We start from the raw sequence: 57671 nt of genomic DNA on the forward strand, positions 1-57671 counted from the left end.
TACCTGCTCCGGCTTCGGCGTACGGCGGCGGCTCGTCGGCTTCGGCCTGGCGAGCGTGTACAGGTGAGACCGCTCGTCGTCGTCCAGCCGCAGTACCCGCGCGACAGCATCAAGTACGGCGTCCGACGCGTTGGGGCTGAGCCCTTGTTCGAGCCGCGTGTAGTAGCCGGCGCTGACCCCAGCGAGCTGCGCAAGCTCCTCCCGCCGCAGACCAGGCACCCGACGACGCCCGCCGTACGACGAAAGCCCGGCGTCCTCGGGCTGCAGCCGCGCCCGCCGGGAGCGCAGGAACTCGCCCAGGTCGGTGTACACGTCTCCAGTCTCACCTACTGCGGTCATCCGAGCCTGTACCTGTCAGGTGTGCCCCCAGCAGGGCTCTGGGACTGGTACGCCGCTGCACCGCAGGCTGACTGGCATGAGGATTCTGGTAATCGGGTCAAGCGGGACCATCGGGAGTGAGGTCGTCAAGGAGTTGGTCAAGCGCCATGAGGTCGTGCGGGCCGCGCGGCGTGGGGAGGTGCGGGTCGACTTGGCGGATGTCGCGTCGATCGATGCCATGTTCGCCGCGGTCGGTCAGGTGGACGCGGTGATCAGTTGTGCGGCCAGTGGTGCACTGGCGGCGCTCGCCAGCTCGTCTGATGTCGACTACTGGCGCGGTCTGGACGGGAAGCTGGTCGGACAGGTCAATCTGCTGCGTCGGGCGCTTCCGTACGTACGCGACGGCGGATCGGTGACGTTGACCAGTGGCAGGCTCAGTGAGCCCATTCCAGGTGGCTCGCTCACCTATCTGGTGAACAGCGGACTGGACGCGTTCGTCGGGGCGGCGTCGATCGAGATGCCGCGTGGGATCCGGCTCAACGTCATCAGTCCGGGCTGGGTGCGGGAGACGCTGATCGCCCTGGAGATGGACCCGTCGATCGGTACTCCGGTGGCCGAGGTGGCTCGTGGCTACGTCCGGACCGTGGAGGGCAGTAACCACGGTGAGGTGGTCCGCGTCTGAGCTGACGCGTCGACCTCTTCCGCTGCGGCGAACCGTTGGTTAGCGTCCCCGGCAGGTGGATCGGCGGGAGGGGACCGGGATGCGCGGGTTCAGGCGTTGGACGGCAGGTTTCACCGCGGCTGCGGTGGTGGTGCTGGGGCTGGGTACGGCGTCACCGGCGCCGGCGCAGGTGGCGGTCGATCGGGTCATCACGGTGACCGGGTCGTTGCAGAGTGAGCTCGGGTGTGCGGCCGACTGGGACCCGGGGTGTGATGCGAGCAGTCTCGGAGTGGGTGCGCCGTACACGAAGGTGTTCGACGTGCCGGCCGGCGCGTATGAGTACAAGATCACGGTCAACAAGAGCTGGGACGAGAACTACGGCGCCGGCGGAGTGCTGAACGGCGCGAACATCCCGTTGCAGATCCAGGGCCCGGCCAAGCTCCAGTTTAGTTACGACGACACTAGTCACGTTGTGACGGTGAAGCCGGTGAACCTGGCCGGCTCGACCGTGACGGCCGCGGACAAGACCCTCGCGACGCCGAGCCTGCGACCGAACCTCACCAAGGAACGGTTCTACTTCCTGATGGCGGACCGGTTCGCCAACGGCGACAAGTCCAACGACGCGGGCGGGCTCACCGGCGACCGGTTGCAAACCGGACTCGACCCGACCGACAAGGGCTTCTACCACGGCGGCGACCTGGCCGGCGTGATGCAGAAGCTCGACTACATCAAGTCCCTGGGTACGACGTCCATCTGGCTGACTCCGTCGTTCAAGAACCGTCCGGTGCAGGGCTCCGGCGCCGACGTGAGCGCCGGGTACCACGGCTACTGGATCACCGACTTCACTCAGGTCGACCCGCACGTGGGCACGAACGCGGACATGAAGGAACTGATCCAGCTCGCGCACAAGAAGGGGATGAAGGTCTTCTTCGACATCATCACCAACCACACCGCGGACGTGATCGACTTCCAGTCCCACAACTACGGGTACATCCCGAAGTCGACGACGCCGTACAAGGATGCCCAGGGCAACGTCTTCGACGACAAGACCTATGCGGGTGGTGACACGTTCCCGACGCTGGACAAGAACACGTCGTTCCCGAACGTCCCGGTGTTCCGGACGCCGGCCGACGAGACCGTCAAGGTGCCGGCCTGGCTGAACGACCCGACGCTGTACCACAACCGCGGCGACTCGACGTTCGCCGGTGAGAGCGCGGAGTACGGCGACTTCGTCGGGCTGGACGACCTGTTCACCGAGCAGCCGAAGGTCCGCGACGGGATGATCGACGTCTACAAGACCTGGGCCGAGTTCGGCATCGACGGTTTCCGGATCGACACCGTCAAGCATGTGAACATCGAGTTCTGGCAGAAGTTCTCCCCGCAGATCTTGGCCGCGGCCAAGAGCGCCGGGTCGAAGAACTTCTTCATGTTCGGTGAGGTGTTCGACGCGAACCCGCAGTTCATGTCGACGTACACCACCAAGGGCGACCTGCAGGCGACCCTCGACTTCGGGTTCCAGCAGAACGCGGTCGCCTACGCGAAGGGCGATCCGAGTACCAAGCTGCAGGACCTCTACGCCGACGACGACTACTACACCGACACGGACTCCAACGCGTACGAGTTACCCACGTTCCTGGGCAACCACGACATGGGCCGCGTCGGCATGTTCCTGAGTCAGAGTGGTGCGACCGGTCAGGACCTGCTCGCGCGGGACAAGCTCGCGCACTCACTGATGTACCTGACCCGCGGCCAGCCGGTCATCTACTACGGCGACGAGCAGGGCTTCACCGGTCCGGGCGGTGACAAGGACGCGCGGCAGGACATGTTCGCGACCAAGACCGCCGACTACGCGGACGACCAGGTCGTCGACGGCACTGGTACGACGACGATCGGCAGCAAGGACCGGTACGACGTCAACTCGCCGATGTACAAGCACATCGCGGAGCTGGCGAAGCTGCGGGCTAAGTACCCGGCGCTGTCCGACGGACGGCAGGTGGAGCGGTACTCGTCCAACAGCAACGGCCTGTACGCGTTCAGCCGACTGGGTAGCGACAACGTCGAGTACCTAGTAGTCGCCAACAACTCGAAGACCGCGGCCTCCGCGACCATTCCGACGTACGGGCCGAACACCTGGCTCAAGCCGGTCTACGGTGGCTCCAAGTCGGTCAAGACCGACCGTGAGGGCAGGGTGCTCCTCAGCCAGGCCCCGCTGTCCGTGACGGTCTACCAGGCCCAGTCCAAGGTTCCGTCCCGCGCTAAGGCGCCTGCTGTCTACATGAGCTCGCCGGAGCTCGGCGCCACGGTCGGTGGGCGTGCGGAGATCGCCGCTGCAGTACCGGAGAACACTCCGGCGACCGTGACCTTCGGCTACCGACCTGTGGGTACGACGGCGTGGCAGCGGCTCGGTTCCGACGACAACGCGCCGTACCGGGTGTTCCAGGACGTGTCCGGGCTGCCGAAGGGGACGCTGCTCGAGTACCGCGCTGTACTACGTGATGCCTCGGGCAACTACTCGGTGTCTGGGTCGTACGGCGTGGTCGGCGACGCTCCTGCAGCCGGTGGTGGTGGAGGCGGGACCGGTCCGGTCGTACAGCCGGCCAATGTGTCTGTGCCGGGCGATCACAACAGTGAGATGGGCTGTCTGGCGGACTGGTCGCCGGACTGCGACCAGGCGCAGCTGACGCTGGACCCGAAGGACAAGGTGTGGAAGGGCACGTACACGATCCCGGCTGGTGAGCACGCGTACAAGGCGGCGATCAACAAGACCTGGGACGAGAACTACGGTGCCGGCGGCGTGCTGAACGGCGCGAACATCTCCTACACCGCGCCCAGTACACCTGTGACCTTCTACTACGAGCACGGTCGGCACTACGTCACGTCCAGCGCACAGGGACCGATCATCACCGTGCCCGGGTCGTTCCAGTCCGAGCTGGGTTGTCCGGCCGACTGGGATCCGACCTGCATGCGGCCGTGGCTGACCGACGAGGATGGTGACGGGACGTACACCTGGTCGACCAGTGAGTTGGGAGCGGGCAACTATGAGGCGAAGGTCGCGCACAACCTGTCCTGGGACGAGAGCTACCCGGCCGACAACGTGCCGGTCACAGTGCCGAGTAACGGGCTGGTCGTCACGTTCTCGTACGTGCTCGCGACCCACCAGTTCACGGTGACCACGTCCAAGCCGGGTGCGCAGCCGGACCTGAGTCAGGCGAAGGCGTACTGGCTCAACCGCAACACTCTCGCCGTACCGGCGGTCGACCACCCGGAGCGGTATCGCTGGCGGCTGCACTGGTCGGACACCGGCTCGCTGAAGGTCGATGCGACCGACATCGGCGGATTGTCAACAAACCTGCGATACGACTCTCGCGAGGTGAAACCTGGCTACACGACGCTTCGGCTCGACAACGCGGACGTGCGCAAGATCCTGAAGGGTCAGCTCGGGCTGGCGCAGTACGACGATGACGGACGGTTGCTCGACGCAACAGGTGTGCAGATCCCGGGTGTGCTCGACGACGTCTATGCGAGCGCGACCAAACGGTCGTACGGCGTGACTTGGAACGGCGGCGCACCGACGTTCACCCTGTGGGCTCCGACCGCGCAGAACGTCTCGTTGCTGGTCGGATCGCAGCGGGTGCCAATGAAGCCCAACGACGACGGGTCCTGGTCCGTCAGCGGACCACGGTCGTGGAAGAACGCACCGTACCGCTATGAAGTGAAGGTGTACGCGCCGAGCACCAAGAAGGTGGAGACGAACGTCGTCACCGATCCGTACTCCGTTGCGTTGACCACGGATTCGACGTACTCCGTTGCCGCCGATCTGAACGATCCGGCCGGGAAGCCGGCGCTGTGGTCGAGCACGCCGTCGCCGAAGCTCGCGCGCGGTGTCGACTCGACCATCTATGAGCTGCACGTCCGGGACTTCTCGATCAACGACAGCACGGTTCCGGCCGCGCACCGCGGTACCTATCTGGCCTTTGCGGACAACGGTGACGGGACCAAGCATCTGCGTGCGCTCAAGGCTGCCGGGCTCAACACCGTGCACCTATTGCCGACATTCGACATTGCGTCGATCCCGGAGACCGGGCAGCAGACGCCGGCGTGCGACCTGAAGGCGTTGCCGCCGGACTCGGATCAGCAGCAGGCATGCGTGACGGCGGTGGCCGCGAAGGACGGGTTCAACTGGGGTTACGACCCTTATCACTGGCTCGCGCCGGAGGGGTCCTACGCAACTCAGAAGGACGGTCTGGCGCGCGTGGCGGAGTTCCGCACGATGGTCGGCGGAATACATCAGTCCGGGCTGCGCGTCGTACTCGATCAGGTCTACAACCACACACCGGCGGCCGGTCAGGCGCCGACGTCGGTGCTGGATCAGATCGTGCCCGGGTACTACCAGCGGCTCGACGCGACCGGGGTGGTCGAGAACTCGACCTGCTGCAGCAACATCGCCACCGAGCACGCGATGGCCGAGAAGATCATGGTCGACGGCACGGTCAGCTGGGCGAAGAACTACCACGTGGACGGCTTCCGCTACGACCTGATGGGCCACAGCAGCAAGGCGAACATGCTGAACATCCGGGCCGCGCTCAACAAGCTGACGCTGGCCAAGGACGGCGTGGACGGCAAGTCGATCTATCTGTACGGCGAGGGCTGGAACTTCGGCGAGGTCGCCAACGACGCGCTGTTCGTCCAAGCCCGCCAGGGGAATCTCGGCGGGACCGGGATCGGCACGTTCTCCGACCGGATGCGCGACGCGGTCCGCGGCGGCGGCCCGTTCGACGACGATCCGCGGATCCAGGGCTTCGGCTCCGGCGAGGCGAGCGACCCGAACGGCGACCCGATCAACGGTACGCCGGACGAGCGGGCGAAGCGGCTCGCGCACGACACCGACCTGGTGCAGCTCGGGCTGGCCGGCAACCTGCGGTCGTTCACGTTCAAGTCGGTGTCATCGGGTGCCGACGTACGTGGTGATCAGATCGACTACAACGGCTCACCGGCGGGGTACGCCGATCAGCCGGACGAGGTGATCAGCTACGTCGATGCCCATGACAACGAAACGTTGTGGGACACGTTGACGTACAAGCTGCCGACCGACCTGCCGATGCCGGACCGGATCCGGATGAACACGTTGTCACTGGCAACGACCGCACTGGCGCAGACGCCGTCGTTCTGGCACGCGGGTGCGGATCTGCTACGCAGCAAGTCGCTGGACCGCAACTCGTTCGACTCAGGCGACTGGTTCAACACCCTCGACTGGACCGGCGCCGACAACGGCTTCGGCCACGGCCTCCCACCGAAGGCCGACAACGAGGCCAAGTGGCCGTACATGAAGCCACTCCTCGCCAACCCGGCCCTCAAGCCGACGGCAGCCGACGTGGCGACCGCCTCCACCGCCGCAGCCGACCTACTCAAGCTGCGCTTCTCCACTCCGCTGTTCCGCCTGGGCACCGCCGACCTCATCAACCAGAAGCTCAGCTTCCCGGTCAGCGGCACCACTCCAGGCGTCATCACCATGCGCATCGACGACACCGTGGGATCGAACGTCGATCCGGCCTTGAAGGGCGCCCTGGTCGTCTTCAACTCGACAGGATCCCCTGTAACTCAACAGGTTCCGGCGCTAACCGGCGCCAACCTGTCCCTCTCCCCCGTCCAAGCGAACGGATCCGACGCCGTGGTTAAGCAGACCACCTGGACCGCCACCACCGGCACAGCCACAGTCCCCGGGCGCACTGTCGCCGTACTTCTCCAGCGGTAGTCAGGTCAGGAGACCGGCCAGCACCTGGCCGGTCTCCGGGACCGCCAGAGTGGTGCCGGTGTACGACAACGTCAGCTGCCGGGACAGATCGGCCGCGTGATAGCTGAGGGTCTGGAAGCCGAAGATCCCGCCGGTGTGCCCCCACACAACCTGGCCGTCCGGCAGGCGGCGGCGTTCGATTCCCAGCGCGTACCCGAACGAGTCGTCGACCGGCACCACGGTCAGCATCGCTTCCTGCTCGGGCTCCCCGAGTAGCTCTCCACCGAGCACCGCGGCGTAGAAGCGGTTGAGGTCGGCGGCCGTCGAGACGATCTCCCCCGCCGCCCACGCCTGCGACGCATTGAACCTCGCGAGGTCGACCCACTCGCCAGCGATCTCCAGATACCCACGCGCGTGCGGCTCAGGCAGGTCCACGTCATCGCCCGGCAAGAGTGTCCGCTCGAGCCCGAGTTGCTGCAGGACGCGCGTCCGTACCTCATCGCCGTACGCGTTTCCGGTCACCGCTTCGATCAGCAGGCCCAGCACGATGTAGTTGGTGTTCGAGTACGACCACGATGCGCCTGGGTCGAACAGCCTCGGCTTCGTCAGACCGGTGCGCAACGCCTCCGCTGGGTCTCGGTGCAGGTAGCGGTCAAGAAGATGCCGGTCGGCGGCCAGGTCGTCGGTGTAGTTGTACAGGCCGCTCGTGTGGTTCAGCAGCTGCCGCAGGCTGATCGCATCCGGTACGCCGGGCACCCACTCGCCGACCGGATCGTCCAGTCGTAGCTTGCCTTCAGCCACCAGTTGCAGCACGACGACGGCTGTGAATGTCTTCGTGACGCTGCCGACGCGGAACCATCCGTCCGGATCCACCGGACGGTCCGGGTCCAGCTGGGAGCGGCCGCTGGAGCCGATCCAGGTCTGGTCGCCGGAGCGGTAGTGCAGCAGCACTCCGGCCGCGCCGTCATCTACCAACGAGTCGAGGTATGCCTGCATAGGCCCACTGTCTCAGGTGAGGGAGGCGAATCGGGCTGCTGCTACGAAGGCGGCCAGCGCTAGGAAGATGGTGTTGGCGGCGGTGGAGCGGGGTTCTCGGAGGGAGGAGTGGGAGGTGGCGGCGCCGATCATGACGATGACCAGGCCGGTCGCTGCCAGTGGGGTGAGGACTCGGGCTGTGTCGGTGAGCCACGGAGCGAAGAGGCCTGCTACGGCGAGGAGTTCGCAGACAGCCACGAGGCGGACCAGCGGCATCGGGAACGGTGCGATGCCGGTCTGACCGGTGGCGATCAGGCGGGCGCGCGACATCGTGGACTTCAGGACGCCGGAGATCGTGAAGACGACGGCGAGTACGCCGGTGAAGATCCAGGTGATCGTGTTCATGTCGATTGCAGACGATCGACAATCAATTCCTGTGACAATCGACAACACTGTCACGGGGAAGACTGGTCGATCGTCTGTGAAGGTGTGATGGAGGAACTCAGACCGCTGCTGCTGTCGATCGCCTACCGGATGCTGGGCACGTTCGGTGACGCGGAGGACGTCGTACAGGAGGCGTACCTGCGCCTGCACCGCGAGCCTGAGGTCACGTCGGCCAAGGCGTTCCTGACCACCGTCACCACCCGACTCGCGATCGATCAGCTGCGGTCGGCGCGGCGGCAGCGGGAGGAGTACTTCGGGCCGTGGCTGCCGGAGCCGGCCGTCGACGAGTACGTCGATCTGGCCGACCGTGCCGCGCTCTCGGACTCGCTGTCCACCGCGTTCCTGGTCGTGCTCGAGCGCCTCTCCCCCGACCAGCGAGCGGTCTTCCTGCTCGGCGACGTCTTCGGTTACTCGTACGACGACCTCGCGGACATCCTCGGCAAGACGCCGGCCAACTGCCGCCAGCTCGCCGTCCGCGCCCGTCGTCGGATTGCCGACAATCGACCGCGTTTCGACGCCTCACCGCACGAACGCGACGAGCTGGTACGCCGCTTCACGGCTGCCGCCCAGGAAGGCGAGCTCGACGGCCTGGTCGAACTGCTCGCGCCCGACGTCACATTCACCGGGGACGGAGGCGGCAAGGCGATCGGACTCCCCCACCCACTCCACGGCGCGCTACCGGTCGGGCGGATGGTGGTCAGCGCCTTCGGCAACTTCCCCGAACTCAGCGCCGAACCGGTGCACGTCGGCAACCAGCCGGCGCTCCGCATCCACGACCCGTCGAACCGCACGGTCGCGATCTGGTCGTTCGTGGTCGTCGAGGGCCGGATCAGCGCGATCCACGGCGTCGTCAACCCCGACAAGCTGACGCACGTCCAGCCGTCAGGGCACCGCGCCCAGCCCTGAGCGCACCACGTCCAGCCGTCAGGGCACGCGGACGACGAGCGCTGACGCATCCACCTCCGCGACGAGCGACGTACCTTCGGCGATCCCGTCGCCGTCCAGCTGGCGGCGTACGACGCGGTCGGCGCGGACCTGGATGCGCGTGCCGATGAAGCGTTCGACATCGCGCTCGCGCCACGACTTGATCACCAGGCCGAGCGCGAGCCGGGGCCAGTGGCTGATCCGGCGCGGCGCGAGGACGACGAGGTCGATCCGGCCGTCGTCGGGTGTCGCGTCCGGGAACAGCGGGATGTTCGCCTGGAGCGTGCCGACGTTGCCGATCACCACGGTGCGCGCACGCCGGCGTACCGGCGGCTGGTCGTCGACGGTGATCTCGACGCGGACGAACGGGTGGTTCAGGTTCTTCAGCGTCGAGACGACGTACGCGGCCCAGCCGACCCGTTTCTTCAGGTCGTCGGGTGCGTCCTCGATGATCGCGGCGTCCAGACCGAAGCCGGCCATCACCACGAACCGGTCGTCGGGCAGGTTGTCACCCTTGATCCGCACGCTGTCGATCCGCTGCTCCGAGCCGTCGAGAAGCTCGTACAGCGCGTCGTCGAGCTCGAGGGAGATGCCCAGGTTGCGGGCCAGCAGGTTGCCGGTCCCGCCGGGCAGCACCGCCGCCGGGATCGCGGTCCCGGCCAGCTCGGCGCACACCACGCGGACCGTCCCGTCGCCACCCGCGACCAGCACCAGATCGACCTTCTCGTCGATCGCCTGCCGGGCCATCCCGGCCCCGGCGTCGTCCTCGGTCGTCTCCAGCCACAGCGGAGACTCGTACCCCCGCTCCGTCAGCGCGGTCTCGACGGTACGGCGGAACGGGTCGGCGTCGACCTTGACAGGATTCACGATCACGGCTGCCCGCCTGGCAGAACTCACCTGATTTTTGTCCGTTCGGAGAGATAGCGTGCTGAGAATGAGCAGACTTCCACGGAGTACGCCAGAAGCCCAGGGGCTGTCGACCGTAGCGCTCGACGCGTTCGTGAGCGCGTTGGACGCCGGGCAGCCGGAGATTCAGACCGTCATGCTGGTGCGGCACGGGCAGGTGGTGCTCGAGGAGGCCTGGGCGCCGTACCGGCTGGAGGATCGGCATCTGCTGTTCTCGGTGTCGAAGAGTTTCACCTCGACCGGCGTCGGGCTGGCGATCGACGCGGGGCTGCTCACGCTGGACGACCAGGTGATCAAGTTCTTCGACGCGGACGAGTTGCCTGAGACGATCAGCGACAACCTGGCCGCGATGAAGGTCCGGCACCTGCTGACGATGACGACCGGGCACTCGCAGGACACCGTGGAGGCGCTCAGCCGGGACCGCCGGATGGTGAAGATCTTCCTCGGTCTCGAGGTGGCGCACGAGCCGGGCACGCTGTTCGTCTACAACAGCGGCGCGACGTACATGCTGTCGGCGATCGTGCAGCGGCTCACCGGGGAGAACCTGCTCGACTACCTGCGGCCGCGGCTGTTCGAGCCGCTCGGTGCGACCGAGGCGACCTGGCAGGTGTCGAAGGAGGGCATCGTGACCGGTGGCTGGGGCCTGAGCATCAACACCGAGTCGCTGGCCTGCTTCGGGCAGCTCCTGCTCCAGCACGGTGAATGGCAGGGCAAGCAGCTCGTCCCGGCCGAGTGGTACGAGGCGGCCACCTCGAAGCAGGTTGCCAACGACAACCAGGAGAACCCGGACTGGAAGCAGGGGTACGGCTTCCAGTTCTGGCGCGGCAGGCACAACACCTACCGCGGCGACGGCGCGTTCGGGCAGTTCGTCATCGGATTCCCGGAGTACGACGCAACGCTGATCATCACCAGTTCGACCGGTGACATGCAGGCGATCCTGAACACGGTCTGGGATCACCTGCTGCCGGCCCTCGAGGGCAAGGAGGTCACGCCGACTGCTCGTCCCGAGAAGCTGGAGCTGGTCGCGCCGAGCGGTCCGGCGCCGACGGGTGGGGACGGGAAGAGCTACCAGTTCGACGCCGCCAACCCGGTTGGACTGGCTGCGGTGCGGCTGGATCCGGACGGCACTGGCACCTTCGGCTTCCGTGACTTCAGCGACGGGAGTCCGCATGACCTGGTCTGCGGGCCGGGCGAGTGGCGCGAGCAGACGGCTCAAGGCACGGTCGAAGATGCGAGCCCCGAGATCGGCGAGCGCGTCGTGACGAGTGCGTACGGCGACGGCGATGCGTTCGTCGCGACCTTCCGGTGGGTCGAGTCCCCGTTCGTGGCGACACTCACCTGCCGGGTCGACGGCGACACGATGACCGTCGACGGGAAGCTCAACGTCTCGTTCGGGCCGACCGAGTTCACGCTGACCTCGGAGGTGTGACCGGGGTCATGTCACAGAGCTGGGGGCGGCGCGTGTCCTCCGAGTCGTAATCATCGACGACGGAGGATGAGATGAAGGTCTTGGTGGCAGGCGCGACCGGCGGTTTGGGCCGGTCGCTGGTACCGCAGCTGATCGCGGCCGGGCACGAGGTGACCGGGATGACCCGGTCCGAGTCCGGCGCGGCCGGCGTACGGGCGTTCGGTGCGGACGCCGTACTCGCGGACGGCCTCGACGCGGCCGCCGTACGCGCCGCGGTGGAGTCGGTCCGGCCGGAGGTCGTCGTACATCAGATGACGGCGCTCAAGGGCGGGATCGACTTCAAGCACTTCGACGACAGCTTCGCGATGACGAACCGGCTGCGGATCGAAGGCACCGACAACCTGCTCGCCGCTTCCCAGGCTGCCGGCGTACGACGGCTCGTCGTCCAGTCGTACGCCGGCTGGAACTTGCAGCACGGCGGATCCGCGACCAAGACCGAGGCGGACCCGCTCGACCCGAACCCGGTGCCCGCGCAGCAGCAGACGATGGCCGGGATCAAGCACCTCGAGTCGGCGGTCCTGAACGCCGACGGGATCGAGGGCGTCGCGCTCCGGTACGGGAGCTTCTACGGGCCGACCGGTGACATCGGCAAGGGCGGCTCGATGGTGGAGCTGATCCAGAAGCGCCGGCTGCCGATCATCGGCGACGGCGCCGGGGTCTGGTCGTTCATCCACTACGACGACGCGGCTTCGGCGACGGTGAAGGCGGTCGAGAGTGAGGTGACCGGGGTGTTCCAGGTCGCGGACGACGACCCGGCGCAGGCGGCGGTCTGGCTGCCGGAGTTCGCTCGCATCCTTGGGGCGAAGGCGCCGCGGCACGTCCCCTCGTGGGTGGGCCGGCTCGCGGTCGGCGACGTCGGGGTCGCGGCGTTCACCGAGATCCGCGGTGCGGACAACACGTTGGCGAAGAAGACGTTCGGCTGGCAGCCCGGGTACGCGTCCTGGCGTGAAGGTTTCCGCGACGGGCTGTGAGCCGGAAACAGTGAGAGATTTTCTTTACTTCCGCGTTACAAGTGAGGACGACTGCTGAAACCGGCGGGCCCTGAACTGGTCAGGACCCGCCGGGACGGCGGGGCGCCCCTAGGGTTCCGCTGCTGGTCAAGCTGACAGTAGGACTGGTCCGAGAGGGGAGGCGGTGCTCGCAGCAGGGCACCGTTCCACGGCGGGACAAAAGCCCGGGAGGCCTTGAATGGCCCCGGGCTGCGCTGTGTGCATTCCGGGCCTGATCCCCAGCGGAGGCCGGAATGTCAGCAAACCCCGAAACCTTGACCACCGATCAATTGGGCGCACGGGACCTTGGCCATTTCGGCTACGCCCAGCAGCTCTCACGCCGGGTCGGCAGCTACGCGTCGTTCGCGGCCGGCTTCTCGTTCGTCTCCATCCTGACCACTGTCTTCCAGCTGTTCGGACTGGGCTTCGGCTTCGGCGGTACGGCGTTCTTCTGGACCTGGCCTGCCGTCCTGGCCGGCCAGTTGATGGTGGCGTTGTGCTTCGCCGAACTCGCCGCGCGGTATCCGTTGTCGGGCGCGATCTACCAGTGGGCTCGTCGTCTCGGTGGCGCCGTGGTCGGCTGGTTCGCGGGCTGGACGATGGTGATCGCACAGATCATCACGCTGGCCACCGCTGCGATCGCGCTGCAGGTCGTGCTGCCCGCGGTCTGGCCCGGATTCCAATTGGTCGGCACTGATTCTGCGTTGGCGTCGAAGGACGGCGCCGCGAACGCCGTACTCCTCGGCTGTCTGCTGCTCGTCGCGACGACCGTGCTGAACGCGACCAGCGTGCGGGTCACCGCGCTCGTCAACTCGGTCGGCGTGACGTGTGAGCTGATTGGCGTCGTTCTGATCGTCATATTGTTGACAACCCGCGCCGAGCGCGGTCCGTCCGTCGTACTGCACACCACGAACCTGGACAGCACGACCGGGTACGTCGTACCGCTGCTGATCTCGGCGTTGATGGCGGCGTACGTGCTGGTCGGGTTCGACAGCGCGGGCGAGCTGTCGGAGGAGACGCACAAGCCGCGTGCGACGACGCCCCGGACGATCCTCCGCGCGGTCGTTGCCTCCGGCATCGGTGGTGCGTTCCTGATCGTCGCGGCGCTGATGGCCGCGCCGTCGCTGACCGACGGAAACCTAGCCACCCAGGGTCTCCCCTACGTGCTGACCAGCCGGCTGGGTACGACGCCCGGCAAGCTGCTGCTGCTCGACGTCGCGCTCGCGGTCTGCGTGTGCACGCTCGCGATCCAGACCGCCGCGGCCCGGATGATCTTCTCGATGGCACGCGACAACGTCCTGCCGGGTTCGCGTCAACTGCGCAAGGTGTCCGAGCGCACCGGTACACCGGTAGCGGCGACCGTCGTACCAGGTGTGCTGGCCGCCTTCTGCCTGGTCGTGAACGTGGGGAACGCGGGCCTGTTCCTCGGCCTCGCCAGCGTCTGCATCATGCTGCTCTACGTCGCGTACCTGATGGTCACCACGCCGTTCCTGGTACGACGCCTGACCGGCGGCGGACTGCCCGCCGGTGTGGATGAGAACGGCCGGCCGCTGTTCTCGCTCGGGCGGTTCGGTCTGATTGTCAACATTGTCGCGGTCGCCTACGGGCTCGCGATGGCGATCAACCTCGGCTGGCCGCGCGCCGAGGTGTACGACCCGGCCGGCGACGGCTGGTACCTGCACTACCTTCCGCTGATCACGCTCGCCATCGTCGCCGCCGGCGGACTCCTGGCCTTCCGCGCCCAACGCAGCGCGTACTACGCCTCGATCGGCGTAGCCACGCGCACCGCCACCCCGGCAGTGGAAGCAGAAGGAGCCAGCGCATGATCGCGCATGCACACGAGATCCCGGGGGATGCCGCGTGGTCTGCGCCGGTTCGTGCGGGCCGCACCATCACACTGACCGCACTGGCTGACGGCGCGAACGCGTCGATGCTCATCATCGGCGCCGACCGCCTCGATCGCCTCAACATCCCCGACACGTTGAAGTCCCAGATGTCGGCACGCATCAAGCCTGGCATGGTGCTGATGTCCGACCGCGGCCTCGCACTGGCGACCGTCACTGCCTCGAGCCTCGACTGGCACGACTGCCTCACCGGCGCGTTCCCCAGCCGGCTCCTCCTTCTCGAACTCATCAAGCACGGTTTCGGCGAGACCGACCTGCACGCCTGCATCAACTTCTTCAGCAAGGTCGCCGTCGCGGACGACCCCCGCGCGTCGCTCGCGTTCATTCCCGACCACGCCCACGCGGGTGACACGGTCACGCTCCGAGCCGACCAAGACCTGTTGATCTTCATCTCGACCGCACCCCATCCGCTGTCCGACGAGCCCGCCGCGAGTGTCGCAGTGCAGCTCGAAACCCCTGCAAACGTGAAGGATCCCGACCTCCGCGACGAAGCGGTCCGCGCGCTGCGGCTGACTCGGGAGCTGATCGGATGACCGTCACCGCAACGACCGTTGCCCTCGACACCGTGGTGGAAGCCGGCGACGGCGCACTCGTGACCGTGCCGGCGGGCGGACGATTGCAGATTGTCGACCTGCATGGCAATCAGGCCGTGGACACGTTGTTCTACGACGCCCACGACATCGACAATCGCTACTCCGCGTTCGACACGATCCGCGAGCAGCGGGCAGTGTTTCTGACCACCGGGTCCCGCCTGGTCTCGACCAGGCGGGACGAACTCGCCGTGATCACCGACGACACCTGCGGCCGGCACGACACCGTCGGCGGCGCGTGCTCACAGGAGAGCAACGTCATCCGGTACGGCGAGTTCACCCGGCATCAGCATGCCTGCCGACAGACGTTCCTGCGGTATGGAGCGAAGGTCGGCATCGGCCAGCGTCAGCTCACCCACAACGTCAACTTCTTCATGAACGTGCCGGTGACGTCGAGCGGCGGCCTGACCTTCGAGGACGGTCTGTCCGCCCCAGGCAAGTACGTCGAGTTGACGGCGAGCCGCGACCTGTTCGTGCTGATCAGCAATTGTCCGCAGGTCAACAATCCTTGCAACGGCTGGAATCCCACGCCGATCCAGCTACTGGGCTGGTGGTGACGTTGGCCCTCATCACAGTTGTTGCCCCAGGCACTCAAACCACAGTGCAGGATCTCGCCGGCCGGCCAGGCCTGTGGGACGTTGGCGTACCGCCGTCCGGAGCCGCCGACGAACTCGCCTTCGCCTTGGTCAACGCCGCCGTCGGCAATCCGGACACCGCGGCCGGACTGGAGTGTGTGCTCGCCGGACCGGTCCTGACCTGCGACGAGGATCGACTGATCTGCGTGGGCGGCGCTGTCCGCAATGCGACTGTCGACAATCTGCGAATCAGACCAGGGATGGTCGTCCGGTGGCCGGCCGGTGCTGTGCTGGACGTCGGCCAGCTCGACGGTCCCGGGATGCGCGGATACGTGGCGATCCAGGGCGGGCTCGACGTGCCGCGCGTACTCGGCAGCCGTTCGACCTTTATCCTCGGCGGGTTCGGCGGCCACGACGGCAAGCCGCTCGCGGCCGGCGACCGGCTTCCGCTCGGCCGGCGGGAGAACCTGCTCACCCCGCTCTCGGTGGAGCTGCCGACGATGTCGGACTCCTGGCAGCTGCGCGTCATCCCCGGACCCCACGGCGCGCCGGAACATCTCACGGCCGAAGGGGCCAACGCGTTTTTTGCCAACGATTGGATTGTCGACCATCGATCCGATCGGACGGGGGTCAGGCTGATCGGTCCGACCCCCGGCTGGGCCCGGACCGACGGTGGTGAAGCCGGTCTGCATCCGTCGAACGTGCACGACTCGGCGTACCCGGTCGGCGGCATCATGCTCTCCGGTGACACCCCGGTCATCGTCGGCAAAGACGGGCCGTCGCTCGGCGGATTCGTCGTACCCGCGGTCGTCATCGAGGCCGACCGGTGGATGCTCGGTCAACTCCGCGCGGGCGACTCAGTGCAACTAGTCCCCGTGACACTAGTTGCAGCGACGCAGGCGATCGAGGATCGGCGTCGCTGGCTGACCGACCTGCGCCAGGAGCCAAGGTCGGTCGCTCCCTGGACCGGTGCGCCGGACCGCCCCGAGGTCCTGCACCACGGCGAGCGGTCCGCCACGGCGCCGCCGTACACAATCAGGTGCGCCGGGGAGCGGCACTTGCTCGTCGAAGCAGGACCGGCCGAGCTCGACCTCACTGTCCGCGTCTGGATCCACCTGCTGGCGCAGGCCTTGCGGGACAACCAGCCGGTCGGCGTCGCGGAGATCGTCGAAGGCGTGCGGTCTCTCCTCGTGGCGGTCGACTCGTCTCGGCTCACGCTGATCGCACTCGCGCAGCGGCTCGCGTTCCTCGCTGCTGGGTTGGACGATCCCGAGACGGTGGTGCTGCCGGCGCGAGAGGTGGTGCTGCCGATCGCGTTCGACCACCCGGAGGCGCACGAGGCGATGCGCCGCTACGCCACTTCGGTCCGCCCGGACGCGCCGTGGTGCCCGGACAACGTCGAGTTCATCCGGCGGGTCAACGATCTCGACGCCCGGGACGAGGTGTTCGAGATCATCCAGGCCGCGACGTACCTGGTGGTCGGTCTCGGCGACGTCTATCTCGGCGCGCCGGTCGCGGTACCGATCGATCCGCGGCATCGGCTCGTCACCACGAAGTACAACCCGGCCCGGACCTGGACGCCGCAGAACGCGGTCGGGATCGGTGGGATCTACCTGTGCGTGTACGGGATGGAGGGACCGGGCGGGTACCAGTTGGTCGGGCGCACGGTCCCGGTCTGGCGGCTCTCCCCCGCCGACGAGCAGCCTTGGTTGCTGAGGCAGTTCGACCTGATCAGGTTCACGCCGGTCACCGCGGAGCAACTCGCCCACGAACGAGCCGAGATCGCCGTTGGGCGGGCGGATCTGAAGACCGCACCGGCGACGTTCTCGATCGCCGACGTACGACGGATCGAGCAGGAGGCACCTGTGGACATCGCGACGCTGCGCGCCAGACGCCGCGCCGCCTTTGACGCCGAACGGGCACGGTGGGGCGCATGAACAACGAGTGGATCACCCGGGTCGACCCGATCGAGCCGGCGCCCGGACCGTTGCACGGGCTGACGATGGCGCTCAAGGACAACATCGACCTCGCGGGCGTGCCGACGACGGCTGGGGACCCGCGGAACTCGCGTCCTGTTGTCGACAATGCGTTTGTTGTCGATCGGCTGATCGCCGCCGGCGCCGTACCGCTGGGGAAGACGAACCTCGACCAGTACGCGACCGGGTTGGTCGGCACGCGATCGCCGTACGGCGCCTGTCACTCGGTCTTCTCCGAACGCCATGTCTCAGGCGGATCGAGCTCGGGCAGTGCGGTCGCTGTGGCGAGTGGCCAGGTCGACTTCGCGCTCGGCACGGACACGGCAGGGAGCGGGCGGGTACCGGCTGCGTTCAACCGGCTGATCGGCATCAAGCCGAGTCGTGGGCTCGTGTCCGCGCGCGGCGTCGTACCTGCCTGCCGATCGCTCGACTGCGTGACCGTGATGGCTCGGACAGTGGCCACAGCGCGGGCGGCGTACGACGTGATGGTCGCCTACGACCCGGACGACGCCTGGTCGCGCCGGGCGGACGAGCTGCCTCGGCCTCGGGGTGGTCGCGTCATCGGCGTACCGGATGTGGGGTTGGAGCTGGATCCGCTGCATGAGGCGGCCTGGCAGGAGACCCTCGCCGAGGCTGATCGCCTCGGTGAGATCGTGAAGGTGGATGTGCGGCCGTTGCTCGAAGCGGCCGACCTGCTGTACTCCGGGCCGTGGCTGGCCGAGCGGTGGCTGGCCTTCGGCGACAAGCTCGACGACGATCCGGCGGTCGACCCAACCGTGCGGACGATCGTACGGGGCGGCGCGGCGCTGACCGCGGCCGCTGCGTTCGCCGGCTTCGACCGGCTTGCCACGCTGGCTCGCGCGAGTGAGCCGCTGTGGACGCAGGTCGACGCGCTGCTCCTGCCGGTGACGCCCGGGCATCCCACGCTGGCCGAGGTGGCGGCCGATCCGATCGGCGTGAACAGTCGCCTCGGTCGCTTCACGAACATGGTGAACCTGCTCGATCTGTGCGCGGTCGCGTTCCCAGGTTCGGATCGAGCCGACGGTCTGCCGTTCGGGATTCAGCTCCTCGCGCCGGCTGGTCACGACCTCTCGCTGATCGACCTCGCGGCTGAGTGGTGTGGTGAGACAGTGCCGCCGCATTCCGTGGACAGCGACGTGCTGCTGGCGGTCGCGGGCGCACACCTGTCCGGACAGCCGCTCAACGATCAGCTGGTACGGCGGGGAGCCCGGCTCGCGTTCACGGCACGGACCGCTTCGTCGTACCGGATGTATCTCGTCGACGGACCGCGTCCCGGGCTGACCCGGACTCTGCGGGGTGCTGACGGTCCTGGGATCGAGGTGGAGGTGTGGCGACTGCCGTCGGCCGAGCTGGCCGGGTTCGCGGCGACGATCGATCCGCCGCTGGCTATCGGGCCACTCGAGCTGTCGGACGGTCAGCAGGTACTCGGCTTCGTCTGTACGGCGGATGCCGCGGACCCGGCGCGTGACATCACGGCGTTCGGCGGCTGGCGGGCCTACTTGTCCGGGAGCTGAGCGCCCTAAGGTTGGTGGGCATGAGCCTGACACCCGCCGAACAGAAGGTGCTGGACCGGATCGACGAGGACCTGCTGGTCCGGGTCACCCAGGATCTGGTCCGCGCGCCCGGGCAGAACCCGCCCGGTGAGGAGGCCGCCACAGTGGCCGTCCTCACCGCGGCGGCTCGGGACCTTGGGCTCGACGTCGCGACGTCGTCCGTCGAACCGGGCCGGGACAACGTCTCCATCACGCTTGCCGGCGGCAACAATCCCGGCCTGCTGCTCCTCGGCCACACCGATGTCGTCCCTGTCGGCGAAGGTTGGACGGTCGACCCTCACGGCGGACTCCTCCGCGACGGCCGGGTCTACGGCCGCGGCGCCTCCGACATGAAAGGCGGCCTGGCCGCAGCCTTGATCGCCCTCGCCGCCCTCCGCGGCACCACGCTGTCCGGCCCCGTCGAACTCGCCGCCGTCGTCGACGAGGAGGAAACCGGCAAAGGCATCCGCGCGTACATCGCCTCGAACGGGTCGGCTGTGGATAACTCGGACTCGGATCGAGGCTTCGCCGATAGACTCGAAGCGGAAAGGACAGGGGCGAGGGGTGGCTCAGCCGCCGGCCCGTTGTCCAGCAGGCCGTCCCGTCAGTACGTCGGCTGCATCACCGCCGAGCCGACCGATCTGCAGACGATCATCGCGGCCCGTGGTGACTCCTACCTCCAGGTCGCCGTACACGGCCGCGCCTCGCACGCCGGCAACCCGGACGGCGGCGCCAACGCGATCTACGGCGCAGCTGCCGTCGTCGCGGAGATCGAACGCCTGCACGCGGAACTCGCGACCGCACCCCATCCCCTGCTCGGACCCGCGACCTGGAGCGTCGGCCAGATCAACGGTGGCACTGGCGGCTCGATCGTCCCCGCCGAGTGCGTGGTCGTCGCCGACCGCCGCCTCCTTCCCGGTGAGTCCCCCGCCGAGGTCCTCGCCGATCTCGGGCGTCGCGTGAACGCGCTCCGGCTCGAGGACCGCGGCCTCGCCGTTGAGCTCGCCATGCCGATGGAGATGCCTGCTTTCGAGACTCCCGCAGACGCTGAGCTGGTTCGTGTGACTGAGGCCGCGCGGCTGGACAGCGGCGGTCAGCAGATGCCACTGGCCGGGTGGACCGCGGCGTGCGACGGAGGGTACGTCGACCGGGATCTCGGCGTACCTGTTGTCGTTCTTGGGCCGGGCTCGGTTACTGGGCAGGCCCATCGCGCGGACGAGTCTGTGCCTGTCGCGGAGCTGCTCACGGCAGCCCGCACGTACACCCTCGCGGCACTCCGTCTCCTCACCTAGGGGCCGATTCAGCAGGAACCCGGACGCACCGGCCACAAGTTCCAGCGGAACCGTCGCTGAGTCGGCTCGCTGACCTGACTCGCCTCTGATGACCTGAGACAACTTGTGGGGACCGGAGACAGGATGCGGGGAGCTGAGACAGGAAGCCGTGGCGTGAGACCTGCTATTTCAGGTTTCACGCCGCCAGAAGGTGTCTCGGCCCACAACAACTGAGGGGTTCGATGCGGAGCCAGGGCCTGCGGGTCGGGGCCGGCGAGAACCGGCGCCTGGCCGCCGCCTACCCGTTCGCGCGCTCGGAGGGAATGTCCCTCGGTCGACGAGTGCGTGAGGCGGGTGATCCTCGGCGGGGCTGTGCCTTGACTCTGACACTGTGTTAGGTCGTAGACCAGCCGCATGATGATGACGACTGCAGAGGTTGCAGAGCGGATTCGCACGCGGCAGGTGACTTCGCGTGAGGTGGCCGAGCAGATGTTGGCCAGGATCGCCGCGGACACCGAGGTGAATGCGGTGGTGGAGGTCCGGCCGGAGTACGCGTTGGCAGCAGCGGACGAGGCCGACGCGGCGCTAGAGCGGGCTGACGCGGCGGTGGGTGCGGCGGTGGGCGCTTCGGTGGGCGCGGGTGTGGGTGGCAGGCGGGGGGTGGGGCCGTTGCATGGGGTGCCGGTGACGGTTAAGGACTGCTTCGATGTTGCGGGGATGCATACGACCTGGGGGAATCCGGCGTTTGCGGAGTACGTCGCCGAGCGGGACGCGGCTGTTGTGGAACGGCTGCAGCAGGCGGGGGCGATCGTGGTTGGCAAGAGCAACGTTCACGCGATGCTCGCGGACTTCGGGCAGACCGTGAACGAGGTCTACGGGCGGACGAACAACCCCGCGGACCTCGGCCGGACGCCGGGCGGTTCGAGCGGCGGTGCGGCGGCCGCGCTGGCCGCGGGGCTCACGTACCTGGAGTACGGCTCGGACCTGGTCGGCTCGATTCGGCTGCCGGCGGCGTACTGCGGGGTGTACGGACTCAAGCCCACGAACGGCCTCGTCCTACAACGCGGCTTCCAAGTCCCCGGTACGCCGTACCTGCCGAGCGAACTCCCCAATCTGTCAACAATCGGCCCCCTCGCCCGCTCCGCCAACGATCTACGAATCGCACTCCGAGCAACCGCCGGCCCCGACGCGCCGTACGCCGGGCAACTCCGGGCCGAAGCGCCGTACTCATGGGAGCTTGGTCCGCCTCGGCATCGAGAGCTCAAAGACTTCCGTGTTGGTGTAGTGACTGACCACCCGGCTGCGCCGGTCTCCAGCGAGGTTGGTGACGCGCTGTCTGGCGCGGTAGATCGGTTGGCGCGGAGTGGGGCGAAGGTTGTTGAGGGGTGGCCGGATGGGGTGGAGCCGGGTGAGCAGGCCGAGGAGTTTGGGCGGCAGGTTGGGGTGTTCTTCGCGTTGCACGGCGGTGAGCCAGGCTCGATGACTGTCGACGAACTGGTTGCGGCCGAGCGCGGACGGATGATCGCGCGCACCAAATGGCAGCGGTACTTCGAGGACGTCGACGTGTTCCTCTGCCCGACCAGCTTCACGGTCGCGTTCCCGCACGGCTCGACGACGATCGACGGGCAGCCGTACGACGCGCAGGTGTTCTGGATCGCCCACGCTTCGTTGACCGGTCATCCCGCGCTCAGCATGCCGATCGGACGTACGGCGGATGGGCTGCCAGTCGGAGGTCAGGTCATCGGGCCGTGGCATGAGGACGACACGGCGATCACGTTCGCCGAACTGCTGGCTGATCAACTGCGGGCTGGTTGACTGCAGCCATGTTCGCCATCGGTGAGTTCGCCCGGCACGGCCGGGTGTCGATTCGGATGCTGCGGCACTACGACGCGCTCGGTCTGCTGCGCCCGGCGTACGTCGACCCGGCGACCGGCTACCGCAGTTACACCGCCGGCCAGCTCGCCGATCTAAACCGGATCGTCGCGCTCAAAGATCTCGGCTTCTCCCTCGAACAGGTCGGCACGATGATCGCGGACAACCTCGGCCCGGCCGAGATGCGCGCATTGTTGACAATGCGACGCGCGGAATTGGAGACGACTGTGGCCGAGAGCTACGCGCGCCTCGCCCAGGTCGAGTCGCGGCTACGCGGTCTCGAGGGCGACGTCGCGGCGGCCGATGTCGTCGTGAAGGAGCTACCCGCCGTACGGCTCGTCGGTCTGACCGCGACGGCGGCGAGCTTCACGCCGGACGACATCACGCCAGTGGTGCACCCGCTCTGTGCGGAACTCGGTCGCCGACTGGCCAACGCCGACGTACGCCCGTCCGGCCGGTTGACCTGCCTGTACGAACGCAATCAGGAATCCGAGGACGAGGTCGTCGTCCGAGCGACAGTCCCGGCCGCAGTCGATGCCGGAGGCAACCTCAACGGACTCGAGGTGATCGACCAGCCCGCAGTACGGGCCGCGACCTTGGTGCACCGCGGACCGATCGACCAGGTCCTGCCGTCCTGGCAGGCACTGGCCCGCTGGTTCAACGACAATGGTCATCGGGCCGGCGAGCCCGCACGCGAGCTCTACCTCGACACCCCGGAAGACCCGGCCGACTGGGTCACCGAACTACAGGAGCCCTTTATCTAAAGCCGATTGAACGAGAGCGTCTCACCACGCGCGCCACCCATCCACAGATCCTGACAAGCCGCCGCGAACTCCTCGAGATTCTCGGTGATCGCCCCGAAAACGTTGCCCGGCACCCATCCCTGGTCGCCGTTGATCAGCAGATTGTTCCGCCCGTAGAAGACCGCAAGGTCGACAATCGCACCGGTCGTACCCGTACCGGTCGTGTTCTCGTACCCGTACGCCGGATTGCCGAGATCATCGGAGTCGAACGAGAACCAGCACAGGTCACCCGGGATCGGCGTGATCGTCGTGTTCTCCTTGCCCGGATCGGCCGGGGCGAACGCCGGAAGCAGAGCGTAGATCTCGTTCCGCGCGTACTTGCCGTGGAACACCGGCGCGGACAACGGCAGCGCGTCCCACACCGCCGTACAAGTGCGCGGCGCCACGTCGTCGAGCAGCTTCGCCACACAGCTCACGCCGCGCTTGTCCAGGCTGACGGTGATGTACTTGCTCACTGGGCCTCCAACATAGGTGTGCGCTGATGCCAATCGGTCGCGGCCTGGTACGCCTGCCCGACCCGCAACGTGAGTGCGTCGGCGTGCCGAGGCGCGACGACCTGCAGACCGACGGGCAGACCGGCCTTCGTGAATCCGCACGGGACGCTGAGCGCTGGCTGCTGGGTCAGGTTGAACGGATACGTGTACGGCGTCCAGTCCGTCCAGTCGGGCGACGTCGATCCGTCCGGCACGTCCTGCCCGAGCGGGAACGCAGTGATCGGCAGCGTCGGCGTGACGAGTACGTCGTACTGCTCGTGGAAGCGACCCATCAGAGTCCCGAGTTCCATCCGGACTGCGGTCGCGTCGAGGAAGTCGGAGGCCGTGTATGCCGCACCCAGCTCGGCGACCCGGCGCAGTCCAGGGTCAACCCGATTGTCAACAATGTACGCCGACAACACCTTGGCGGCACCGGACCACCAGAGCACGTTGAACGCGTCGATCGGATCGGCGAACCCGGGATCCACCTCGGTCACCTCGGCCCCGGCGTCGGCCAGCACTCCGACCGCAGCCCGGACCAGCGCCTCGACCTCAGGATCGTTGCGGACAAAGCCGAAATCGGCCGAGAACCCGACCCGCAGCCCGGCGACCCCGTCGTCGATCCCGGCCAGGAACGACGTCGCCGGCGTCGGCATCGCCGACCAATCCCGCGAGTCGAATCCGGTCACGATATCGAGCAGCGCCGCCGCGTCCCGCACCGTCCGCGTCATCGGCCCGGCGTGCGACAACGTCCCGAACGCACTCGGCGGGAACAGCGGGATCAGCCCGTACGTCGGCTTCAGCGCAACCGTGCCTGTGAATGCGGCCGGGATCCGAACGGACCCGCCGCCGTCGGTGCCGAGCGACCACACGCCCATGCCGAGCCCGACCGCGGTCGCCGAACCACCGCTCGAGCCGCCGGACGTCTTCGACGGATCCCACGGGTTGCCCGTCGCGCCGTACGTGAAGGAGTCGGTGACGCCCTTCCAGGAGTACTCAGGGGTGGTCGTTTTGCCGACAATCACCGCACCGGTCTCACGCAGCCGGGCGACCGACGGCGCGTCCTCGTCCCACGGACCCGCGGCGTCGATCATTGTGCTGCCGCGCATTGTCGGCCAGCCTTTTGTCCACAATGCGTCCTTGATCGACGTCGGCACCCCGTCGCCGGGGCCCAGTGGCTCCCCTGAATGCCACCGGGCCTCCGACGCTTTCGCAGCGGCCAGTGCACCCTCGGCATCCACCAGGACGAAGGCGTTCACCTGACCGTCGTACCGCTCGATCGCGTCCAGCGCGGCCTGCGTGGCCTCAACCGGCGAGATCTGCTTGCTCCGATAGCCTTCGACCAGTTCGGTTGCCTGCGTCATCGATCTCCTGTCGGGATGTAGCCGAGCTTCTTGTCCACTACGTTCAGCAGGGGTTCGCCGGCCAGCCAGCGGCGGACGTTGGCGGCGAACTGTGCCGCGAGGGTGTCGCGCCAGCCGATCGCGTCACCGGACATGTGGGCGGTGATCGTCACGTTCGGCGCATCCCAGAGCGGATGATCTGCAGGCAACGGCTCCTGGTCGAACACGTCGAGCGTCGCCGCGATCCGTCCGGTCCCGACGGCTGCTAGCAGGGCCGCATTGTCAACAATCGGACCACGAGCAATGTTGACAATGTGCGTGCCCGGTCGCATCGCGGCGAACACCCCGGCATCGATCAGACCGCGGGTCGCGTCCGTCAGCGGTGCGGCTATGACCACGTGATCGGCCCACCCGACCTCGGCGGCCAGGTTGCTGCTGGCAACCACCTCGCCGAAGTCCGGATCGTCCGACCTAGCCACCCGGCCGGCGCCGCGGACCTCGAGTCCGGCCGCACGGAGCAGCCGAGCCGTCGCGCGACCGATCGCGCCTGTCCCGACGATCAGCGCCTTCGCGCCGAGGATGCTGCGGGTCTCGCGGTGCTGCCATCGGTGGTCGCGCTGCAGGTCGAAGCTGCGGAGGCTGTCCTTGGCGTGCGCGATCACCGCGCCAAGTACGTACTCCGCGATCGGGCGGTCGAACACGCCGTGAGCGTTGGTGACGACGACCGGCGAGTCGCGCAGTTCGTCGAAGAGCAGGGTGTCGACTCCGGCCGCGGTGACGTGGATCCATTCCAGGTTGTCGGCGTACGGCCAGACGTCCCGGACCGCTGTCGAGAAGAAGTCCCAGAGCATCAGTGCCCGCGCTCCCCGGACGGCGTCCCGCAGACCGTCCGCGGCGCAGTACTGGAAGTCGACCGGCAGGTCGTCAATTCCGGGCGGCCGGTCGCTCGCGCGCTCGCAGAGCACGGCGATCACGGGCCGGTCCGCCAGCCGGTCCACGGGCCGGTCCACGGGCCGGTCCGCGGAGGGCGCCGCGGAGCGACCCGCGGAGGCTGTCGTGGGGTCTTGGGGGGAGGCGGGCACGCATTGAGGCTAGGAATCCGTCAGTAGGATTGTCAACAATCTTCCGGGGCCGCACACTAACTCGCATGAGTACGCGCCCCTCCACCCACCCGCTGCCGGCCCCGGTCCCTCCGCTGCTGCAGACCGGCATCGGCGTGGTCGCCCCCTACGACTTCGCGCTCGACCGTGAACTCTGGCGCTGGGTCCCCGACGACGTCACCCTGCACGTCACCCGGACGCCGTACGCACCGCTGGCGGCGACCCTCGAGATGGCCGTACACATCTCAGATCCGCAGATGATCGCCCGGTCGACAATGGACGTTCTCCCGGTCGGCCCGCTGGCGGTCGCGTACGCCTGTACGTTCGGCAGCTTCGTCTCCGGACTGACCGGCGAGGCTGCTCTGGTCCAGGCGATGGTCTCCGCAGGCGCCCCGGCCGCCGTGACCACCAGCGGCGCCCTGTTGCTCGCGCTCAACCGTCTCGGAATCAGCCGGATCGCCACGGTTACGCCGTACACAAACGACCTCACCGCCGGGCTGACCGTCTTCCTCGCCGAGGCCGGGATCGAGGTGGTCGGGACCGCCGGGCTCGGGCTGATCGGGCAGATCTGGTCCGTGCCGTACGAAACGACGGTTGAACTCGTCCGCAGCATCGACAGCGACGCCGCCGAAGCGGTCTTCATCAGCTGCACCAACCTCCCGACGTACGACGTGATCGCAGGACTGGAGGCCGCGCTCGGCAAACCGGTGCTGACCGCGAACCAGGTCACGATGTGGTCCGCTCTGGAGCTCGCCGGTCACCGCGGAGTCGGCGCCGGTCAGCGATTGATGGCCGCCTGATGGATGGCGCCACCGAGTACGCCGACCGGCTGGCCCGGGTCCGCGCCGTCCTGGCCGACCGCGGCCTGGGCGCGCTGATTGTCAGCGATCCGGCGAACCTCTTCTACCTGACCGGGTACGACGCCTGGTCGTTCTATACGCCACAGTGCCTGCTGGTGCCCGCGGACGGCGAGGTCCAGTTGTTCGCGCGGGCGATGGATGCAGCGGGTGCGTCGTACACATGCAACCTGCGCGCGGACCAGGTCCACGGCTACCCCGAGGACCTCGTCCATCGGCCCGATGTCCATCCCTATGACTGGATCGCCGGGCTCTGCCGGGATCTGGTCCCGGCCGGTTCGGATGTCGCGTTCGAGGGTGACGCGCACTACTTCACCGCCCGCGGTTACCTTGCCCTGAGCAACGGTCTGCCCGGACACCGGCTGGTCGACTCGGCCGAGCTGGTCAACTGGGTCCGACTGGTCAAGTCGCCGTACGAGCTGGGTCAACTGCGGATCGCCGGCACGATCGCGGAGCGCGCGATGCGGATCGCGCTCGACCAACTGAAGCCGGGTCTCCGGCAGTGCGACCTGGTCGCCGACATCCTTGCCGCGCAGACGATCGGCACCCCCGAGCACGGGGGCGACTATCCGGCGATCGTGCCGATGTTGCCGACCGGCGATGCCGCGGGTACTCCGCACCTGACCTGGACGGACCGCACGTTCAAGGCCGGCGAGGCGACCACGATCGAGCTGGCCGGCGTGTTCGGCCGGTACCACGCCCCGCTCGCGCGCACCGTGATGCTCGGCGACCCGCCGCGACGGCTGCGCGAGACCGCCAAGATCGTCGCTGATGGCATGCAGGCAACATTGTCAACAATCCGCGCGGGCGTCATGGGCAGCGTCGTGCACGCGGCCTTCAACGACGTGATCGCCGCGCAGGGTCTGATCAAAGACTCCCGGATCGGGTACTCGATCGGAATCGGGTACCCACCGGACTGGGGCGAACGCACCGTCAGCCTGCGCCCCGGCGAGACCACGGTGCTGGCCGAGGGGATGGCGTTCCACGTGATCCTCGGAATGTGGATGGACGGCTGGGGCTACGAGCTGTCCGAACCCGTGGTGGTCACCGCGGACGGCGTGGAACGGCTGACCGGTCTGTCCCACGAACTGACGATCAGGAGGTAACTCTGTGACAGCACTCCCGTACGCCGCACGTGCCGCCGGACTGGTGGGTTCGGTGATCGACTCGAGTACGTCGCTGCTGCACAAGCAGACCCACGACATCGTCCGGTTCGCGATGGGATCGCCGGCCGCCGAAGCCGTGCCGACAAAGATCTTGTCGACAATCGCCGCCGAACAGCTGAGTCGCCCAGACGCCTACGACTACGCGGCGACCGAGGGCGACCCGCCACTGCACGCGGCGTTGCTGGAGATGCTGCGCGGGACCAGCGACGAGACCACGGCCGACCGACTGACCATCACCGCCGGCGGCATGCAGGGCCTCGATCTGTTCTGCAAGATCTTCGTCGACCCCGGCGACCTGGTGGTTGTCGAGTCACCGACGTACACCAACGGCAGCGCGACCGCGCTCTCGTACGGCGCAGAGCTGCTCGAAGTACCCGTCGACGACAACGGCATGATTGTTGACAATCTGCCGCGCCTACTCGACGGACGAACACCGAAGGCGATCTACACGATCCCGACGTTCCAGAATCCGTCCGGCGCGACGCTCTCGCTCGAACGACGACACCAACTGCTCGACCTGGCCCGCGAGTGGGGATCGATGGTGATCGACGACGACCCGTACGGCCTGCTCCGGTTCGCCGGCGATCAGCTGCCGACGCTGCGTGAGCTCGGCGCCGGCGATCCGCTGGTGTTCGCCGTACGGACGTTCTCGAAGATCATCGCGCCCGGCCTCCGGGTCGGCTGGGTCGACGCCGACCCGGAGCTACAACCCCTGTTGATCAACGCGAAACAGGCAATGGACACCTGCACCAACCTCCCCGCGCAACGACTGCTCGCCGGCTTTCTAGAGGGCGGCCACCTCGAGGATCACCTGGTCACGCAGCGGGCGGAGTACAAGCGTCGTAAGGAGGCGATGCACGCCGCGTTGACGAAGTACTTCGGCGACATCGCGCGATGGACCGACCCCGAGGGCGGCTTCTTCCTCTGGGTCACGCTGGAGAACAGCGTCGACACCGCCGAACTGTTCGAGGTCGCGCTCGCCGAGGGCGTCGCGTTCATCCCCGGCCCGGCGTTCTCCCCCAGCGGCCGGTTCACCGACGCGTTCCGCCTGTGCTTCGCCTCGACCCCTCCGGACCGCATCCACGAAGGAGTCGCCCGCTTGCGTCGGGCGGCTGACAAGCTAATCGGGTAGAGCGGCGGCCAGCAGTTCGGCGAGGTGGCGGGCCCGGCGAGAGGTGCCGTGCGCGATCTGCGTGCGGCAGCTGAAACCATCCGCGAGTACGGCGGCTGCATCGGGCAACGACCGTACTGCGGGCAACAGCGCCCGTTCGCCGACGGCCTTCGACAGCTCGTAGTGATCACGCTCGAAACCGAAGTTGCCGGCCAGCCCGCAGCAACCCGAATCCGGCACCGTCGCCTCGATGCCGGCCGCAGCCATCAGCGTGCGGTCGGCGTCGAACCCGAGAACCGCATGCTGATGGCAATGCGTCTGCACGAGCGCCTCTCCCCCGACCTGCGGCGGCTTCCAGTCGGCCTCGACAAGTAGTTCGGAGAGCGTGCGCGTGCTCGCGGCAGCCGCAGCGGCAAGGGGATTGTCGGCAAGAAGATCAGGTGCGTCGTGGCGGAGAGCCGCAGTACAACTGGGCTCGAGGCCGACGATCGGCGTACCGGCCGTGAGATGAGGTGCCAGCGTGGCCAGGGATCGATCGAGGACTCGGCGCGCGGTCGTGAGCTGGCCGGTCGAGATCCAGGTGAGGCCGCAGCAGACCGGCTTCGCGGGCAGTACCACCTCGAAACCCGCGGCCTCCAACACAGCTACCGCGGCCCGGCCGATCTCCGGCGCCAGGTAGTTCGTGAACGTGTCCGGCCACAGAACAACCTTCTGCCCGCCCGTCGATCCACCGCGTCGCGCGAACCATTGCGTGAAACTCTCGCTCGCGAACGCCGGCACCTCCCGCTCGGCCGCGATCCCACCGAGCCGCTTGGTCAATTGCAGACCAGCAAATCGATTTGCGATCCCCGGCGCCCGCGACGCTAGCCGCGACCACAGCGGCAGCCAGCCCATCGACCAATGCGACATCGGCCGCTTCCACGGCCGCCGCGCGTAGTAGTGCTGGGTGAACTCGGCCTTGTACGTCGCCATGTCCACATTCACCGGGCAGTCCGACAGACATCCCTTGCAGGACAGGCAAAGGTCCAGCCCGTCACGTACTTCGGTCGACCGCCAACCGTCCTTGATCACATCGCCCTGCAACATCTCCCACAACAGATGCGCCCGCCCCCGCGTGGAATGCAGCTCCTCCCGAGTGACCTGATAACTCGGGCACATCACGCCGCCCGAACTCTGCCGGCACTTCCCGATCCCCACGCACCGCCGCTGCGCCTGGGCGAAATCGTGCCCGTCCTCCGGGTAGTCGAACAGCGTGGCCACATGCCGATCCTTGGCCGGACCGTCGTGCCGGATCGCCAGGTCGAGTGGCGGCGGCTCGACGATCATCCCCGGGTTCATCACCGCGCTCGGATCCCAGATCTGCTTCAGCTCCGCGAACAGCGCGACCCCGTCAGCGCCGTACATCCGGCTGAGCAGCTCACCGCGCGCCCGCCCGTCGCCGTGCTCGCCGGACACCGAGCCGCCGAGCTCGACGACCAGGTCGGCGGCCTGCTCGACGAATTCGCGGTACGTCGCAATTCCGCGCGTACTGAGTAGGTCGAAGTCGATCCGCATGTGCATGCAGCCCTCGCCGAAGTGCCCGTACGACGCACCCGACAGGCCGTGCCGTCCGAGCAGTTCGTCCAGCCCGCGGAGATAGGTACCCAACCGCTCCGGCGGTACGGCGGCGTCCTCCCAGCCGCCCCACGCCTCGGCGCCGTCCGCGCGACGGGTCGCCAGACCAGCAGCGTCCGTCCGGCAGCGCCACAGCACCGCCTGTGACTTCGGGTCGGTCACGAGGGACGCGGTCGCGGGCGATCCGGAGTCCCGCAACTCCTCCAGCATCACGCGTGCCGCATCGGCCGCGGCGGTCTCATCTTCGGCGCCGATCTCGACCAGCAGCCAAGCGTTGCCGGCCGGGAGTCCGGCTCGGATCGCTGCGTCGCGGACCTCGGTCGGGAGACGTTCGACCAGATCACTGTTGATGGACTCCATCGTGAGCGGCCCATGACGCAGTACGACGGGAACGCTGTCGGCCGACGTGATCGAGTCGGCGAAACCGAGCGCGCACAAAACCTTTGCCTTGGGCAACTCGGTCAGCTGAACGGTAGCGCGCAGCGTCGCGGCCAAACCGCCTTCACTGCCGGAGAGCAGGCCAGCGAGGTTGTAGCCGTACTCCGGGAGCAGTCGATGCAGCGCATATCCGGAAATCTGCCGCGTGAACTGCCCAAACCGCCGCCGGATCAGCAACTCATGCCGATCAGCAAACCCTTGAAGGGCGCGATGGAGCTCACCCTCACGACCGGGGCGGGCGGCGGCGATTGCGCGGTCTGCGGTGGAGTCGGCGGTAAGACGGGTGCCGTCGGCAAGGACCACCTCGAGCGAGCGCAGGTTGTCGGCCGTCGTACCCCAGGCGACCGAATGTGCTCCGCACGCATTGTTGGCAATCATGCCGCCGAGCGTCGCCCGGCTCGCGGAAGACGGGTCGGCGCCGAACGCGAGCCCATGCGGCTTCGCAGCGGCCAGCAGATCGGTCAGTACGACGCCGGGCTCGACGACCGCGGTCCGGGTCGTGGGATCGAGTTCGAGGATCCGATTCACGTGCCGGGACGCGTCGATCACGACGCCGCCGATCGCGTTGCCGGCCATCGACGTACCGCCGCCCCGGACGACGACCGGAGCTCCGGCCGCGGCGGTCCGTGCGACGGCCGACGCCAGCTCGTCGGCATCGGCGGGTACGACGACCAGGTCGGGCACGGCTCGGTAGTTCGAGCCGTCCGCCGCGTAGAGCGCCCGGGTCCGCCGATCGTCGGCGACCACCCCGCGGAGCTCGCGCCGCAACGCCCCGACCAACCGCTCGACGTCGTACTGAGGGTTTAGCATTGTCGACAATCTACCTATTTCGGTGCGCATCAGCCAGGAGGTCGAATGGTCACGGTGGGGCTGCTCTATCCCGGACACAGTGCTGAGGACGACTACCCGACGCTCGAGGCCAGACTCGACGGAGCGGTGAAGCTGCCGGTCGTGATCACTTCGGTGGGCGAGGACGCGCACCGGGTCGACGCCCTGCTCGACCTCGGCCGGGCGGAGCGGCTCGCCGAGGGCGCTGCCGAGCTCGCCTCCTCCCAGCCCGACGCGGTGATGTGGGCGTGCACGTCGGGCAGCTTCGTGTTCGGGCCGGAGGGCGCTCGCAACCAGGCCTCGGGTGTCGCTCAGGCGCTCGGTGTGCCGGCGTCGTCGACCTCGCTCGCGTTCGTCGACGCGTGCAATCGGCTCGGCATCCACCGGGTCGCCGTCGCGGCGTCGTACCCGGAGGACGTCGCGCAGCACTTCGTCCGGTTCCTGACCGGCGGCGGCGTCGAGGTGGTGTCGATGGGCAGCCACGGCATCATCACCGCCGCGGAAGTCGGGACGCTCGCGCCGGAGCGAGTGGTGGCGATGGTGAAGGCCGCCGACCACCCCGACGCCGAGGCGATCCTGGTGCCCGACACCGCGATGCACACGCTGGAAATCATCGACGACCTGGAGGCCGCAGTCGGCAAACCCGTACTGACGGCGAACCAGGTGACGGTCTGGAAAGGGCTCGAGTTGGTCGGCCCGGTACCGTATCTGCCAAATCTGGGGACGCTGTTCAGCGGGACCACAAGGGGGAAGTCGGAGTGACCAACTACATCGAGCCGCTGGCGCAGGAGTCGACGCCGAGCATCATCGCCGACAAGCTGCGGATGGCCATCGGTCACGGCGAGCTCAAGCCCGGCACGCAGCTCGGCGAGGCCGACCTGGCCCGCAAGCTCGGGGTCAGCCGCGGGCCGCTGCGGGAGGGCATGCAGCGGCTGACGCAGGAGGGTCTGCTGATCTCGATCCGCAACCGCGGCCTGTTCGTCATCGACATGACGCCGGCCGACGTCCGCGACATGTACCTGGCGCGCGAGGCGATCGAGCGCGCCGCGGCCCGGAACATCCTCCGCGGCGAGACCGAGGGACCCGGTACGGAGCTGCTCCACATCGTCGACGACATGTCCGTCGCCGAGGGCGATCCGGCCGCGGTCAGTGAACTCGACATCGCCTTCCACGAACGGCTCGTCCAGCTGTCCGGCAGCCCACGACTGGTGCGGATGCACCAGACGTTCATCACCGAGACCCGGATGTGCATCCACGCCCTGGAGCAGACCTACTCAGCCGCCGACACCCGCGTCGCCGAGCACTACGCACTAGCCGAAGCGATCCGCACCGGCAACGAAACCTGGACCGACCAGCTCCTGATCGCCCACATGGACGACGCCATCACCCGCCTCGTCAACCGCTGAGGTCCGTCAAGACACGGCGATGCCGATGTACTTCGTCTCCAGGAACTCGTCGATGCCGACGGCACCGCCTTCCCGCCCGAGGCCCGACTGCTTCATGCCACCGAACGGCGCCGCGGGGTTCGACACCACGCCCTGATTGAGGCCGACCATCCCGGTTTCGATCGACTCTGCCACCCGTAGCGCGCGGCGGAGGTCGTTCGTGAAGACGTAGGCGACCAGGCCGTACTCCGTGTCGTTCGCAGCCTCCACCACCTCTTCCTCGGTGCTGAACGGCGTCAACGGGGCCACCGGCCCGAAGATCTCCTGGTCGGCCATCGCCGCGTCACGCGGTACGCCGGTCAGCACTGTCGGCGGGTAGAAGTACCCGTTGCCTGCAGCAACCTCTCCCCCGGTCAGCACGGTCGCTCCACGACCGACCGCGTCCGCGACCAGGGACCGCACCTTCTCCAGCCCGGCCGCGTCGATCAGCGGACCGACCTTCACGTCCGGCTCGGTGCCACGCCCGACGGTCAGTGCGCCCATCCGGTCCGCCAGCCGACGACCGAACTCGTCAATGATCGAATTGTGGACAAAAAGACGATTGGCCGCCGTACAGGCCTCGCCCATGTTGCGCATCTTCGCCGCGATCGCACCGTCCACGGCCTCGTCCAGATCCGCGTCCTCGAAGACGATGAACGGCGCGTTGCCACCGAGCTCGAGCGAAGTCCGCAGTACCTTCTCCGCGCTTTGTTCGAGCAGGACCCGGCCGACGCGCGTCGAGCCGGTGAAGGAGAGCTTGCGAGCCAGGCCGGACCGGATCAGCGGCTCCATCACGCCGCCCGCGTCCATCGCGGTGACACAGTTGACCGCACCTGCCGGTACGCCGGCTTCGGCGAGGATGCCCATCAGCGCGAGCATCGACAGCGGGGTCTGGTGGGCGGGCTTGATCACACTCGTACAGCCGGCCGCGATCGCGGGGCCGAGCTTGCGGGTCCCCATCGCCATCGGGAAGTTCCACGGCGTGATCAGCAAGCACGGACCGACCGGCTGCTTTGCGATCAGGAAGCGCGCGTTCCCGGCCGGCGCGGTCTGGTAGCCGCCGTCGATCCGAACTGCCTCGCCGGCGAAATGCCGGAAGAACTCGGCCGCGTACGCGATCTCACCGCGCGCCTCCGGCAACGGTTTGCCCATCTCCAGCGTCATCAGCAGAGCGAGATCGTCGGCCCGTTCCATCAGCAGCTCGTACGCCGCCATCAGCATGTCGGCCCGGTCCCGCGGAGAGGTCCGGGCGAAGTCCGCCTGCGCCGCGACTGCGGCCTCGAGCGCGGCCCGCCCGTCGGCCGGCGATGCGTCGGCGACCGCACACAGCACCTCGCCGGTGGACGGATCGACGACGTCGAACGTCGCACCGCGGGTCGCCTCGACCCACTTCCCATCGATGAACAGCCGCTTCTCGACGGCCTCGATCACGCTGGATTCGTCGCTCATTCGCACCCCTTCACCGACCCGTACACCTGAGATACGCTGATTGTCGACAATCTACCATTCGACTCGTCAACGATCCGACAACTGGAGGGAAGTCCGTGGCCGAGCTCTCGCAGATCCTGAAACAGGCGACCGGTGTCGTCGCCGCCCGCGGCGTGGGCGTGCAACTGTTCGACGAGGACGACCGCAGGTACCTGGATTTCACCGCCGGCATCGGCGTCACCTCGACCGGGCACTGCCACCCGCGCGTCGTCGCGGCCGCCCAGGAGCAGGTCGGCAAGATCATCCACGCGCAGTACACGACCGTCATGCACCGGCCGCTGCTCACGCTGGTCGACCGGCTCGGCGGGGTTCTCCCCCGCGGCCTCGACCGGATGTTCTTCGCGAACTCCGGCAGCGAGGCGATCGAGGCGGCACTCCGCCTGACCCGCCAGGCGACCGGTCGGCCGAACGTGATCGTGTTCCACGGCGGCTTCCACGGCCGGACCGTGGCGGCGGCCTCGATGACCACATCCGGGACCAAGTTCCGGTCCGGGTTCAGCCCGCTGATGTCCGGCGTACACGTCTCGCCGTTCCCCGACCCGGGCCACTTCGGCTGGCCGGTCGAGCAGGCGACCGACTTCGCGCTCAGTCAGTTGGACTACGTGCTGCAGACCTTGAGTACGCCGGCCGACACCGCGGCGTTCTTCGTCGAGCCGGTGCTCGGCGAGGGCGGGTACGTGCCGGCGAACGAGCGGTTCTTCGCCGGACTGCGGGAACGCGCCGACGCGCACGGGATCCTGCTCGTGGTTGACGAGGTGCAGACGGGCTTCGGGCGGACCGGCAAGTTCTGGGGCGGCGACCATTTCGGCTCGCGACCGGATGTTCTCGTCACCGCGAAGGGCCTCGCGTCCGGCTTCCCATTGTCTGCAATCGCAGCATCGTCGGAACTGATGGAGAAGGCTTGGCCGGGTTCACAGGGCGGTACCTACGGCGCGAACGCGGTCGCCTGTGCCGCGGCGCTGGCAACCCTCGACGTGATCGAGGACGAAGGTCTGGTGCAGAACTCGGCCGACCGCGGCACCCAGCTCAAGCAGGCATTGCAACTGGTCGCGGACAAGCACGAGCAGATCACCGACGTTCGCGGGCTCGGCCTGATGATCGGCAACGAGTTCCGCGACGCGGACGGCAAGCCCGACCCGGTGACGGCGACCGCAGTACAGCAGGAGGCAGCTAGGAGGGGTCTCCTGCTGCTGACCTGCGGCGCCTGGGGCCAGGTCGTCCGCTTCATCCCGGCCCTCGTCGTCACCCCCGACGAGATCGACGAAGCCGCCGGCCTCTGGTCCGACGCGGTCACGGCCGTCCTCGGCTGACGCTGAGGCTGACCGGCGCGCCGACCCGCGCTTTCCGGAACTTTTCTCGCGCTAGATGGCGAATTAGTTCCGGAAAGCAGCGGGCCGGCGCCCGGCTCAGGCCTTAGCGGGTTCGGGTTCCAACGCCACCGGCGGCGGGGCGTCCTCGGTGCCCGGGATCTCGGTGCCGTTGATCGGACACCGTGAAGTCTCCGGCACCCTCACGAGCGCAATCGCCCCGATCACACAGGCGGCCATCATGTAGTACGCCGGAACGAGCGAGTTACCCAGCTTCTCGGTGAGCCAGTCGTTGACGGCGGGCGCAGTACCACCGAACAGCGACGTCGACACGTTGTACGCGATCGCAAAGCCGGCGTACCGGACGTGCGTCGGGAACATCGCCGGGAAGGTCGCCGAGATCGTCGCCAGCTGCGGCACATAGAGCAGCCCCAGCACGGCGAACCCGATGATCGCGCCGGCCAGGTTCGTCCCCATCAGCATGAACATCGGCGTACCGAACACGAACAGCCCGGCCAGCGACGCCCACCACAGCGGCTTGCGGCCGACCCGGTCCGACATCCGGCCCGCGAACGGCAGGAACACCATCATCGCCAGCATCCCGATGATCGGCACGATCAGCGACTGGTCCGAACTCAGCCCGATCTCCTTCTCCAGGTACGTCGGCATGTAGGTCAGCAGCGTGTAGTTGACCACGTTCAGCGCGATCACCATGCCGCCGAGCCGCAGGATCGGACGCCAGTAGCCGGCCAGCAGATCCTTGAACTGGGTCGCGGTCTGCTCCTCCTTCTGGCCCTTCGCCTCGAGCTCCCGGAAGACCGGCGTGTCCTCGAGCCGGGACCGGAGGTAGACCCCGACCAGACCGAGCGGCGCGGCGACCAAGAAGGGCAGGCGCCAGCCCCACGAGTGCATCTGGTCGTCGCTGAGCACCAGCGTGAAGAACAGCATCAGCAGCGCACCGGCGGAGAAGCCGGACAGCGTGCCGAACTCCAGGAAGCTGCCGAGGAACCCGCGCTTGCGGCTCGGTGCGTACTCGGCCATGAAGGTCGCGGCACCGCCGTACTCACCGCCGGTCGAGAAGCCCTGGATCATCCGCAGTACCACCAGCAGAGCCGGCGCCCAGTAGCCGATCGTGTGGAACGACGGCACCAGGCCGGCGCACAGGGTCGCGCCCGACATCATCAGGATCGTGATCGCGAGGACGTGCTTGCGGCCGAGGCGGTCGCCGAGCGGACCCCAGACCAGGCCGCCGAGCGGACGGACCAGGAACGAGACGGCGAACGTCATCAGCGCGAGCAGCGTTGCGCTCTGGGTGTCGCCCGGGAAGATCGCGGCGGAGATGTAGGTCACGCCGTACGCATAGATGCCGTAGTCGAACCACTCGGTCGCGTTCCCGATCGCTGAGGCGGCGATCGCCTTCCTGAGTACTGCGGGTGACTGCTCTACCTCGACTGTCGGCGTTGCCCGGGGCGGCTGGGAGCCCTTGGCGGGCTGGGTCTCGGCGTCCACGGTTTCCTCCTGTCGTCTGACGGCCTCATCCCGAGTGCCCACCGCACGCAAATCAACACGCCTCACGGGAAGGTCGTAGTTTTGTTGACAATCCGGATGTTAACCATGTGCATTCGTGAACCACAAGGCGTAACTCACAGTCGAGCGGTTCTTAACAGACAGTTCGGCCGAGCGATTTCGCTCGGGCCGCTCTGCTCGGGCGGGCTGTCAGTCGCGGCTGACGAAGCCTTCCTTCACCAGCCAGTCCATCGCCACGTCGGCCGGCTCGCGGCCGTCGACGTCGACCTGGGCGTTGAGGTCGATCAGCACCGGATCGGTCAGCTTGTCCGACACCGGCTGCAGCAGGTCCCGCAGCTGCGGGTACTTGTCCAGCACCTTCTTGCTGATCACCGGCGCCACGTTGTACGCCGGGAAGTACTTCTTGTCGTCCTGCAGCACCACGAGATCCAGCGACTTGATCCGCCCGTCCGTCGTGTAGATCTCCCCGAACCGGCAGTCCCCGTGACTGGTCGCGGCGTACACCGCACCGGTGTCCAGGGTCCGGATGTTGTTCCGCGGTACGGCGGAACCGAGCGGGATCCCGTAGTGCTTCAGCATCGGCTCGAACCCGTCGTTCCGGTTCGCGAACTCGGACTCGACGCAGAACGTCCGCTCCTTGACCGGCAACGACGCGACCTGCGACAGCTTGGTGAGATGCAGCCGATCGGACTCCTTCCGGGTCATCGCGAAGCCGTAGCTGTTGTTCATCGGCGCCGGCTTCAGCCAGATCAGCCCGTACTTCTCCGCGTCCTCCTTGGCCACCGCGTCGTACTGCTTCTGCTTGTCCGGGATGCCGGTGTCGTGGCCGAGGTACGAGATCCAGGCGGTGCCGGTGTACTCCCAGGCCATCTGGATCTGGCCGCCGAGCATCGCCTGCCGGGACGTGTCGCTGCCGGGCATGTTGGTCAGGTCCTGCACGTGCGCGCCCGCCGACCGCATCAGGATCGCGGCGATCTTGCCGAGGATCAGCTGCTCCTGGAAGTTCTTCGACCCGATCGCGATCGTCAGGCCGTCCAGGCTCTTCACTGAGCGCAGCGGACCTTGCAGCGCACCGTCCGGCACGAAGCCGCCGCTCGTCCCCAGTCCACATCCGCTGATCACGAGCACGACGGCACAGGCCAATGCCGTCAGGCGTTTCATCCGAGCCCCCTCGGTCGGGTGATCTCTTCCAGCACTCGGCCCGCCCAGTCGATCAGCAGCGCCAGGGCCGCGACGAGTACGGCGCCACTGATCAGCACCGGGTACCTGAGCAGCCGGATGCCGGTCGTGATCAGACTGCCCAGTCCCCCGGCGTCGATGAAGGTCGCGAGGGTCGCCGTACCGACGACGAGGACCAGTGCGGTCCGGATGCCGGCCATGATCACCGGCACCGCGAGCGGCAGCTCGATCCGGCCGAGGACGGAGACGTTCGACATGCCCATCCCGCGACCGGCCTCGACCAGCGTCCGGTCGACGCCTTGCAGGCCGACGATCGTGTTCCGCAGTACCGGCAGGATCGCGTACAGACAGAGCGCGAGGATCGCGGTCCAGAAGCCGAAGCCGAGCCAGATCGCGAGCAGCACGATCAGGCCGATCACCGGCGCCGCTTGGCCGGCGTTCGCGACCGCGACGACCAGCGGGGCGGCTCGGCGCAAGCGCGGCCGGGTCAGCGCGATGCCGAGCGGTACGGCGATCAGCAGCACGATGACTGTGGCTACGGCCGTGAGTTCGAGGTGCTCGATGGTCAGCTGGCCGACGAGCTTCCAGTCGAGCTGCCGTTGCTCGATCGAGTCGAGCTCGGCCTGGGACCGCCAGATCGCCCAGCCCCCGACGAGGATCGCGACGAACAACGGCTGGCCGATCAGCAGGCCCCACGACGGGCGGCGTGCGCGAGTCGCAGCGAGCCCTGCGGCCGCGGCCTTGGCATCAGCCAGGTTTTCCTTCGGCTGAAGGTCTTGGGTCACCGTCACTGCGCGACCTCCTCGGGCTGTTCGTCGCTGTCCTGGCCGTTGCCGTCCTGGATTCGCGCCAGTACGGCTTGGAAGTCGACGACGCCGAGGTACTCGTCCCGTCGGCCGGTGACGACCGCGCTGCCGTGGCTGGACATCAGCATCGTGTCGAGCGCGTCGTTCAGCGTGGCGCGCCGGTCGATCGTGACCAGGTCCGTGTCCTCATGCGGCTGCGGGACGTGGTCGATGTCCGACAGATCGGAGGTCCACATCCAGTCCACCGGTCGGCGCCGAAGATCGAGTACGACGACCGATTCATCACCCGCCTGCCTGGCAGCCCGCAGTACCTCAGGCGCCGAATCGCCGATCTCCGCAACCGTCGGCTGGCCCAACTCGATCTCGCTGACCCGGCTCAGCGTCAGTTGCTTCAAAGCAGCGCCCGCCCCGACGAAGTCCGCGACGAAGCGGTCCGCCGGGTTCGCCAGGATCGCCTCGGGAGTGTCGTACTGGGCGATGTGCGCACCCTCGGTCAGGATCACGATCCGGTCGCCGAGCTTCACCGCCTCGTCGAAGTCGTGCGTGACGCAGACGATCGTCTTGCGGAGCTCCTCCTGGATGCTGAGCAGTTCGTCCTGCAGCCGCTGCCGGGTGATCGGATCAACCGCACCGAACGGCTCATCCATCAGGATCACCGGCGGGTCGGCGGCCAGTCCGCGGGCGACGCCGACGCGTTGCTGCTGGCCGCCGGAGAGCTCCCGCGGGTAGCGGTTGCGGTACCGATCCGGGTCGAGGCCGACGAGCTCGAGCAGTTCGTCGACGCGTTCCGCCGTACGCCGTTTGTCCCAGCCAAGCAGGCCCGGGACCAGGGCGATGTTCTGCGTGACGGTCATGTGCGGGAACAGACTGCCGCCCTGGATCACGTACCCGATCCGCCGGCGCAGGTCGTCGTCGTTCTGCCCGCTGACGTCCTCGCCACCGATCCGGATGCTGCCGGACGTCGGCTCGATCAGCCGGTTGATCATCTTCAGCGAGGTGGTCTTGCCGCAGCCGGACGGCCCGACGAACATCACGATCTCGCCAGCCGGGATGTGCAGGGACAGGCCCTCGACGGCGGGCTTGCGCTGGCCCGGGTACCGCTTGACCACGTCGGTCAGTTCGATGTCGACGCCGCTGATGGCTGGTTCGGTTTCAGGCACGGATACCCCTCGGGGTGGTCAGGCGGCCGACGAGCAGCAGCATGGCGTCCAGGATCAGAGCGAGCAGGACCACGCCGATCGTGCCGACCAGCGCGGAGTTCAGAGCGTTCTTGCCACCGATCTGGGTGAGGCCGGTGAAGATGAAGCTGCCCAGTCCGGGGCCGAGCACGTACGCCGCGATGGCCGCGATCCCCATCGACATCTGGGCCGAGACCCGGACGCCGGCCAGGATCACCGGCCACGCCAGCGGCAGCTCGATCCGGAGCAGCGTCCGGATCGCCCCCATCCCCATCCCGCGGGCCGACTCGATCAGCGTCGCGTCGACGCCGGCCAGGCCGACGACGGCGTTCCGCAGGATCGGCAGGCAGGCGTAGAAGGTGACCGCGATCACCGAGGTGGCGGTGCCGATCCCGGCCAGCGGGATCATCAGACCCAGCAACGCGAACGACGGAATGGTCAGGCCGACCGCACTCAGCGCGCCGGCCAGCGACGCGACCCGGGGGTTGCGATGCACGACGACTGCCAGGCCGACCGCGATCACGGTGGCCAGCAGCACGCACTGGATGACCAGGCTCAGGTGCTGGTAGCTCTGGTAGAGCAATTGTGAATGACGCTCAGTTATGTAGTCCCACACGCGGTAGCCGGTACCCAACAAGCGTTCGCTTACACGTTGGGACCGTTCGTGTCAGAGTCCGGACATGCCGAAGCCCCTGGACACCGGTCGGGTGCCAGGGGCTTTCGGGGCTAGCTCAGTTGAACGAGTCGCCGCAGGCGCAGGAGCCGGTGGCGTTCGGGTTGTCGATCGTGAAGCCCTGCTTCTCGATGGTGTCGACGAAGTCGATCGAGGCGCCCTTCAGGTACGGTGCGCTCATCCGGTCCGTGACGACGCTGACGCCGCCGAAGTCCGCGACCACGTCACCGTCGAGCTGACGCTCGTCGAAGAACAGCTGGTACCGCAGCCCGGAGCATCCGCCCGGCTGCACGGCGACCCGCAGCGCGAGGTCGTCGCGACCTTCCTGGTCGAGCAGCGCCTTCACCTTCGCGGCGGCCCCGTCGGAGAGGAGAACACCCGTGGCCGTGGCCTGCTCGGTCTGCGCTTCAGTCATTCCTGACTCCAGTCATCTGCTCAAGTGCCGACGTACAGCTCGTCAGCACGGAAGTCTCTTGTCAACACGCACCAACATCGGCCGGTCCGCGCTCATTCCCATGGTCGCACACCAATTTCGCAGATCAACTACCCCGCCACTGAGTGATCAGCGGGCCCAGGTGCGGGCGACCCGCTCCGCAACCGTAGCGAGCGAGCCGTGGGGGTCCGCGAACGCCTGCTCCTCGCCGACCGCGTCGACCAGCGCGTACGCCGACTCGACCCCCATCGAACGCATCTCGCGGGACCCGATCAGCACCTTCCCGGCCAGTACGACGCAGGGTCGCAGCGCGTCGTTCGCGACCTTCGCGACGCCGGCGATCACCTTGCCGTCCCGGGACTGGAAGTCGAACGCGCCCTCGCCGGTCAGCACCAGGTCGACCTGGGCCGCCTTCTGCTTCAGGCCGGTCAGCTCGGCTACGAGGTCGATCCCGGACACTCGCTCGGCGCCGAGCAGTAGCAGCGCGTAGCCCAGCCCGCCTGCGGCACCCGCACCCTTCTGGTCCGCGGTCTTCCGGTCGGCCAGCTCGGCGAAATGCGTCAGCCAGCCGTCGACGGCAGGCTTGCGCTCGTCGGCGATCCCCTTCTGCTTCCCGAACACATTCGTCGCACCCCGCAACCCGAGCATCGGATTCTCGACGTCGCTAGCGGCAACGAACTCAACCCCCGCCACCCGATCCCGAGCCGGCTCCAAATCAACCGCACTCAACCCCACAAGCCCCGCCGCCCCACCATCCAACCGCCCACCGTCAGACCGACCGCCGCGCTCGCCGTCCGCACCGCCGTCCGACCCGTCCTCCGGCGAGCCGCCCACGGCAGTTGCTCCAAGGGCGGCGAGCATCCCCGCGCCGGCGTCGTTGGTTCCGGAGCCGCCGAGGCCGAGGATGATGCGTTTCGCGCCGGCGTCCACCGCGGCCGCGATCAGCTGACCGACGCCGTACGTCGTCGCCTCCTCGGGCCGCCTGTCCTCCGGCTCAACCAGGTGCAACCCGCACGCCTGCGCAGTCTCGACGTACGCCGTCTCGCCTGCGAGCAACACCGTCGCCGGCGTGTCCTCGCCGAGCGGTCCCCGAACGGTGACCGAGAGCAGGGTCCCGTCTACGACCGCAGACAGTACGTCGATGAACCCAGGCCCGCCGTCAGCCATCGGCGCGACCAGCACCTCAGCCCCGGGATCCCGCCGCCGCCACCCTTCCTCGATAGCCGCAGCCGCCTCAACAGCCGTCAACGTGCCCGCGAACTTGTCCGGCGCAATCAGGATCCGCATGCCGACATCCTCCCCCACCCCACCCTGAACCCAGGCGAGCCGTCCGTTTGGCGGCGTAACGACAGGACGTAGTCATATACGTACATCGCCCCGCCCGCCTGAGCAGCCCGCGAATCCACCGCAATCACCCCACACCTCCTGTCGTTAGGCCGCTGATTGACTGGCCGGGCGCGGTGACAGTTGGATCGGAGGCATGAAGACGATCCTGTTCGCACTCCGCGTGAGTGATCTGGAACGCTCACTCGCCTTCTACACCACCGTCGGCTACCTGAAGCTCAGCACGATCCCACTGGACGACGGCTCCACCCTGGTCTGGCTCCGACTACCTGCGGAGGAGTCGGTGTCCCTCGAACTCGCCCACCACCCCGCCGACGGTCCAGTCGAGGTCAGTGGATTCCAGCACTTCGCGATAGAGGTCGACTCGCTCCCCGAAACCATCGCCCACCTGACCGCAGCCGGCCTGCAACCAGGCGCCCTCGAACTCCCGGGCGGCCCCGACGGCCCAAAGATCTCCTGGCTAACCGACCCCGACGGCTACCGAATCGAACTAGTCGAGTGGCCCCCAAGCGGCCCACCCCTCCCGTAGTCGTCTGTCGGGAAGGATTGCGGGATGGATGAAGAATCGCGGGTGGCGGGGTATACGCGGCATGAGTTCGGGGAGCGGATCGGGGCGACCGCGAAACTGCGGATTGGGGCGGCTGCGGCCGTGATGGATGGTGGGCGGTTGCTGCTGACGAAGCGGAGTGACAACGGTGAGTGGTGTCTGCCGGGTGGCGGGGTTGAGCCGGGTGAGCGGCCGGCGGAGGCTGCGGAGCGGGAGACGCTCGAGGAGACCGGGTTGTCGGTGCGGGTGACCGAACTGCTCGGGGTGTACTCCGATCCGGATGTCGTCGTGGTCTATCCGGATGGGAATCGGGTGCAGATCATCGGAGTCGTCTTCCGCGCGGAGGCGGTCGGCGGTGAGGCGGGGTGCTCCGCGGAGGTGACGGAGAGTGGATGGTTCACCGCGGCCGAGGTGGTGGGGTTGACGGTGATTGCTAATCATCGGGGGGTGCTGCCGGTGGCGTTTGGGGTGCGGGGGGCGACGTACTTTGATGTGCCGCGGTTGGCGTGAATTTCACACTGTGGGCAGTGACGGGTACCACGCGGCGGCGGTCGGGTTGCGTGGGACGATGGCTGACGTGACGACGATCGCAGACGGCTCGAAGTCCCTTCCGTTGCTGTTTCTGGGGCAGAACACCGACCCGCACTCCGAGCGCGGAGTCGAGTGCCCCGGAGCTCTTCCGCCGGCCTCCGACCCGAATCTGGTCGAGCGGGCGCTGAAGGCGAAGGCGGCGCTGGGCGACCAGGTGTTCGTGCTCGGGCACCACTACCAGCGCGACGAGGTGATCCAGTTCGCGGACGTCACCGGTGACTCGTTCAAGCTCGCCCGCGACGCCGCGAACCGGCCGGACGCGCCGTACATCGTGTTCTGCGGTGTGCACTTCATGGCCGAGTCCGCGGACATCCTCACCAACGACTCGCAGACGGTGATCCTGCCGGACCTCGCGGCCGGGTGCTCGATGGCGGACATGGCCCGGATCCAGCAGGTCGAGGCGGCCTGGGACGCGTTGGCCGACGCCGGTGTCGCGGACGTGACGGTGCCGGTCACCTACATGAACTCGAGCGCCGACATCAAGGCGTTCTGCGGTCGCAACGGCGGCGTCGTGTGTACGTCGAGCAACGCCGAGACCGCTCTCGGTTGGGCGTTCGAGAAGGGCGAGAAGGTGCTCTTCCTGCCGGACCAGCACCTCGGCCGCAACACCGCCGTACTGCAGATGGGTCTGTCGCTCGAGGACTGCGTGGTCTACGACCCGCACAAGCCGGGCGGCGGGCTGACCCGCGAGCAGCTGGCCGCGGCGAAGATGATCCTGTGGCGCGGGCACTGCTCGGTGCACGGCCGCTTCACCCCGGAGTCGGTCGACGATGTACGGTCGCGGGTCCCCGGCGTCAACGTGATCGTCCACCCCGAGTGCCGGCACGACGTGGTCACGAAGGCGGACCTGGTCGGCTCGACGGAGTACATCATCCAGACCATCGAGACCGCCGAACCTGGTACGTCGTGGGCGGTCGGGACCGAGCTCAACCTGGTCCAGCGGCTGGCGAAGCAGCACACCGACAAGAACATCGTCTTCCTCGACAAGACGGTCTGCTACTGCGCCACGATGAACCGCATCGACCTGCCGCACTTCGTCTGGGCCTTGGAGAACCTGGTCGCCGGCCAGGTGGTCAACCCGATCAAGGTCGACGCCGACACCGAGAAATACGCGAAGCTCGCTCTGGACCGGATGCTCGCGCTTCCCGGCAAGACCGCTCGCGACTGACTAGTGGGATACGCGGGCTGGTGCATACCAGTCCGCGAGGATGTCGGGGAGCCGATCGGGACCCCAGCGGTCCACCGGCGTGATGCGTCCATGTAGCGACGCGAGCCCCTTGGCCAGTCCGCCTACTACGTCGCCTTGCCAGGGGACGGTGACGCCTTCGTCGGGGCCGACGATGACGGCAGGACCGCCGCGGTCGACGCAGACCACCGGGCAACCGGAAGCGAGGGCTTCGGTGACCGCCCAGCCGGCCGCCTCGCGGAGCGCGGGCGCGATGAGCGCGTCGGCCCGGAACATCGCGGCCAGCACGTCCTCGCGTGGCAGTGCGCCCATGAACTCGACCCGGTCACGGACGCCGAGCTCCCAAGCGAGACCCTCGGCGCGACCCCAGTCGGGTCCGTCGCCGATGACACGCAACTCCCAGTTCGACGCCTCCGGGCGAGCCAAGGCACTGATCGCCAGCAGCACGCCCTTCCACGGAATCAAGCGTCCGACGAAGAGCGCGGTTTTGATGCCTGGGGCACCGAACGGCTCATACGGACCGGATGCCGTGAAGCGCCGGATCGCCACGTTCGGCTGTACGACGATCTGCCGGGCGTACGGCCGGAACGCCTCGGCGACATCGTTGTTCTGAGCAACCATCAGGTCAGCGGTCTGCGCCATCCGCCGTCCGGTCAAGCGGCGCCGGGTCCCGGTGTAGGCACGCCGTACCAGCTCCCCCACCACACCGCGCGGCCCGAGCCAGTGCGACATCGAGAGCGGCGCCGTGGTCGACCCGCCGACCGGGCCCCAGATCACCTTCGCCGACGACTCCTCCACCACGCCCGCGTCCATCCAGTCCACGGCGAAGGTCAAATGATGGATCACATCGAACGAATGCTCTGCATGCAACCGCTGCGCCGTGCGGCGGGCGACTCCCTGCCACAACGGGTAGTACCAGTACACGTCCGAAGGCCGTCGCCGCAGCCGCAGGACCCAGCGCGGCAGCTCTAGCGGTACGACGGTCAGTCCGGGCACCGGCCGGATCGCCAGCTCCTCGTTGATCTCGTGCACGAACTTGCCGCGAGTCAGCAACCACACGTCGTGGTCCCGCGCGGCGGCCTTCGCCCACGCCCACCCGGCGCCCGGCTCCGACCCGCCCGACGGCCGGCAGGCGTACGCGCTGAGCAGTACCTTCGGCCGGCCCGGCATCAGCTCATCCCCTCCAGAAGCCTGCGCAGATCGGTGCTGGAGGTGGATGCGGTGTACGGGAAGTAGTGCACCTGTGCGCCGACCTCACCCAGCAGCCGTTCCAGTCTCGTCCCCTTTTCGGTTCCCTTCCAGTCGTCGCCCTTGAAGAGAACGTCGTACCGCAGTTGCTTCCACATCTCGAACTTGTCGCTGGACCAGTCGCTGACCACCTCGTCGACAAGGTCGAGCGCTCGAATGACGTCCATCCGCTCCTGGTGCGGAACGACCGGCGGACGGCCCTTGATCCGGGCAACCACGTCGTCCTCGACCACGCCGGCGATCAGGTGATCGCAGTGATCACGCGCTCGGCGCAGGATGTTCAGATGCCCGATGTGGAACATGTCGTACACCCCGGGCGCGTAGCCGACGATCGCCATCAGGCCCGCACCCCCAGGACCGACATCTCCCGGTACCACTTGGCGACCGCGGCCGCGAGGAAGACCAGGTTCAGCACCAGCAGAGCGCCGTACAGTACGACGAAGAGCCTCGGCGTACCGAAGGCCAGGAAGACCAGGCAGAGCACGCCGTAGTCGGTCGGTGCGATGAGCAACGACTTGAACACCGAATCGCCGCGCTGGTTGGGTTTCGCGGCCTCGCCGTGCCGGCGGCGCAACTGGTCGATCAGGATCAGCCCGAAGAACAGCACCGACGACATACACACGTACGCGAGCGGGACGAGCAGCACCAACTCGTTGTCAAAGGCATCGAACCGGTAGAACGAGATCAGTACGGCGCTGTGCAGCAAGACGATCTTGACCGCGTCGATCATGTGGTCGAGCCACTCCCCGAGCGGCGAGCCGCCGCCGCGCAACCGGGCCAGCTGCCCGTCCGCGGAGTCGAGTCCGTAGCCGAGCACGAGCAGCACGGTCACGATCAGCGCAAGCAGGAACGACGGTCGCACGGTCGCGATCAGCACGATCCCCACCAGCGAGCAGAAACCGGAAGCCAGGCTGACCTGGTTCGGCGTCCGCCGGCCGAGGTACGCCGCTGCCGCGAACACCCGGCCGATCCGCCGGTTCACGAACCGCGAGTACGCCGGAGTGCCGGCCGACGGCTTCTGCGCCTGGGACAGCTGCGCGACCGTTTGCCGAAGTGAGCTCATGCGACGGAGCTGCGCGACTGCCGCTGGTCGATCGCGGCGCGCAGGATCGGGCTGCGAGACCCGCGACCGGCAGGCAGAACGGTGATCAGCCCGGGCGGAATCCCGTCGAGCTCATCCACGCCCAGCACGCCGTCGGTGGCGCTGGCAGCGAACACGGTCTGTACCCCCAGTACGCCGGTCAGCCACTCGGGCCGGACGTCGTCCACGGCAACTACTTCGTCGACGCACCGCAGGTGCTCGACGATCTGCGCGCGCTCGAGCAACGGCACGAACGGCCGGGCTCCCCACGCGTCCATCGCCCACTCGTCGGACAGCACGGCAACTACCAGTCGATCACTGTGCCGACGGGCTCGCTCGAGCACGTCGACATGACCTACGTGGAACAGGTCGAAGACCCCGGCCACACATCCGACCCGCGGTGGGCTGCCCACGTTGCCCAAACTGCCATCCCCCAACACAAATTCTGTCCCCTGCTGCTGTCCCCCGACAGCGGTCTGAGGCGAAACTTTATACCCGTCACGCACGACGCGCCCAGCGTCCCCGACGCGCCCGGCCGCTGTCGGCGTGGCGCGCGATCGCATCGGTGTAGATCCTCTCCGTGGCTACGAGGTCACGCTCCGGGGTGAAGCGGTCCAGGTAAACCTGCCGGGCTCGTTCGCCGAAGGCTATCGAAGTCTCGGGATCGGTGACGAACCCCATCGCCTTCCGCAGTCCCTCCGGATCGCCCGGGACGGTCAGGGCACCGGTCTCGCCGTCGTCCACCAGCTCCGCGAGCGCTCCGAGCCGGGAGGCGACCACCGGCACACCGTTCGCGAACGCTTCCACCACCACGAGTCCGAAGCTCTCATAGGAACGCGCCGGTACGACGGCGGCGCGCGCGGATCGCAGTACTTCCATGCCGGCCGGCCACGGTAGTTGACCAAGCACCTGAACAGACAGGTCTCTCCGGGCCCGTTCCTCGGCCTCGGCGCGGAGCGGACCGTCGCCGACGACGACCAGCTTCCCGAGCGAGGAGTCCCACGCCTGCAGGAGATCCGCGAACCCCTTGTCCTCGGACAGCCGCCCGAGGAACACGACACCGTCCCCCGCACCACTCCGCACCTCACCGGAGTGCGGTACGGCGTGCGGCTTGACCACGAATCGCTCCGGGTCGAAGCCGGCCGCGGCGTACCGATCGCGGACGAACTCGGACGGTACGACGAACGTGTCGACGTACCGCTGCCAGGTGTGGAGCGTGTTGTGCACGCCGATGCTCATCGCCAACGGCAACGTCTGCACGCGCGACTCGCGGTAGCAACTGTGCCGGACCGCGGCCAGCGGGAGCTTGCCCACGCACGACTCGCATGGGCCTCCGTCGCGCTGCAGCACCGCGTTCGCACAGAGCAGCCGGAAGTTGTGCAGGGTCGCGACGACCGGGAGGTCCAGCTTGTACGCCGCCCGCAGTACCGAGGCGCTGAACAACGGAAAAGTGTTGTGCACGTGCACCACATCGGGCCGTTGCTCTTGCAATAGAAGTGTTAAATCGCGTTCCGCCGAAAATGACCAAACGGAACGAAACGGTAACAGTGCGCGATCTTTCCGGCTCAGTTGGGCGATATCGTCGCTGTTTCGCGCGTAGAGGTCGATCTCATGTCCTGAGTTACCCAACAAATCAACCGTTTGCGCGACAACCGTGTTCTCGCCACTGGGTTGACCGGTCCGGTAACGGTTGTGCAACATGGCGACCCGCATGGCACTACCTTATGTCTTGGCCTCGTCACGCAACTGGCTACACCTGGTTTTCCCGCTCCCAGGAGAGTGCATTGAGGAAGTTGTGGTTCACAGCGCTCATCGCTGCCGCGCTGGCTGTCGTTACGGTCGCCATGCCGGTGATCGCGAACGAGAACAAGGCGACCACCGCGGCGAAGTCCCAGACCGCAGAGCAAGCCGCGTCCCGGGTGCTCCCCTCGCACCGGCCGGGCAAGACCACCACAACTCCGGGCAAGTCCCAGCCGAAGAGCACAGCTGCGCCCTCGAAGAAGCCCGGCACGACGACGCACCCCACCAAGAAGCCGACGACGAAGACGACGGCCACACCGACGAAGCCGGTCGAGCCCAAGCTCCCGGCCAAGCCGACGGTCAGCTCCGACGAGGCCGGCCCGGCCGTCGCCGGACCGTGCACCGGCGTGGTGATCGAGCCCGGCCAGGACGCCCAGTCGATCGTGAACTCCAAGCCGGCCGGTACGACGTTCTGCTTCGCGGCCGGTCTGCACCGCATCACCAGCACCATCCGCCCCAAGGCGAACCAGGTGCTAGCCAGCTCGAAGCGCGCCGTACTCACCGGGTCTGTTCCGCTGACCGGCTGGACGAAGTCCGGGTCCTCTTGGGTGGCTCGGGGTGCGCTGCCGGCGGCGTACGGCAAGAGCGGTGAGTGCGAGAACAACACGGCGAACATCTGCTACCTCCGGGAGCAGCTCTTCTTCGACGACGTCCACCTGACCCGGGTCGCGAGCGCCTCGGCGGTCAAGGCCGGCACGTTCTACGCGGACTACGCCGCGGACGCGATCTACCTGGGCAGCAACCCGGTCGGGCACGCGGTGGAGATGTCGAAAACCGCGACCGCGATCGAGTCCAGCGCGACCGGCGTGGAGGTCCGCGGCCTGACCATCGAGCACTTCGCCAGCGCACCGCAGGCCGGCGCGCTCGTCTCCGGCCCGGCCTGGAAGGTGTTCGCGAACGACGTCAGCTGGAACCATGCGGTCGGCGTGATGCTGGTGAAGGCGAACAACGCGAAGGTCGACAAGAACCTGATCCACCACAACGGTCAGCTCGGCCTCGGTCAGTACAGCTCGGCCGCGGCCGCCGTCACCGGCAACGTGATCAGCTCGAACAACACCGACGGCTTCTGGATCGCCGACTGGGAGTCCGGCGGGATCAAGTCCACCCGCTCCTCGGGGACCGTGAGCGGCAACGTGATCAAGGCCAACAAGGGCGTCGGGATGTGGGCCGACGTCGCCGACGACGGCCGGGTGATCAGCGGCAATCAGATCGTCGACAATGCGGCCGACGGCATCCGCTACGAGATCAGCCGGAACGGCACGATCTCGGGCAACACCGTGACCGGCAACGGCTTCGGCACCGGACGCGGCTCGGGTACGTCGCTGTGGGACGGCGGCGGTATCAACATCAACACGTCGTCCGGGATCGTGATCAAGGGCAACCGGGTGTCCGGCAACGTCAACGGCGTCACGATCCAGTCCCGGACCCGCGGCAGCGGCCCGTGGGGCACCTATCTGCTCCGCGACGTCCAGGTCACCGGGAACACCATCGAGATGACCGGCGGGACCCAGTCCACCGGAATGGTCCAGAACGCCGGGGCCGCAGTACCGGCGGGTGAGGTCGTGTTCAGCGGCAACAAGTACGTGCTGGACGACCTGGCGACTCAGCGGTTCGCCCGGTTCGGGACCAAGCTCACCGCGGCTGGGTGGCAGTCCGCCGGGCTCGATGCCATTGGCACCTTCCTCGCGAACTGAACAGTCTCGCGAACTGATCGCTTGCTCACCGCAACATGTTTGTGCGCTACGTATTGCCATGACTACGTGATGTAGGGGTAATCTGCGAAGCGAAGCCGCGCCATGGGGGGTGCGCTCAGGGCTACCTGTGCCACCGGAGGCTCCGCAATGAGAACAGCACGTCCGGCAATTCTGGCAGTAGTTGCAATCGGCACCAGTCTGGTTGCCCCCGGCCCCCTGCCTGCCCACGCTCTGATATCTGCCGATGTCCTGACACCGTCCGTCGCGACGCCGCCTGCCGACGGCACGTTCCGCGCCGGCCCCGCGCTGGCGCCTGCCTGTGCCGGCGTCACGATCAGGACCACCGACGACGCCGCTCAGGTCGTCGACGACTGGCCGGCCGGTACGACGTTCTGCTTCACGTCCGGCGTCCACCGGATCGGCGAGACCATCCACCCCAAGGCCAACCAGGTGCTCGCCAGCTCCCAGGGCGCCGTACTGACCGGGTCGATCCGGCTGACCAAGTGGACCGCGTCGAACGGCGACTGGCTGACCACAGGCGCGCTGCCCCCGGCGTACCCGCTGACCGGGCAGTGCGAGGACAACAAGGCGAACATCTGCTACCTCGGTGAGCAGGTGTTCTACGACGGCAAACACCTGACCCGCGTGGCGACTCGCGACAAGGTTGCCCCCGGCACCTTCTACGCGGACTACGCCGCGAACGCGATCTATCTCGGCGATTCCCCGGCCGGTCATGCGGTGGAGATGTCCAAGACACCGACCGCGATCGAGCCCGGCGGGAACAACGTGACCGTGCGCGGGCTGACCGTCGAGCACTTCGCCACTCCCCCACAGGGCGGCGCGGTCGTGCTCGGCCTCGGCTGGAGGGTGTACGCCAACGAGATCCGCTGGAACCACGCGGTCGGCGCGATGCTGATCAACGCGGACAGCGCCGTACTCGAGAAGAACGAGATTCACGACAACGGCCAGCTCGGCGTCGGTCAGTACAGCACGCTGAAGGGCACGATCTCGGCCAACGACATCAGCGACAACAACACCGACGGCTTCTGGATCGCCGACTGGGAATCGGGCGGCGTCAAGACCACCTGGTCCAGCGGCGGCTGGGTGACCGGCAACCTGATCCAGGACAACCGCGGCGTCGGGCTGTGGAGTGACGCGTACGACGACAGCCGTACGTTCAGCAACAACCAGATTGTCGACAATGCGGCCGACGGAATCCGCTACGAGATCGGCCGGAACGGCGTGATCGAGGACAACTCGATCAGCGGCAACGGCTACGGCACCGGGCGCGGCTCGGGTACGTCGCTGTGGGACGGCGGCGGCATCAACATCAACACTTCGTCGAACGTGCAGGTCCGCGACAACGTGGTCGCGAACAACGTGAACGGCATCACGATCCAGTCCCGCACCCGCGGCTCCGGCCCGTGGGGCACCAACGTGCTCCGCGACATCGTTGTCTCCGGCAACAAGGTGACGATGCTCCGCGGCACCACCGCGACCGGCATGGTGCAGAACTCCGGCGCCGCGATCCCGGCCGGCGAGGTCACCCTGGACGACAACACCTACATCCTGGACAGCCTCGCCGCCGAACGCTTCCAGCAGACCGGCCAGTGGTACACCGCCCAGCAGTGGCGCAGCACCGGCCAGGACACCGCCAGCGCCTTCACCATCGGCCGAGCAATCCTGGACGCAACCGGCGCCCTGACAATCCTGCCCGCCGTGAGTTAGTTGGTCAGGGCGGTTGCGTGGTTGATCAGAAGCTCGCGGAAGAGGGTCGAGTCACGTAGGTCAGGGGTGAAGATGGAGTCGACGGCTAGTAAGGCGTCGACGAGTTGAGTGGGGTTGGAGGTGGCGGCGACTGCGGTTTTGAGGCGGTCGGACTGGGGGTCGTCGAGGTCTGGAGTTTGGAGTACGTAGACCATCCAGGCGGCGACGGCCAGCGAGATGGTCCGGGGCTCGGCTCCGGCTGCCAGGCGGTCGCGGACCGTGCCGAGCATGCGGACCGGGAGTTTGACCGAGCCGTCCATTGCGACCTGGCGGGTTCGGTGCTTCAGGGCCGGGTTCGCGAACCGCTCGAGGACGGACTCGCCGTACGCGGCCAGGTCCAGTCCGTCGGGCGGTGAGAGGGTCGGTACGACGTCGTCCGTCATCAGCTGACGGGCGAGTCCCTCGAGCTCCTCGTCGCGGACTGTTTCGGCGATCGTCTCGTAGCCGCGGAGGGCGCCGAGGTAGGCGAGCATCGAGTGGGTGGCGTTGAGCATCCGCAGCTTCGCCTGTTCCCACGGCGCGACGTCAGCGGTGAGGACCGCGCCGCCCTGCTCCCAGGCCGGCCGGGCGCCGGCGAAGTCGTCTTCGATGATCCATTGCAGGAAGGGTTCCGCGACCACCACGGCTTCGTCCCGAACGCTGAGCAGCCGGGCCGCCTCATCGCGGTCCGCATCGGTCGTGGCCGGCACGATCCGGTCGACCATGCTGGCCGGGAACCGGGTCGTCTCGAATGCTGACGGAACCTTGCCCAGCGCATCGAAGTACTCGGTCACCAGCCGGCGCAAGAAAGGGCCGTTGGCAACCAGGTTGTCGCAGGACACGATCGTGAGTGGTTCATCGCGCCGCGCGAGCCCGGCAGCCAACTGACCGACGACCGTCCGCGGTGGGCGACCAGTCAGATCAGCCTGGATCTCCGGATCGTTCAGGTCGAGCCCGCTGCCGGCCGCGCGGTACCCCTTCTCGGTCACCGTCAGCGTCACCACCGAGACTGCGGGATCCGCGATCCGGGCGACGACCGCGTCGGGGTCCTCGGGTGCGGTCAGTACTTCGCGGATGCTGCCGATCACCTGGATCGACGGATCACCCAGCCCGCGCTCCAGGACGGAGTACAGGCCGTCCTGCGGCGCCAACTGGTCTCGGACAGTCGTGGATCGTTGGCTGACGCCGGCGATTCCCCAGCGCGTCGAGCCGGTGGCGACCGCGGCCCGCTCGGTCACGACAGCTTGGTGGGCCCGGTGGAACGCGCCCAGTCCGAGGTGTACGACGCCGACCGACAACGACCGAGGGTCGACCGCGGGTGCGACGGGAAGGTTGGTGAGGCTGAGCCTGCTCAAGCTACGGCACCTTTCGGTTGTATGGCGCTGGTCCGGTGGAGTCCCGAACGATGAGTTCTCCATGCAGGGTGCCCTGGGTGCCGACCGAGCTCTCCGGGTCGTCGAGCATCGCCAGCAGCAACTCGACGGCGATCCGGCCGGCCTCCTGCTTCGGCAGCCGGACCGTGGTCAGCGCCGGCCGGGCCATCCGGGACATCGTGATGTCGTCGACCCCGACCACGCTCAAGTCGCCGGGGACCGAGATGCCGCGGGCGTGTAGGCGGGCCAGCAGCCCGATCGCGACCAGGTCGTTGTAGGCGACCACGGCTGTAGCCCTCGTGGCGAGGACCTGGTCTGCAGCCGCCATGCCGCCCTCGTACGTCGGCGCGAAGTTGCCGACGGGCACCAGCCTCGCGCGCAACTCCTCGACCGCGTTGCGCAGGCCCAAGCCTCGGTGCTGGGTCGACCAGGACGTGGCCGGTCCGCCGACCCAGGCGATCCGGCGGTGGCCGAGGGCAACGAGATGGGCGACGGCCTGGCGCATGCCGTCCTCGTTGTCGTAGGTGATCCCGAGGATCCCCTCGGCAGTGCGGTTGACCAGTACGACGGTGGTGTCCTGGGCGATCGCGGTCAGCTCGTCGTCGGTGGCTCGCGGCGAGCACAGCACGATTCCGTCGACCTGCTTGGACAGCGCGCGTACCAGTCCGGCCTCGGCCGCCGGGTCCTCGTCGGTGTCCGCGACGAAGACGGCGACGTCGTGCTGGCGGGCACGGGCTTGGACGCCCTTGGTGATGCTGGCGAAGAACGGGTTGGCCAGATCGGGTACGACCAGGCCGATGGTGCCGGTGCGGCCGGTGATCAGGCCGCGGGCGGCCCGGTTCGGTTCGTAGCCGAGCTGCTCGACCGCGGCAGTCACTCGGGCCCTGGTGGTCGCGTTGACCATCCCGGGCAGCGAGATCGCCCGCGACACTGTGGACGGCGATACGCCGGCCAGCCGCGCCACATCCCGGATCGTCGCCGCCATGGTCATCTCCTCAGGGGTCGGGTCGAGTCTGCAATCGGTTGCAGGTCGTGTCAAGCGATGCTCCGATGGACACGCCCTTGTGCTCAAAAGCTGCGGCTGCAATCCTTTGCAGAGTTGTTTCAGACCATCCAGTCGGAGGAACCATGCCGAAGGCCTTGCAGCCTCATCCGGACCGTGCCTTCCCGGCCGGCGAAGCCCGCGACGTCGCCCGCCGGATCCACGCGTCGACGAAGGACCTGCCGCTGCTCTGCCTGCACGGCCACGTCGACATCGGGCTGTTCGCGACCGACGCGCCGCTGGGCAACCCGGCCGAGCTGCTGGTCGTCCCGGACCACTACGTGACCCGGATGCTGATCTCCCAGGGCGTCTCCCCCGACAAGCTCGGCCTACCCCGCCGCGACGGCAAGCAGACTGCCGAGCCCCGGGAAATCTGGCGCGAGTTCTGCGCGAACTGGCACCTCTTCCTCGGCACCCCGAGCCGCTACTGGCTGGAACACGAGTTCGCCGAGGTCCTCGGACTGACCGTCCACCCATCGGCCGAGACCGCAGACGAGCTGTACGACCAGATCGTCGCCCGGATGGCGGCGCCGGAGTTCCGACCGCGGGCCCTCCTCGACCGCTTCAACATCGAGCTGATCTCCACCACCGACGCGGCCACCGACGACCTCGCCCAGCACGCGAAGCTCGCGGCCGACCTCCCCGGCCGAGTCGTCCCCACCTTCCGACCGGACGCCGTCGCACATCCCGACCGCGCCGGCTGGCCCGACCTCGTGGCCCAACTCGGCACACTGGCCGACATCGACACCACGACGTACGACGGATTCCTAGAGGCTCTCCGCCAACGCCGGCAGGCGTTCGTCGCAGCCGGCGCACGGGCCACCGACCACGGTCACCTGAGCACGGCCGCCGTACCGCTGTCGGATGCGGAGGCGGCCCGGATCTACTCAGGAGCGTTGAAGGGTGACGTCACCGCCGACGATGCGGCCGCGTTCGCGGGACACATGCTCTACCAGTCGGCGGTGATGTCGGCCGAGGATGGGCTGGTGATGCAGCTGCATCCGGGCGTACTGCGCGACCACGATCCGGCGATCTTCGCGACGTACGGGCCGGACCAGGGGCACGACATCCCCGTGGCGACCGAGTTCACGCGATCGCTGCGGCCGTTGCTGGAGCGATTCGGTCACGCGGACGGCTTCCGGATCGTACTGTTCACCGTCGACGAGACCGTCTACAGCAGAGAGCTCGCTCCACTCGCCGGCGTGTACCCGGCGGTGCGGCTGGGCGCCCCGTGGTGGTTCCTCGACAGCCCCGACGGCATGCGGCGCTTCCGTGAACTCGTCACCGAGACGGCCGGCTTCTACAACATGTCCGGCTTCGTCGACGACACCCGCGCGTACCTGTCGATCCCGGCCCGGCACGACCTGGCCCGCCGGATCGACGCCGGCTACCTGGCCAACCTCGTCGTACAGCACCGACTGGACGAGGACGACGCACTCCAGGTCGCGAAGGCCCTGGCGTACGACCTCGCCAAGGACACGTACCTCTAACCCTGTAGTCTCACGCAGATCTGTTCGCCGGGGGCGGGTGAAGGGACCTGGATGAGGCGTGGGGTTGTCGCGGCCGTTGGAGTCGCGCTGCTGGTGGTGTCGGGCTGCTCGGATTCGAAAGACTCGAGCAAGCCTCCGCAAGCCACGACCACCGTCACCGTCCCCACCGCTCCCCCAGCCGCAGCGGCCGCCGTACTCGGACCAACAGGCCCGAGTACGGCGAAACCCTGCAAGGGAACCGCGATCCCGGTGGGGACCGACCCACAGCCGATCATCGACGCCGCACCACCCGCCACCACCTTCTGCCTCGCCAAAGGCATCCACCGCATCACCCGCCCGATCGAGCCCCGCAAGGGCGACACCCTGGCAGGAGACCCCGGCGCGATCCTCAGCGGATCCATTCGGCTGAGCGGTTGGAAGCGCAGTGCAAACGCCTGGGTCGTCCGCAACGTCCTCCCCAAGGCGTACCCGCTCAAAGGCCAGTGCGAGGACGACAAAACCAAGCCCTGCCAACCAGGCGAGCAACTCTTCACCGACGGCAAGCACCTGACCCGAGTCATGAGCCTGAGCCAACTCAAGCCAGGCACCTTCTTCGGCGACTACCGCACCAACGCCCTGTACGTC

Annotated in this window: 49 protein-coding genes and 1 riboswitch (2 of these 50 only partly in view); of the genes, 26 read left to right on the plus strand and 23 right to left on the minus strand. The window is 67.7% G+C overall.

The features are described from left to right. Positions 1–312: the 5' end (the start) of a helix-turn-helix transcriptional regulator gene (locus tag EV650_RS11290; protein ID WP_238174145.1), read on the minus strand. The gene continues 537 nt to the left of window position 1, outside the view; 312 of the gene's 849 nt are visible here — the first part of the coding sequence; it begins with the start codon at positions 310–312; its stop codon lies off the left edge, out of view. Positions 313–415: 103 nt separating this feature from the next. On the opposite strand from EV650_RS11290, the gene EV650_RS11295 reads away from it, so the two are divergent. Both EV650_RS11295 and pulA read left to right on the plus strand, forming a co-directional pair. Next, complete coding sequence (locus EV650_RS11295) at positions 416–1000, plus strand: short chain dehydrogenase (protein ID WP_134118020.1); 585 nt, start codon at positions 416–418, stop codon at positions 998–1000. A 79-nt stretch (positions 1001–1079) separates the two neighbouring features. After that, positions 1080–6731, plus strand: coding sequence for a pullulanase-type alpha-1,6-glucosidase (pulA, locus tag EV650_RS11300; protein WP_134118022.1), 5652 nt, complete (start codon positions 1080–1082; stop codon positions 6729–6731). On the opposite strand, the gene EV650_RS11305 is transcribed toward pulA, so the two are convergent. Next, complete coding sequence (locus EV650_RS11305; protein WP_134118025.1) at positions 6732–7706, minus strand: serine hydrolase domain-containing protein; 975 nt, start codon at positions 7704–7706, stop codon at positions 6732–6734. Positions 7707–7718: 12 nt separating this feature from the next. After that, the gene (locus EV650_RS11310) at positions 7719–8090 is read right to left on the minus strand and encodes a DoxX family protein (RefSeq protein WP_134118027.1); all 372 of its coding nucleotides are present in this window, start codon (positions 8088–8090) and stop codon (positions 7719–7721) included. Between the two features lie 87 nt (positions 8091–8177). Here EV650_RS11310 and sigJ point away from each other — a divergent pair, with 87 nt between their 5' ends. After that, positions 8178–9035, plus strand: coding sequence for an RNA polymerase sigma factor SigJ (gene sigJ, locus EV650_RS11315; protein WP_134118029.1), 858 nt, complete (start codon positions 8178–8180; stop codon positions 9033–9035). 18 nt (positions 9036–9053) lie between these two features. Here sigJ and EV650_RS11320 read toward each other — a convergent pair whose 3' ends face one another. Next, positions 9054–9920 (minus strand): diacylglycerol/lipid kinase family protein, encoded by an 867-nt coding sequence (locus EV650_RS11320; protein ID WP_238174146.1) that lies wholly within the window; start codon positions 9918–9920, stop codon positions 9054–9056. A gap of 67 nt (positions 9921–9987) precedes the next feature. Here EV650_RS11320 and EV650_RS11325 point away from each other — a divergent pair, with 67 nt between their 5' ends. The 10 genes from EV650_RS11325 to EV650_RS11370 all read left to right on the plus strand — a co-directional run bounded on the left by EV650_RS11325 (position 9988) and on the right by EV650_RS11370 (position 22921). Beyond that, positions 9988–11388: a serine hydrolase domain-containing protein gene (locus EV650_RS11325; protein ID WP_238174147.1), complete on the plus strand. Its 1401-nt coding sequence runs from the start codon at positions 9988–9990 to the stop codon at positions 11386–11388. A 71-nt stretch (positions 11389–11459) separates the two neighbouring features. Beyond that, positions 11460–12398: an NAD-dependent epimerase/dehydratase family protein gene (locus EV650_RS11330; RefSeq protein ID WP_134118035.1), complete on the plus strand. Its 939-nt coding sequence runs from the start codon at positions 11460–11462 to the stop codon at positions 12396–12398. Between the two features lie 97 nt (positions 12399–12495). Further along, a riboswitch (guanidine-I (ykkC/yxkD leader) is annotated at positions 12496–12610 on the plus strand. 60 nt (positions 12611–12670) lie between these two features. After that, positions 12671–14242, plus strand: a complete 1572-nt coding sequence (locus EV650_RS11335) for an amino acid permease (protein ID WP_134118037.1) — start codon at positions 12671–12673, stop codon at positions 14240–14242. Then, entirely contained in the window at positions 14239–14853 is a 615-nt protein-coding gene (locus tag EV650_RS11340) for a DUF1989 domain-containing protein (RefSeq protein WP_134118039.1), read from the plus strand. The genes EV650_RS11335 and EV650_RS11340 overlap by 4 nt, the downstream gene beginning before the upstream one ends. Further along, entirely contained in the window at positions 14850–15467 is a 618-nt protein-coding gene (locus EV650_RS11345) for an urea amidolyase associated protein UAAP2 (protein WP_134118041.1), read from the plus strand. The genes EV650_RS11340 and EV650_RS11345 overlap by 4 nt, the downstream gene beginning before the upstream one ends. Next, positions 15464–17422, plus strand: coding sequence for a 5-oxoprolinase/urea amidolyase family protein (locus EV650_RS11350; RefSeq protein WP_255512077.1), 1959 nt, complete (start codon positions 15464–15466; stop codon positions 17420–17422). The genes EV650_RS11345 and EV650_RS11350 overlap by 4 nt, the downstream gene beginning before the upstream one ends. Further along, entirely contained in the window at positions 17419–18996 is a 1578-nt protein-coding gene (gene atzF / locus EV650_RS11355) for an allophanate hydrolase (protein WP_134118043.1), read from the plus strand. Before EV650_RS11350 ends, atzF begins: the two co-directional genes overlap by 4 nt. Positions 18997–19016: 20 nt before the next feature. After that, complete coding sequence (locus EV650_RS11360) at positions 19017–20306, plus strand: M20 family metallopeptidase (RefSeq protein WP_202874462.1); 1290 nt, start codon at positions 19017–19019, stop codon at positions 20304–20306. A gap of 393 nt (positions 20307–20699) precedes the next feature. Continuing rightward, positions 20700–22100, plus strand: coding sequence for an amidase family protein (locus EV650_RS11365; RefSeq protein ID WP_134118045.1), 1401 nt, complete (start codon positions 20700–20702; stop codon positions 22098–22100). An 8-nt stretch (positions 22101–22108) separates the two neighbouring features. Next, positions 22109–22921 carry a MerR family transcriptional regulator gene (locus EV650_RS11370; RefSeq protein WP_134118048.1) on the plus strand — a complete coding sequence of 271 codons (813 nt, stop codon included), beginning with the start codon at positions 22109–22111 and terminating at the stop codon, positions 22919–22921. On the opposite strand, the gene EV650_RS11375 is transcribed toward EV650_RS11370, so the two are convergent. From EV650_RS11375 to EV650_RS11385, 3 genes are read right to left on the minus strand one after another with little or no spacing between them, the layout of a single operon-like run. Then, the gene (locus EV650_RS11375) at positions 22918–23415 is read right to left on the minus strand and encodes a DUF3830 family protein (protein WP_134118050.1); all 498 of its coding nucleotides are present in this window, start codon (positions 23413–23415) and stop codon (positions 22918–22920) included. The genes EV650_RS11370 and EV650_RS11375 overlap by 4 nt on opposite strands. Beyond that, the gene (locus EV650_RS11380; RefSeq protein WP_134118052.1) at positions 23412–24797 is read right to left on the minus strand and encodes an amidase; all 1386 of its coding nucleotides are present in this window, start codon (positions 24795–24797) and stop codon (positions 23412–23414) included. The genes EV650_RS11375 and EV650_RS11380 overlap by 4 nt, the downstream gene beginning before the upstream one ends. Further along, entirely contained in the window at positions 24794–25786 is a 993-nt protein-coding gene (locus EV650_RS11385; protein ID WP_238174149.1) for a D-2-hydroxyacid dehydrogenase, read from the minus strand. The genes EV650_RS11380 and EV650_RS11385 overlap by 4 nt, the downstream gene beginning before the upstream one ends. Positions 25787–25923: 137 nt before the next feature. Between EV650_RS11385 and EV650_RS11390 the strand changes: the two genes are divergently transcribed. The 3 genes from EV650_RS11390 to EV650_RS11400 are packed head-to-tail and all read left to right on the plus strand — an operon-like array spanning position 25924 to position 29031. Continuing rightward, positions 25924–26676: a maleate cis-trans isomerase family protein gene (locus EV650_RS11390; RefSeq protein ID WP_202874464.1), complete on the plus strand. Its 753-nt coding sequence runs from the start codon at positions 25924–25926 to the stop codon at positions 26674–26676. Next, entirely contained in the window at positions 26676–27839 is a 1164-nt protein-coding gene (locus tag EV650_RS11395) for a M24 family metallopeptidase (RefSeq protein WP_134118054.1), read from the plus strand. Before EV650_RS11390 ends, EV650_RS11395 begins: the two co-directional genes overlap by 1 nt. Positions 27840–27843: 4 nt before the next feature. Further along, positions 27844–29031 carry an aminotransferase-like domain-containing protein gene (locus EV650_RS11400; protein ID WP_134118056.1) on the plus strand — a complete coding sequence of 396 codons (1188 nt, stop codon included), beginning with the start codon at positions 27844–27846 and terminating at the stop codon, positions 29029–29031. Here the strand turns inward: EV650_RS11400 and EV650_RS11405 are convergent. Then, positions 29020–31872, minus strand: coding sequence for an FAD-binding and (Fe-S)-binding domain-containing protein (locus EV650_RS11405; protein ID WP_134118058.1), 2853 nt, complete (start codon positions 31870–31872; stop codon positions 29020–29022). The genes EV650_RS11400 and EV650_RS11405 overlap by 12 nt on opposite strands. 45 nt (positions 31873–31917) lie before the next feature. On the opposite strand from EV650_RS11405, the gene EV650_RS11410 reads away from it, so the two are divergent. Then, complete coding sequence (locus EV650_RS11410; protein WP_166678083.1) at positions 31918–32652, plus strand: maleate cis-trans isomerase family protein; 735 nt, start codon at positions 31918–31920, stop codon at positions 32650–32652. Then, complete coding sequence (locus EV650_RS11415) at positions 32649–33296, plus strand: GntR family transcriptional regulator (RefSeq protein ID WP_134118061.1); 648 nt, start codon at positions 32649–32651, stop codon at positions 33294–33296. The genes EV650_RS11410 and EV650_RS11415 overlap by 4 nt, the downstream gene beginning before the upstream one ends. Positions 33297–33302: 6 nt before the next feature. Here EV650_RS11415 and EV650_RS11420 read toward each other — a convergent pair whose 3' ends face one another. Then, a complete protein-coding gene (locus EV650_RS11420; protein ID WP_134118063.1) occupies positions 33303–34763 on the minus strand; it encodes an NAD-dependent succinate-semialdehyde dehydrogenase in 1461 nt (486 codons plus the stop codon). A gap of 95 nt (positions 34764–34858) precedes the next feature. On the opposite strand from EV650_RS11420, the gene EV650_RS11425 reads away from it, so the two are divergent. After that, positions 34859–36112, plus strand: a complete 1254-nt coding sequence (locus EV650_RS11425; protein ID WP_134118066.1) for an aspartate aminotransferase family protein — start codon at positions 34859–34861, stop codon at positions 36110–36112. 96 nt (positions 36113–36208) lie between these two features. On the opposite strand, the gene EV650_RS11430 is transcribed toward EV650_RS11425, so the two are convergent. From EV650_RS11430 to EV650_RS11460, 7 genes are all read right to left on the minus strand, one after another. Continuing rightward, entirely contained in the window at positions 36209–37618 is a 1410-nt protein-coding gene (locus EV650_RS11430) for an MFS transporter (protein ID WP_134118068.1), read from the minus strand. 207 nt (positions 37619–37825) lie between these two features. Next, complete coding sequence (locus EV650_RS11435; RefSeq protein WP_134118070.1) at positions 37826–38797, minus strand: glycine betaine ABC transporter substrate-binding protein; 972 nt, start codon at positions 38795–38797, stop codon at positions 37826–37828. Then, positions 38794–39606: an ABC transporter permease gene (locus EV650_RS11440; protein ID WP_238174150.1), complete on the minus strand. Its 813-nt coding sequence runs from the start codon at positions 39604–39606 to the stop codon at positions 38794–38796. Before EV650_RS11440 ends, EV650_RS11435 begins: the two co-directional genes overlap by 4 nt. Continuing rightward, a complete protein-coding gene (locus EV650_RS11445; protein ID WP_134118072.1) occupies positions 39603–40781 on the minus strand; it encodes an ATP-binding cassette domain-containing protein in 1179 nt (392 codons plus the stop codon). The genes EV650_RS11440 and EV650_RS11445 overlap by 4 nt, the downstream gene beginning before the upstream one ends. Further along, positions 40774–41382, minus strand: coding sequence for an ABC transporter permease (locus tag EV650_RS11450; RefSeq protein ID WP_238174151.1), 609 nt, complete (start codon positions 41380–41382; stop codon positions 40774–40776). The genes EV650_RS11445 and EV650_RS11450 overlap by 8 nt, the downstream gene beginning before the upstream one ends. Positions 41383–41530: 148 nt before the next feature. After that, positions 41531–41887, minus strand: coding sequence for a HesB/IscA family protein (locus EV650_RS11455; RefSeq protein WP_134118076.1), 357 nt, complete (start codon positions 41885–41887; stop codon positions 41531–41533). Positions 41888–42034: 147 nt separating this feature from the next. Further along, positions 42035–43192, minus strand: coding sequence for a glycerate kinase family protein (locus tag EV650_RS11460; RefSeq protein ID WP_134118078.1), 1158 nt, complete (start codon positions 43190–43192; stop codon positions 42035–42037). A 193-nt stretch (positions 43193–43385) separates the two neighbouring features. Between EV650_RS11460 and EV650_RS11465 the strand changes: the two genes are divergently transcribed. From EV650_RS11465 to nadA, 3 genes are read left to right on the plus strand one after another with little or no spacing between them, the layout of a single operon-like run. Further along, positions 43386–43778, plus strand: coding sequence for a VOC family protein (locus EV650_RS11465; RefSeq protein ID WP_134118080.1), 393 nt, complete (start codon positions 43386–43388; stop codon positions 43776–43778). A gap of 24 nt (positions 43779–43802) precedes the next feature. After that, positions 43803–44306 carry an NUDIX domain-containing protein gene (locus EV650_RS11470; RefSeq protein ID WP_134118082.1) on the plus strand — a complete coding sequence of 168 codons (504 nt, stop codon included), beginning with the start codon at positions 43803–43805 and terminating at the stop codon, positions 44304–44306. A gap of 58 nt (positions 44307–44364) precedes the next feature. Continuing rightward, entirely contained in the window at positions 44365–45555 is a 1191-nt protein-coding gene (gene nadA, locus EV650_RS11475; protein ID WP_238174152.1) for a quinolinate synthase NadA, read from the plus strand. On the opposite strand, the gene EV650_RS11480 is transcribed toward nadA, so the two are convergent. From EV650_RS11480 to EV650_RS11500, 5 genes are all read right to left on the minus strand, one after another. Continuing rightward, positions 45556–46743, minus strand: a complete 1188-nt coding sequence (locus EV650_RS11480; protein ID WP_134118087.1) for a glycosyltransferase — start codon at positions 46741–46743, stop codon at positions 45556–45558. Beyond that, entirely contained in the window at positions 46743–47159 is a 417-nt protein-coding gene (locus tag EV650_RS11485) for an FAD synthase family protein (protein ID WP_134118089.1), read from the minus strand. Before EV650_RS11485 ends, EV650_RS11480 begins: the two co-directional genes overlap by 1 nt. Continuing rightward, the gene (locus EV650_RS11490; protein WP_134118091.1) at positions 47159–47884 is read right to left on the minus strand and encodes a CDP-alcohol phosphatidyltransferase family protein; all 726 of its coding nucleotides are present in this window, start codon (positions 47882–47884) and stop codon (positions 47159–47161) included. Before EV650_RS11490 ends, EV650_RS11485 begins: the two co-directional genes overlap by 1 nt. Beyond that, positions 47881–48315, minus strand: a complete 435-nt coding sequence (locus EV650_RS11495; protein WP_238174153.1) for an adenylyltransferase/cytidyltransferase family protein — start codon at positions 48313–48315, stop codon at positions 47881–47883. Before EV650_RS11495 ends, EV650_RS11490 begins: the two co-directional genes overlap by 4 nt. Before the next feature lie 85 nt (positions 48316–48400). After that, positions 48401–49615, minus strand: a complete 1215-nt coding sequence (locus EV650_RS11500; protein ID WP_134118095.1) for a glycosyltransferase family 4 protein — start codon at positions 49613–49615, stop codon at positions 48401–48403. Between the two features lie 71 nt (positions 49616–49686). Between EV650_RS11500 and EV650_RS11505 the strand changes: the two genes are divergently transcribed. Then, the gene (locus EV650_RS11505; RefSeq protein WP_238174154.1) at positions 49687–51396 is read left to right on the plus strand and encodes a right-handed parallel beta-helix repeat-containing protein; all 1710 of its coding nucleotides are present in this window, start codon (positions 49687–49689) and stop codon (positions 51394–51396) included. A 147-nt stretch (positions 51397–51543) separates the two neighbouring features. Beyond that, a complete protein-coding gene (locus tag EV650_RS11510) occupies positions 51544–53124 on the plus strand; it encodes a right-handed parallel beta-helix repeat-containing protein (protein WP_238174155.1) in 1581 nt (526 codons plus the stop codon). Here EV650_RS11510 and EV650_RS11515 read toward each other — a convergent pair. Both EV650_RS11515 and EV650_RS11520 read right to left on the minus strand, forming a co-directional pair. Further along, on the minus strand, positions 53121–54497 hold the full coding sequence (locus EV650_RS11515; RefSeq protein ID WP_238174156.1) for a mannitol dehydrogenase family protein: 1377 nt from the start codon (positions 54495–54497) through the stop codon (positions 53121–53123). The genes EV650_RS11510 and EV650_RS11515 overlap by 4 nt on opposite strands. 1 nt (position 54498) lies before the next feature. Then, positions 54499–55500 (minus strand): LacI family DNA-binding transcriptional regulator, encoded by a 1002-nt coding sequence (locus EV650_RS11520; RefSeq protein WP_134118101.1) that lies wholly within the window; start codon positions 55498–55500, stop codon positions 54499–54501. 143 nt (positions 55501–55643) lie between these two features. Between EV650_RS11520 and uxaC the strand changes: the two genes are divergently transcribed. Then, complete coding sequence (gene uxaC / locus EV650_RS11525) at positions 55644–57047, plus strand: glucuronate isomerase (RefSeq protein ID WP_134118103.1); 1404 nt, start codon at positions 55644–55646, stop codon at positions 57045–57047. Positions 57048–57098: 51 nt separating this feature from the next. Next, positions 57099–57671, plus strand: partial view of a right-handed parallel beta-helix repeat-containing protein gene (locus tag EV650_RS11530; protein ID WP_134118106.1) — the start only. It continues 942 nt past the right edge of the window; 573 of the gene's 1515 nt are visible here — the first part of the coding sequence; its start codon is at positions 57099–57101; the stop codon falls past the right edge of the window.

The sequence above is a fragment of the Kribbella kalugense genome (assembly GCF_004365875.1).
Lineage (GTDB): Bacteria > Actinomycetota > Actinomycetes > Propionibacteriales > Kribbellaceae > Kribbella > Kribbella kalugense.

Coding starts and splice junctions, on each gene's coding strand:
- EV650_RS11295 (WP_134118020.1), top strand. CDS start 416: ATGAGGATTCTGGTAATCGGGTCAAGCGGGACCATCGGGAGTGAGGTC.
- pulA (WP_134118022.1), top strand. CDS start 1,080: ATGCGCGGGTTCAGGCGTTGGACGGCAGGTTTCACCGCGGCTGCGGTG.
- EV650_RS11305 (WP_134118025.1), bottom strand. CDS start 7,706: ATGCAGGCATACCTCGACTCGTTGGTAGATGACGGCGCGGCCGGAGTG.
- EV650_RS11310 (WP_134118027.1), bottom strand. CDS start 8,090: ATGAACACGATCACCTGGATCTTCACCGGCGTACTCGCCGTCGTCTTC.
- sigJ (WP_134118029.1), top strand. CDS start 8,178: ATGGAGGAACTCAGACCGCTGCTGCTGTCGATCGCCTACCGGATGCTG.
- EV650_RS11325 (WP_238174147.1), top strand. CDS start 9,988: ATGAGCAGACTTCCACGGAGTACGCCAGAAGCCCAGGGGCTGTCGACC.
- EV650_RS11330 (WP_134118035.1), top strand. CDS start 11,460: ATGAAGGTCTTGGTGGCAGGCGCGACCGGCGGTTTGGGCCGGTCGCTG.
- EV650_RS11335 (WP_134118037.1), top strand. CDS start 12,671: ATGTCAGCAAACCCCGAAACCTTGACCACCGATCAATTGGGCGCACGG.
- EV650_RS11340 (WP_134118039.1), top strand. CDS start 14,239: ATGATCGCGCATGCACACGAGATCCCGGGGGATGCCGCGTGGTCTGCG.
- EV650_RS11345 (WP_134118041.1), top strand. CDS start 14,850: ATGACCGTCACCGCAACGACCGTTGCCCTCGACACCGTGGTGGAAGCC.
- atzF (WP_134118043.1), top strand. CDS start 17,419: ATGAACAACGAGTGGATCACCCGGGTCGACCCGATCGAGCCGGCGCCC.
- EV650_RS11360 (WP_202874462.1), top strand. CDS start 19,017: ATGAGCCTGACACCCGCCGAACAGAAGGTGCTGGACCGGATCGACGAG.
- EV650_RS11365 (WP_134118045.1), top strand. CDS start 20,700: ATGATGATGACGACTGCAGAGGTTGCAGAGCGGATTCGCACGCGGCAG.
- EV650_RS11370 (WP_134118048.1), top strand. CDS start 22,109: ATGTTCGCCATCGGTGAGTTCGCCCGGCACGGCCGGGTGTCGATTCGG.
- EV650_RS11380 (WP_134118052.1), bottom strand. CDS start 24,797: ATGACGCAGGCAACCGAACTGGTCGAAGGCTATCGGAGCAAGCAGATC.
- EV650_RS11390 (WP_202874464.1), top strand. CDS start 25,924: ATGAGTACGCGCCCCTCCACCCACCCGCTGCCGGCCCCGGTCCCTCCG.
- EV650_RS11395 (WP_134118054.1), top strand. CDS start 26,676: ATGGATGGCGCCACCGAGTACGCCGACCGGCTGGCCCGGGTCCGCGCC.
- EV650_RS11405 (WP_134118058.1), bottom strand. CDS start 31,872: ATGCTAAACCCTCAGTACGACGTCGAGCGGTTGGTCGGGGCGTTGCGG.
- EV650_RS11410 (WP_166678083.1), top strand. CDS start 31,918: ATGGTCACGGTGGGGCTGCTCTATCCCGGACACAGTGCTGAGGACGAC.
- EV650_RS11420 (WP_134118063.1), bottom strand. CDS start 34,763: ATGAGCGACGAATCCAGCGTGATCGAGGCCGTCGAGAAGCGGCTGTTC.
- EV650_RS11435 (WP_134118070.1), bottom strand. CDS start 38,797: ATGAAACGCCTGACGGCATTGGCCTGTGCCGTCGTGCTCGTGATCAGC.
- EV650_RS11455 (WP_134118076.1), bottom strand. CDS start 41,887: ATGACTGAAGCGCAGACCGAGCAGGCCACGGCCACGGGTGTTCTCCTC.
- EV650_RS11460 (WP_134118078.1), bottom strand. CDS start 43,192: ATGCGGATCCTGATTGCGCCGGACAAGTTCGCGGGCACGTTGACGGCT.
- EV650_RS11465 (WP_134118080.1), top strand. CDS start 43,386: ATGAAGACGATCCTGTTCGCACTCCGCGTGAGTGATCTGGAACGCTCA.
- EV650_RS11470 (WP_134118082.1), top strand. CDS start 43,803: ATGGATGAAGAATCGCGGGTGGCGGGGTATACGCGGCATGAGTTCGGG.
- nadA (WP_238174152.1), top strand. CDS start 44,365: ATGGCTGACGTGACGACGATCGCAGACGGCTCGAAGTCCCTTCCGTTG.
- EV650_RS11480 (WP_134118087.1), bottom strand. CDS start 46,743: ATGCCGGGCCGGCCGAAGGTACTGCTCAGCGCGTACGCCTGCCGGCCG.
- EV650_RS11485 (WP_134118089.1), bottom strand. CDS start 47,159: ATGGCGATCGTCGGCTACGCGCCCGGGGTGTACGACATGTTCCACATC.
- EV650_RS11490 (WP_134118091.1), bottom strand. CDS start 47,884: ATGAGCTCACTTCGGCAAACGGTCGCGCAGCTGTCCCAGGCGCAGAAG.
- EV650_RS11500 (WP_134118095.1), bottom strand. CDS start 49,615: ATGCGGGTCGCCATGTTGCACAACCGTTACCGGACCGGTCAACCCAGT.
- EV650_RS11510 (WP_238174155.1), top strand. CDS start 51,544: ATGAGAACAGCACGTCCGGCAATTCTGGCAGTAGTTGCAATCGGCACC.
- EV650_RS11520 (WP_134118101.1), bottom strand. CDS start 55,500: ATGGCGGCGACGATCCGGGATGTGGCGCGGCTGGCCGGCGTATCGCCG.
- uxaC (WP_134118103.1), top strand. CDS start 55,644: ATGCCGAAGGCCTTGCAGCCTCATCCGGACCGTGCCTTCCCGGCCGGC.